Raw genomic sequence first — 56,374 nt, 5'->3', positions numbered from 1 at the left:
CCGCCGCCAGTGCAAGGCTTGGGCACCATCGGCGGGTTCCGTTTGCAGATCGAGGACCGGGGCAACCTGGGTTACGACGAGCTGTACAAAGAAACCATGAACATCATCAACAAGAGCCGCAGCGTTCCGGAGCTGGCCAACCTGTTCACCAGTTACACGATCAACGTGCCGCAGATCGAAGCCGCCATTGACCGCGAAAAAGCCAAGACCCACGGCGTGGCGATCAACCACATTTTCGACACGTTGCAGGTGTACCTGGGCTCGCTGTATGCCAACGACTTCAACCGTTTCGGGCGGACCTACCAGGTCAACGTACAGGCCGAACAACAGTTCCGCCAGGAGCCGGAACAGATCGGCCAATTGAAGGTGCGCAACGACCGCGGCGAGATGATCCCGTTGGCCACCTTCGTCAAGATCAGCCCTAGTTCGGGGCCTGACCGCGTCTCGCACTACAACGGTTTCGTCACCGCCGAAATCAACGGCAGCGCTGCGCCAGGCTACAGCTCCGGCCAGGCCCAGGCGGCGATTGAAAAACTGCTGAAAGAAGAATTGCCGAATGGCATGACCTACGAATGGACCGACCTGACCTACCAACAGATCCTGTCCGGCAACACCGCGTTGCTGGTGTTCCCGCTCTGCGTGTTGTTGGCGTTCCTGGTGCTGGCGGCGCTGTATGAAAGCTGGAGCCTGCCATTGGCGGTGATCCTGATCGTGCCGATGACCCTGCTGTCGGCGATTGCCGGGGTGATCATTTCCAAGGGCGACAACAACATCTTTACCCAGATCGGCCTGATCGTGCTGGTTGGTCTGGCCTGCAAGAACGCGATCCTGATCGTCGAGTTCGCCAAGGACAAACAGGAGCAGGGCATGTCGCCGCTGGATGCGGTGCTGGAGGCTTGCCGCATGCGGTTGCGGCCGATCCTGATGACCTCGTTCGCCTTCATCATGGGTGTGATTCCGCTGGTGACGTCCACTGGTGCCGGCTCCGAAATGCGCCGGGCGATGGGGGTTGCGGTGTTCTCCGGGATGCTCGGCGTAACTTTCTTCGGCTTGCTGCTGACGCCGGTGTTCTTCGTGCTGATTCGTCGCTCCATTGAGCGCAAAAACGCACGCAAGGTCGCCAAGGTTCACCCAACAACCGCATTGCATCCGGAGGCACACTGATGAACACCTTGAAGCTTTTTTTTCCCAGCCTTCTCGTCGTTGCGCTCGCCGCGTGTACGGTCGGTCCCGACTACAAGACGCCTGACACCGCGCCGGCCACTATCGTGTCGATCCAGGGCGGGCACTACGATCAATCGCGGTTTGAAACGGTGTGGTGGCAGCAATTCGATGACCCCACGCTCAACCAGTTGGTGAGCAAATCCCTGGAAGGTAACCGCGATCTGCGCGTGGCGTTCGCCCGCTGGAAAGCGGCCCGAGCGATTCGGGACGACGTCAGCAACGACAATTTGCCGGTGGTTACCAGCCGCGTCAGCAGCCAACAAGGAAAGGGCCAAGTGCCCGGTCAGACCGAAAGCCGCGTCAATCAGGAACGCTATGATCTTGGCCTCGACATGGCCTGGGAAGTCGATCTGTTCGGTCGCATCCAGCGCCAACTGGAATCCAGCGACGCTCAGGAAGATGCTGCCGCCGCAGACTTGTATCAACTGCGCGTGACGATGATTGCCGAGTTGGTGGACGCCTATGGCCAATTGCGCGGCGCACAACTGCGGGAAAAGATCGCCCTGGCCAACCTGAAGAACCAGCAGGATTCGCGCAGCGTGACGGTCAGCCTGCGCGATGCGGGTGCGGGTAATGAACTCGACGTAGTGCGCGCCGATGCACGTCTGGCTGCGGTCGAGGCTACGGTGCCGCAACTTCAAGCGGAGCAGGTGCGGCAGAAAAACCGCATCGCCACGCTGCTGGGTGAGCGTCCGAATACGTTGAGCGTGTCGTTGAACCCCGCCGAGTTGCCAGCCATCGCCAAAGTGCTGACAATTGGTGATCCCGCAGAGCTGCTGCGTCGGCGCCCGGATGTGCTTGCCGCCGAGCGCAGGCTGGCTTCCTCCACTGCGGATATCGGTGTGGCCACCGCCGACTTGTTCCCGCGCGTGAGCCTGAGCGGTTTCCTTGGTTTCACCGCCGGCCGTGGTTCGCAGATTGGTTCCAGTGCCGCCAGGGCCTGGAGTCTGGGACCGAACATCACCTGGGCAGCATTTGATCTGGGCAGCGTGCGGGCGCGCATTCGCGGTGCCGACGCCAATGCCGAAGGCGCGCTGGCGACCTATGAACAGCAAGTGCTGCTGGCGCTGGAAGAGTCTGAAAACGCCTTCAGCGACTATGGCAAACGCCAACAACGCTTGTTGTCGTTGATCAAACAAAGCGAATCGAGCCGCGCCGCTGCCGACCTTGCGGCCATCCAGTACAAGGAAGGAACCGTGGATTATCTGGTGCTGCTGGATGCGCAGCGCGAGCGGCTCAACGCCGAAGATGCTCAGGCACTGGGTGAAACCGATCAGTACCGTGGCATCGTCGCGATCTATAAAGCGTTGGGTGGTGGTTGGGACAGCGGTGACGGCAGGGTCGCGAGCGTTTATTGATATACCGATCGAAACCCCTGGCGGAATCTTTGGCACAATATCAGAAGCGATTTAGAGAAGGTGCAGCGTTTACCTCGCCTGATCGTTCGTCATTATGATTCCAGCAGCGATTGCTCACACCATCGCTGCTGGTCTGGACTCCACAGGCAAGGCGTGTCGAGAACTGCGGCAACTTAAGGTAATAGGCCTGCCGAGCGATACGTCGCGATTGTTCTGTCAAAGACACTGATGTCAGCCCGCCCGCGAGCGATCAATTGAGCTCCCTCCACAGCCGCATAGATCGCCAGCGCTTGTTCCTGTCGTTCCTCAAGGCTCAGCTGTGGCCGGCAAACCGACAACACTTCCGTCAGCCAGCGCACATTCAGTTCGGTGAAACCGTCGACCTCTGTCCTTACCTCTGGTGGCAAGTCATCGTATTCGGCAGACATGATCCCGCACAGGCACATGCGATTGTCGTTGACCAAAGCCATGCGAAAGATGTCCGTGTAGCCCTTGATCCACACATTCAGGTCGTCGGAATCGGCCCGTAAGCCAGCAAGGTATTCAAGCCCATCCTCGGTGTAACGTTTGGCTAAAGCCGCGCCCAAGTCGCCTTTGGTAGGGAAGTGGTAGTGGATGCTCGCGCTTTTGATGCCGACTTCCTTGGCGAGCTCACGAAAGCTCAAGCCGTTGTAGCCCCGGGTCTGCACCATCTTTCGGGCAGCCGACATGATCGTTTCTCGTGTATCCGTCGTCACAAATAAATCTCCCTATCGATAGATAGACGTTGACAGTGAAAATGTTCTTGCCGTAGCTTATACCTATCGATAGGTAGATGGATAGTTATGGAGCTCGTATGAAGATTTTTGATATCCCTGGTTTTCCAAACCCGCTGCGCATTCGTATTGTTCTCGCCGAAAAAGGGCTGGGCTCGCAAGTAGAGTTCATTAAGGTCGACCTGCCTGCTGCGGAACACAAGCAACCCGCGTTCCTGACGATCAACCCGTTGGGTACCGTCCCGGTGCTGCAACTGGATGACGGCACCAACATCAGCGAATGTACCGCAATCACCGAGTATCTGGACAATCTGGACGGCAACCCGATTCTCACCGGCAAGACGCCGAAGGAAAAGGCCATTATCCACATGATGCAAAAGCGCGCAGAGTCCGAGCTGGCGGATCCGGTCGGCTATTACTTCCACCACGCCACGCCGGGGCTCGGTGCCGCGCTGCAGCCCTACAAGAGTCCTGAATGGGAAGGTCGTATCGAGTGGGGCAACCGTCAGCGCGACAAAGCAGTTGCCGGCATGCACTACTTCGATCAGCTCTTGCGCAGTCAGCCATACATCGCCGGTGAGCAATTTTCCATGGCCGACATCACGGTGTATGCCGGGCTGATCTTCGCCGGTTTCGCCAGTATTGCCATCCCCAATCAGTGCAGCGCGCTCCTGGCATGGCAGGCGAAAGTGCAGCAACGCCCAAGCGTAAAAAATCCCGCCTGATCCTTGCTCCTCCGCCCCAACTGGAAAACAGTCAGGGCGGACCTAAACCTACTCGTTTTTTTCAGGTTCCTCTATATGACCCTTTTCAACATCCGATGGGCGATGCGCCATACCCTGGCCATCGTCGCGCTGACGACTGCGTGCTCGACATTGACTGTTCAGGCCAGCAGCACCCCAGCAGAAAAAAAAGCTGCACATAGCTACACCCATCAAACCGCTCCGACCCAGTTCATCGAAGTCGAGGGTGCGCGCCTGGCATATCGTCGCTTCGGCAAACCCAGTGCCGTGCCACTGGTATTTCTCCAGCATTTCGTTGGCAACCTAGACAGCTGGGATCCCAAAGTCATCGACGGTTTTGCCCGTGATCGTGAAATTATCCTTTTCGACAATGCCGGCGTCGCCAGTTCCAGCGGTGAAGTACCGAACACCATCGAAGGCATGGCCAAATATGCCTCCGGCCTGCTGCAGGCACTGAACGTGAAAAAGGCTGACTTGCTCGGCTTTTCCATGGGCAGTCTGATCGCACAGCAAGTGACGCTTGATCATCCGAACCTCGTCCGTCGCCTGATTCTGGTCGGTTCATCACCTCGCGGTGGAGTTGGTATGGACTCGCTGACGCCGGAATTTCAGGGCTACCTGGCGAAAAAGCGTGCCGTACCGGATGAACTGTTGCTGGACGTTTTCTTTACCCAGACCGTAGAAAGCCAGGCCGCCGGACGCGAATTCCTTTCCCGTCTGCGCTCACGTAGGGTCAATCGCGATGTTGATGTCGATAGCAAGACTGCACCCGCACAAGCAGCCGCCATCGCTGGTTGGGGGGCGCCAGCCGGCAACGCCAACGACTACCTGAAAGGCATCAAGCAACCGACGATGGTAGTCGCCGGCAGCCATGACATTGTCTTCTACACAGTTAATGACGTGACCTTGCAGCAGAGTTTGCCCAACGCCCAGTTGGTGATCTACCCGGATTCAAACCATGGCGCGATCTATCAATACCCGGATCTATTTTTGAAACACGCCACGCTGTTTCTCAATGGGGTGAAGTAATCGAAACAAAGCACTGACGATTTGCTCGGCAGTACATGCCGCACGACCGATTAGGCTCCAAGTCAGGCCTGCGTCTACAGATCTGACGAGCGAAGAATCCAGGATCTCAAAATATGAAAGCGATTCAGTTCCGTAGCTTCGGCGGCCCCGAAGTACTCGAGTACGTCGACTTGCCAACGCCCGTGCCGCGGCCGGGAGAAGTATTGATAGAAACCTCCGCGATTGGGGTGAATTTTCCGGATATTCGTGAACGGTTAGGCATGTATAACCGGCCCGAAACACGCGTTGGTGGTGTCACGCTGCCGCATGTATCCGGACTTCAGGTGGTCGGACGCGTTTCAAAAACAGGAGCGGGCGTTGACCGTGCCGTTATCGGGCGCAAGGTCATGGCCTTGATGCCCAAGGGCGCATACGCACAGCAGGCTATTGCCCGTGCTGACATGCTGGTAATGCTGGATGAGTCGGTAAACGACGTCGCCATGGCGGGTTTACCTTGTCAGGGGGTGACTGCGTTCCTCGCTCTACGCACATGCGCGCATTTACAGTCAGGTGAAAGCGTTTTGATCCAAGGCGCCGCCGGGGGGCTTGGCAGTCTGGCTGTGCAGATTGCAAAAGCCATGGGCGCACAGACAGTTTTCGGTACGGCCAGCACTGAAAATCGACGCGCATTCGTGCGCAGCCTCGGGGCCGACTATGCCATTAGCTACGACACTCCCCAGTGGCCGGAGCGGGTGCTTAAATTGACCGAGGGGCGTGGAGTCGATGTGATCCTCGAAACCATCGGCGGCGAAGTGTTCGATCAGAATTTTGAGTGTCTCGCCATGCTGGGGCGTTGTGTGGTGGTAGGCTCCACGCGGGGGCCAGGCGAGGCATTGGCGCCTCGTCGGTTGATGGCCAAAGCGCAAACCTTGACCGGCATGTACCTGCCGACGTTCTTCCAGCGCCCTACTTTGATTCGCGAAGCTTTGCAATTCCTCGCTGATGGCGTTTCAGGCGGAGTGATCAGACCAGTCATCGGCGCGACGTTACCCCTGAGCGAAGCAGGGCTGGCGCACGCCTTATTGGAGCGAAGGGAAGTGCAAGGCGTCATTGTGCTGGATCCAAACCTCTAAGAGTGAATCTCCGATTCCCTGAGTTTTCTCGCGAATTAATGATGTAGGGGGGCTGTGGCGTTGATCAGGCGGACAAACATTCATCAGTAAATATGTCCTCACGAGAAGAGGACGCTATGCGGCATCACGGTTTCAATGGCAATGCAAGATGTTGACGCTCGGACTGGTGCTCGCGTGGGACGATCAATGCATTAGTGCGGTCACATAGCCTTTCTAGGTCTATAAAGGATAAGGTCTTGCGCACACGCGTCACGCCGTCCTCATTAAGAGTGGCCCGATATTAGCGTTGCGATTATGGCGGTTCGTCTACCGATGGCGGACCTGATAGGCTGCTTCTGGCCGTTAGCGGCCACTTGCGAACGGCCGCTTCTAGGCGAAACCTGTTATACATGAACGCCAGCAATTGCTCGATTACAACCCCCCCCATTAGCCTGAAATCTAAGTCTTGAAGGGAGCCAGTTTCCTGCCCCCGTCAGATTGTGGAACCTTCGTTTTTCCGAGAATTCTTCCTGCATCCTTCGCAGGTGAAAGCCCAAATACCTTCGTATAGTCTCGACTAAACTGCGTTGGGCTTTCGTAGCCCACCTCGAAAGCTGCCGCCATGACGCTCCTGCCGCTGGCTACCATGAGCATCCGCGCCTGAAGTAAGCGCACTCGTTTGTGATACTGCAATGGACTCAACGTCGTCACCGCTTTGAAGTGGCGATGGAAGGCCGAGACGCTCATTGCCGCTTTCTGAGCCAAGCTTTCCACCCTGATCGGCTGCGCAAAATCTCGACGGATCCATTGAATGGCTGTGTTCACTCTGGCCATGGCGGTATCGGGCGCTGCGATCTCTCGCAGCATCCAGCCGTGGGGGCCTTGCAGCACGCGAAACAGTATCTCGCGTTCATAAACAGGCGCCAGGGCTGCGATAGCTTCCGGGTTGCCCATCAATCGCAACATGCGCACCCATGCGTCCATTAATTCGGTCGTAACGGCCGCCACCGAAAAGCCCGGGTCGCTTTCATGGCGGCCGACAGGTTTGGGCAGGTCAGCCAGCAAGGTTGATAACACGGTGGGATCAAGCGTGAGGCTTATGGCCAGATAGGGTTCGCCCGTTGCCGCAGGGTGCACCGCGCCCACCGCAGGCAACTGAATCGACATGACGAAATAGGTCGCAGGGTCGTATCGCAGCGTGCGGTCGCCCACGGTCATGGTTTTGCTGCCCTGCAGAATCAAGTTGATCATCGGGTCATAGACTGCCGCCAGCATATGCTCGGGGATTTTGCCTTGGACCATAGCGACGCGGGGAATGCCCGTCTCTGTGCGGCGTTTTTCGGCCTTGGCGGCGAGGATGCGGAGTTCGTTAAGTTGTTCGTTCATGCTGGCCATGCTGAATGTCACAGCAGGAGCAACGCAAGCGAAAAGTAGAAACAGGCAGATTTCGAGTAGGAACGGCTGCGTCCGCAGTGACCAGCGCCCTTAATGTGGAGGCTCATTCAAGCAGTCGAGGAGTACGTCATGGGCGTTATCGTCATTACCGGAGGCAGTCGAGGGATCGGTGCGAGTGCAGCAGAACACGCCGCCCGGTGGGGTATGGGTGTCATTCTTACTTACAACCAGCATCCGGACGATGCGGATGATGTGGTGCGACGCATTGAACGAGCGGGCGGCAAGGGCGTTGCGCTTAATCTCGACGTGGCGGATGTGGAAAGTTTCAAAGGGTTCCGCGATGCCATCCTGTTAGTGCTCCGGGAGACATGGGGCACAAGCACCCTCTCAGGTTTAGTTAATAACGCCGGCTATGGCCTGTTCAACCCGCTGGCGTCGGTCAGCGAGGCTCAGTTTGATGGTCTTTTCAAAGTCCATCTGAAAGGCCCTTTCTTTCTGACGCAGACCTTGCTGCCATTACTGGAGGAGAACGCCAGCATCGTCAATCTGACCAGCGCTACTACACGCGTGGCCACCTCCGGGGTGGCGCCGTATGCGGCGTTCAAAGGTGGACTGGAAGTGCTCACGCGCTACATGGCCAAAGAGTTCGGTGATCGGCGCATACGTGTCAATGCGGTTTCACCTGGGGCGATTCGAACCGAGTTAGGTGGCGGGCTCAATGATGAGTTTGAGGCGATGCTGGCTGAGCAAACGGCGCTAGGCAGAGTCGGTGAGCCCGAAGATGTGGCCCGCGTCATTGCCATGTTGCTGTCCCAAGACGGGGCCTGGATCAATGCCCAGACCATCGAAGTCGCGGGCGGCTACATCATCTGAACGATCGGGAGACGTTGCCATGCTGGATCATATTTTTCTGTCTGTGAGTGACATTGAGCGCTCTATCCGTTTCTACGAAGCTACGTTGGCGCCGCTGGGTATCACCGCGCGCTTGGACTACGATGGCAAGGACGGTCCGCCTGGGCATCCGGACCTGAAAGGTTTCGGCGCCAAGGGCCGGATGTTTTTCTGGCTGCGTCAGGGTGAAGTCGAAGGCCGAGCGGTACATGTCGGTTTCGTCGCAGACAGTAAAGCTCAGGTTGCGGCGGCCTATGCGGCAGCGTTGGCTCAGGACGCCGTCGATCAAGGCGCACCGGGGGCGCGTCTGCACTACGACCCCAACTACTACGCGGCCAATGTTCTGGATCCTGACGGATACAGCCTGGAATTCGTTTACAAGAACTGGCAGCACGCACAATGAAAAAATTGATGATTTATGGCGCAACCGGCTACGTCGGGCGCATGGCGACCGACTATGCAGTGGCGCAGGGACTGGACGTTGTCATCGCCGGGCGCAGCCACGACAAGCTGCGCGCTCTGGCTGCACAGTTGGACGTTCCTTATCGCGTGTTTTCCCCTCATGCCCCGTCGACACAATGCCTGGAAGGCATTGGCCTGCTGGTGAACTTTGCCGGCCCCTTCGCGCGGACAGCTGACGCCTTGATGTGGCTCTGTATCAAGGCTGGAGTCGATTATCTGGATATCACGGCCGAGATCAACGTATATCGGTTGGCCGAGCAATTGGGCGATGAGGCGGCAGGGGCAGGGGTCATGCTCCTACCTGGCGTCGGTTGGGACGTAGTGCCGACCGACTGCCTGGCGGTGCATGTCGCTCGTCGGGTGAAATATCCGCAGTCGTTGAACATTGCACTACAGGTCGCGGGTTCCATTTCACGTGGGTCAGCACTGAGTGTTAGCGAAATTGTTGGAGCGGGGCTGCTGGCCCGGATTGATGGAGCGCTTCTTTCAACTCCCGATGCGCAACCGCGACACTTCGATTTTGGCGACGGCCAGGAGCTTTGCGTGCCTTTGTCGTTCGGTGATCTGGTCACCGGCTGGCGCTCCACCGGCATTCCCAATATTGCAATGTTTGTACATTTTTCCGGTGATCCATTACCTGACGGAGATCTTTCAAAAATTCCCGAGGGGCCGAACGCGCAACAGCGCGAAGCTCATCGCGCTCGGGCAGTGGCCGAGGTAACTGGCGCTGACGGCACTGTGGCACGTTCAGTGATCGAAACCGTCAACGGTTACACCTATACGCCGATTGCTGCCATGGAGGCGGCACGCCAAGTATTGAACGGCGTGCGAAGACCGGGTTTTGAGACACCGGCAAAGCTGCTGGGCGGCTCATTCGCCGAGAGCATCGGCGGTACGACCATCACTGATTACTGATTGATCGGACGATAGTGCAGATGTTGTTTACTCAGGATTCCACTGCGCTGTCGTCTGCCTCGAACTCATGGGCAAGCCACCTGCCGGCAATCCGTGCGACGTTCACCAAGCGCTCGCTGGACATCCCGCTGCATGCCGCTGCAGACAGCCCCCGCAGGGTGACCAGGATGTAGTCAGCCCAGGTCTGCGCAGCGTCCGGGCAGACTTGGTCCAGATACCGGCGGATCGCCTGGATTCCAGCGTCGCCGAATTTCTCCGCCATGTTTCGAGCGACCGGATCGTCCGCACGCAGGCCTTCGGTGATCAGGCAACCACGCAAAGCGCTATCTCGCCCGTACTGCTGCGCAGCGGCAATCAGCAGCGAGGTTAGCGCTTCGGCGGGAGGTCGATCCGGTGCCAGCAGTCTGTCCATTGGCAGCGCGTTTTCTGCGGCATAGCGATGCATTGCTCGTTCGAACAGTTCGGCCTTGCTTCCATAGGCTGCGTAAAAGCTCGGCGGCTTGATATTCATTGCCTCGGTCAGGTCGGTCAGGCTGACAGCGTCGTATCCACGCTGGTGAAACAGTGCTTGTGCGATGGCTATCCCTTGCTCCCGGTCAAAGGCGGAACGGCGCTGTCTGGGTTTTTCGTTCATGGCTATTTCTCTAGGTAATACGCCACTGTAGCGATCGCTACATGCAAGTTCAAACGCTTCGGTTGCTCCTTTTATTTAGTACTCACTAAATAATTTGCAGAGGACGTTCTTCCTATGTAGTGTTCACTACATATACGACAGTTGAGGTTCATCCCATGCAATTCAGAAACAAGGTCGTGCTGGTTACTGGCGGTTCTTCGGGCCTCGGCTTCGCAATCGCCGAAGCATTCGTCAGCCAGGGTGCGGATCTGATCATTACCGGGCGCCGCCAGCCTCAGCTAGACGAAGCAGCAAGTCGCCTCGGTGGGAATGTTTCTGCGGTGCGGACTAATATCTCGGACCCAGCCTCCCTAGGGGAACTGTTCAAGCATATCGGTGCGGTCCACGGTCGTATCGATGTATTGATCGCTAACGCCGGGATGGGTGAAATCGAGCCTCTAGGTGCAATCACCGACGCGGGCTTCGATCGGGTGTTCGCGACCAACGTCAAAGGCACCACCTTTACGGTTCAGGGGGCGTTACCGCTGATGAGCGAGGGGAGCAGCGTTGTCATTATCGGCTCGACTTCTTCGATCAACCCTGGACCTGGTATGAGCGTGTACGGAGCAACCAAGGCCGCACTACGCGCGTTGGTGAGGAGCTGGATTCTCGACATCAAAGGATCGGGTGTACGCATTAACTTACTCAGCCCCGGGCCGGTGGACACCCCGTCCCTACGGGCCGTGCTTGGTGAAAACGCGCCACAGGTAATCGATTTGCTAAATGAGAAGAGCACCCTCGGCCGGATCGGCCAGGCACACGAGATCGGCCAAGCTGCGCTCTTTCTGGCGAGCGAGGCGTCGAGCTATGTCAATGGTGCCGAGCTGTTCGCCGACGGTGGAGCTTCTCAGGTTTGAACGCCCATGGATCGGTCGTCTCGCCAAATGCTTACCTTCCGCTGAACGACGACAATGCCTTAACGGGCAATCCGCAACGGGAATATCATTCGCTTATAGCTGACGAGTGCAACCATCCTGCCGAGTGAATCGGGGATGCAAGGAGTTACCAAATGAGTAAGTTTGCTGGATCAGTAATCGATCATGTGGGCATTGGTGTCTCGGACATTTTGCGCGCTCGCGCCTTTTACGAGCGGTCGCTCGAGCCGTTAGGGATCACATTGCTAATGAGCATCGAGACGGACCATCCGCATTCGACGCCTCGCAGACTTGGGTTCGGCTCCGCAGGCAAGCCGTTCCTGTGGCTGCACGATGCACCAGTTCCCAGCTACGGGGCTCATATCGCGCTGATGGCGCAGAGTCATGGGGCCGTCGACGCATTCCATGCGGCTGCCATCGCCGTTGGCGGACAGGACAATGGCGCACCAGGCATCAGGCCTCAGTACCACTCCGATTATTACGCAGCCTATGTACTGGGCCCTGACGGAGTTAATCTGGAGTGTGTTTGCCAACTGACGCCTTAGGTGCCTGGGCTCTCATTAGGTATCTGTCAGGTGGCATTCTTCGTCAGCTTTTCAACCGCATCGAGCTGTTAGCCAATGGAGGTTTTCCCAGAATTGAATGTGTTCCTGTTTAGCTATGGAGCAATTCTTATAACCGATAGCAGCGCCAACTCAAGATGTCTCGTGGCACGGCTGTAATGAGGCTCCTCCTCTGGCCTGTTGCTGTGGCTGCTCCTGGCCGTTAGCTGCCGCTCGTGACCGCCAGCTTCCGGCCAAAAGCTGACAGTCGTGGCCGCACTATGATGAGCTAGCCTCCAATCGAGGCTGGGGGCATTCGATGCTTGACTTCTACACGACATCCCCTGTCGGGGCGACAAAAACAACAAGAGTTAAACTGCTACCGGGGAGATACTGTACGACGCGAAATTCCTGCTGCGGCACCGTCCCGTTGGTAGCGATATTGAACTGGCTGCACGCGGGGAAGAGGAACCCGATCACTTCGGCTCCTTAATTGACCCCTGTGGGCAGTTCCTCTGCCGAAAGCTGAGGCAAGCCGCTGAGCGGCAGTGAATCATGCCCCTTCCAAGATCACGTATTCCGGCAAGTTTTACATGCCTCTGGCATTAGTCTGGCCCCGTGGCGCTTTGCTTGCGCTGTTTGCGGTCCATCGGATTGTAAGTCAATGAGCTCATTCGGCTTCGCTCAAATGGTCGATATGAGCAAAGCGCTCGACCAGAAAGTCGATCAGGGTGCGAACCCGTGCAGATAGCTGCAGTTGCTGCGGGTAAACTGCATAGACATCCGCGCGGGTAGGCGTCTGATCTTCAAGGATCAACTGCAAGCGGCCGCTTCGGACATATCGGGCGATGTCCCACTCTGCTCGCATCAGAATGCCGTAACCCTCCAACGCCCAATTCAAAGCCACCTCGCCGTCGTTGCAACCCAGGGCGCCATGCACTTTGATGTTTTGAGTACGGCTCCCTGCTGCGAAACTCCATACGCCATAAGGCGTCTCGTTTTGCCTGATGAAAATGCAGTTGTGCTGCTGCAAATCTGCCAGTCGCTCAGGTGTGCCGTGCTTCTGCAGGTAGAGGGGAGAGGCACAGAGCAACCGACGGTTGGATGCGATTTTGCGAGCATGGAATGCTGCATCTGGCAGTGTGCCGAAACGGATGCTCAGGTCAAACCCATGGGTCGTGAGATCCAGTGGGTGGTCGCTGATCTCCAGTTGTATTTCAACCTCAGGATACCGGCTGTAAAAGGCCGCCAACGCCGGCCCGATATAGCGGCGACCAAAGCCGAGCGATGCGTTGACCCGAATCAACCCTTTGGGAGTTGCCCGACTGCTGCTGACCATCTGCTCGACCTCATGGATCTGCGTCAGGATTCGCGCCGCGTGGGAGAAGTAAAGCTCACCCTCTGTGGTCAGGCTCATTGAGCGGGTGGTGCGATTGATTAAACGAATGCCCAGCCTGGCTTCCAGCGCCGATAGACGTTTGCTCACTGCCGGAGGGGTGACCCCCAGCTCGCGAGCCGTGGCGGCAAGGCTGCCTTGGTTGGCCAGCAGGTAAAAAAACGACAGGTCTAAGGTCTGGCTCATTCATCGCTCAAAGTCGTGTATGGGGCGTATAAGTTTGATTGAAGCATCATCAATACATATATCCTGCCCATGGCTTGTCTGAATAGCATTTTCAACCTGCAAAAGCAGGAGCTTTAGGTGAAGGTGCTCTGGTTTCCGTCAGTGCTGCGCTTGCTTCGGGGGCGAGCCACCTTGAACCGTAATCACCTTTTCAAATCCGCACGGCCCGGTTGTTTACCTGAAGGCTTGGTCTCGAGTGGTTTACGGCTCAAAAAAGGCGAAGGATTCATAACCTAAAGTAAATTATGTAGTGATTTAAAGTAACTCACGCCTTCCGATTCAATACTTATACTCGGAACACACCCTGATCGAACGACTCCGTTTGACGGGCAAAACAAAACTTACAAAGGTGTTCCCAAATGAATGCGTACAAAATTGCTTCGGTTCCTGGAGACGGTATCGGCATTGAAGTTATTGCTGCCGGGGTTGAAGTCCTCAAGGCGCTGTCCAAGAAAGTCGGCTTTGAAATTACCTTCAAGGACTTCGACTGGAACTCGGATAACTACTTGAAAAATGGCTACTACATTCCGGAAGGTGGCCTGGAAGAACTCAAGACTTTCGATGCGATTTTCTTCGGTGCCGTAGGTGCGCTGAACGTTCCTGACCACATTTCTTTGTGGGGACTGCGTCTGCCTATTTGCCAAGGCTTTGACCAGTACGCAAACGTACGTCCTGCCCGCGTGCTTCCTGGCGTTAAAAGCCCGCTGCACAATGGTGATCAGATCGACTGGGTCGTGGTGCGTGAAAACTCTGAAGGTGAGTACTCGGGCAACGGCGGACGCGTACACCGTGGCTTGCCAGAAGAAGTGGCCACTGAAGTCTCTGTGTTCACCCGTGCCGGTGTTGAGCGTATCCACCGTTTTGCTTTCCAGTTGGCCCAGAGCCGTCCGCGCAAGCACTTGACTATGGTCACTAAGTCCAACGCCCAGCGCCATGGCATGGTGTTGTGGGATGAGATCTTCTACGAGGTGGCCAAGGACTTCCCTGATGTGAAGATCGACAAAGAACTGGTCGATGCCGTTACCACACGCATGGTGCTTAAGCCATCCACTCTGGATGTGATCGTGGCGACCAACCTGCACGCCGATATCCTTTCCGACCTCGCCGCCGCCTTGTCAGGTAGCCTGGGTATTGCACCGACTGCCAATCTAAATCCTTCGCGCCAGTTCCCGTCGATGTTCGAGCCGATCCACGGTTCCGCCTTCGACATCACCGGTAAAGGCGTCGCCAACCCGATCGCAACCTTCTGGACTGCGGCCATGATGCTCGAGCATCTGGGCGAGGCTGCGGCCGCCAAGGAACTGATGTCCGCCATCGAAGCTGTTACCGAAAGCGGTTTGCACACGCCTGATTTAGGCGGTACAGCGACCACTCGGCAGATCACCGACGCTGTAATCAAGCTGATTGGCCGCTAATTCATAGTAATAACTACGGCATACCGCCAAGGGAGGGGTCATTGATCCAGCCCTTGGCATTTCCTGACAACAATAAAAAATCAGGGCCCCGTCATGAAAAGAATTCTGGGAAAGCTCTACGTTCAAGTTTTGCTAGCCGTGATCCTCGGTGCCATCGTGGGTGTAGCGGTTCCTGAAACCGGTGAAGCACTGAAGCCCTTGGGCGACGCGTTCATCAAACTGATCAAGATGCTCCTTGCACCGGTGATTTTCCTCACGGTGGTAACGGGCATCGCCAAGATGGAAAACATGAAGGAGTTAGGGCGTGTCGGTATGCGCGCACTGATCTACTTCGAGGTGGTGTCGACCCTAGCACTGGTGGTTGGTCTGGTGGTGGTGGACGTGTTCAAGCCCGGCGCAGGCATGAACATCGACGTCGCGACGCTGGACGCTTCAAGCCTGGATACCTATACCACCGCAGCGAAGCACACGACGTTCATGGATTTCGTGATGAACATCATCCCGAACACCATTGTCGATGCCTTTGCCAAAGGCAATGTACTGCAGATCCTATTGTTCTCGGTGCTGCTGGGCGTCGCCCTGGCACAGGTTGGCCCCCGCGCAAAATTCTTCGTCGACACGCTTGATAGCCTGATGCAGGGCATGTTCCGAATGGTCAACATGATCATGCGCTTGGCCCCCATTGGCGCATTCGGCGCGATTGCCTTCACCATCGGCAAATACGGCTTCGGCTCGCTGTTCTCGCTGGGCAAGCTGATGGCCTGTGTCTACCTCACCTGCATCGTGTTTGTGATCTTCGTGCTCGGTCCCATCTGCCGCATGAGTGGTTTCAGCCTGTGGAAGTTCCTGCGGTTTATTAAGGAAGAGTTGTTCACTGTGCTGGGCACCAGTTCATCGGAGTCGGTACTACCGCAGATGATTTCCAAGATGGAGAAGGCAGGGGTTTCCAAGCCGGTTGCTGGCATGGTGATTCCGGCGAGCCTGACGTTCAACCCGGATGGGCAGGCGATCTACTACACCATTGCAGCCATCTTCATTGCCCAGGCCACCAACACACCATTGACCTTGATGGACCAATTGATCGTGCTGGCCGTGCTGATGTTCACCTCCAAGGGATCGGCCGGGGTGACAGGTTCGGGTTTTATCATTCTGGCGGCCACCCTGGCTTCGCTGGGAACCATTCCGGTCGCTGGCATGGTGCTGTTGTTGGGTGTCGACCGTTTCATGTCTGAAGCGCGTGCCATCACCAACACCATTGGCAACGGCGTCGGCACCATGGCGATTGCCAAGTGGGTAGGAGCACTGGATACGGCGAAGATGAATCGTGCACTCAACGGTCAGCCGGAGCCTGATGAAGTGACGCCCCCTGTCGCCAGCCAATCCGCGTCCCATGACGCTCATAGCAACGGCTCTCAACAGGTGGGCCTGGCGCCTGCTTTGAAGGTCTAAGCTTCTGCAATCAGAAGTTTGGGCTGGCTCAACGTCGGCTCCTTCCCGGAGTCGACGTTTTCTTTTTAGGTGACCTTCAATTTGAAATCAGATAGCTGCGCCGGTTGCGTGACGAGTCATTTTCAAAGGTAAAAACAATGTTTGAGTTGGATCATGTGCTTGCGCAGGACATCGTCGATCGAGCAATGCTCATCCTTCCTTTCAATGTCAATGTGATGGACTGCCAGGGCTTGATTATGGGCAGTGGCGAGCCCGAGCGGATAAACACCCGTCATGAGGGTGCCCAGCTAGTTCTGGCGAACCAGCGCGTGGTGGAAATCGATGTGCAGTCGTCTCCCTGCCTCAAAGGGGTCCAGCCAGGTATCAATGTGCCCCTCATGCACGATGAACGCTTGATTGGCGTGCTGGGCCTTACCGGCGATCCGCATACGCTGCGTACTTACGCAGAATTGCTGCGCATGACCGCTGAAATGCTAGTTTCGCAACGGCACCGCGAAGTGCAGTCGCAATGGCGCAAGCAGCGCAGCGACGACTTGCTGGCCTTGCTCTTGGGGGATGCGGGAAACTCTCCTCGCTTGTTGGACGAAGCGCAGCAGCTAGGGCTCAAACACCAGCTCACGCGCACGCCACTTTTGATTGAGTTCGCGTCTAACCAGGTCGCAGCGATGGTGAGTGAATGGTTGCTGGGGCGGGTTCCGGACAGTTGGTGTCTGAGTCCGTCGCCTAATACGGTCCTGTGGTGCTGCCCCGCCGTCAGCGGGGTCGATCCTCACAAGTACCTGCAAAAAATGCAGAGCCAAGGCTGGACGCCTGTTCGTGTGGCCATCGGAGTGCCTGTCCAGGGCATGGAGCGGCTACGCAAAGTCTGCGCGCATGTGACGGCGCTAGCGGCCTATGGTCGTGCCGTTTTGAAGACGCAGCGGCTTTTGCTGCTGACGCGCTTGCGTCTGCCGGCAATGTTATGGGCTCATCGAGAAGAGTATGTGGTCGAGGAACTACTGGCCGTCGTCAACAAGGTGCGTGCCAAGGACAGCAATGGTCAGTTGATGCAAACGTTGCGAAGCTGGTGTGAGCACAGTGGGCAAATCCAAACCTGTGCAGATGCCCTAGGCTTGCATCGAAACACCCTGCGTTATCGGATGGATAGGATTTCAGAGATCACCGAAATGGATTTGAACAAGCTAGATGACGTGGTTGTTTTGTACCTGGGTGTGCAACTGATGTCTGACGGTTGAGCCTCGATGTTCAGCGTAAACAGGCGCAGACTTGCATCAGCGCCTGAGGTTGGAGGCTAAACGGTTCGCCGATATCAGCACTCGGCATAGGTTTAGCGAGTACCTGCGCCGTAAACCGCGAAGGCGCCCAATGCTTCTTCTATTCGCAGTAGACGATTGTATTTGCTCACTCGGTCCGACCGGCACAACGATCCGGTCTTGATCTGTCCGGCCCGCGTGGCGACGGCGAGGTCGGCAATGAAGGTATCCTCCGTTTCCCCGGAGCGGTGTGAGATGACCGCTTTGTAGCCCGCCGCTTGAGCCATGCGAATGGCGGCCAGGGTTTCGGTCAAGGTGCCGATCTGGTTGTATTTGATCAGCACCGAGTTGGCAATCCCTCGATCTATCCCTTCCTTGAGGATGCGCGTGTTGGTGACGAACAGATCGTCGCCTACCAGTTGCACATGTTCGCCAAGCTGGGCGGTCAGTTTTTTCCAGCCGTCCCAGTCACTTTCGTCCATGCCGTCTTCGATAGAAGTGATGGGGTAGCGCTCACAGAGTGAGCTCAAGTAACGGGAAAAGTCTTCGGAGTCGAATCGACGATCTTCACCCTGCAGATGGTAGAAACCGTCCTCGAAGAATTCGGAGGCTGCGCAGTCGAGCGCTAGAGTAACGTCCTGTCCCAGCACATAGCCTGCTCGCTCCACGGCTTCTTGGATGACCAACAAAGCGGCTTCGTTGGAGGGCAGCGAAGGGGCAAATCCGCCTTCGTCGCCGACCGAGGTACTCAGGCCTTGAACGCGCAAAACGGCTTTCAAGGAGTGAAAGATCTCGGCACCCATGCGCAGTGCCTCGCGAAACGATGAGGCTGAAACCGGCTGAATCATAAACTCCTGAATGTCCACATTATTATCGGCATGTTCGCCGCCGTTAATGATGTTCATCATCGGTATCGGCAAGGCGTACCGTCCAGGTTGACCGTACAGGGAGGCCAGGTGTTCGTACAGCTCCAGGCCCTGATGCTGTGCGCCAGCCCGTGCGGTGGCCAGCGATACGGCTAGCGTCGCATTGGCGCCCAAGGCGCTTTTGGAATCTGTGCCGTCCAGTTTGATCATGGCCTCATCGACGGTCTTCTGGTCCAAAGCGCTAAGCCCTTTGACCCGTGCGCTGATCACGCCCTTGACGTTTTCCACGGCGCGCAGTACGCCCTTGCCCAGGTAGCGAGCCTCACCATCGCGAAGCTCCAGCGCTTCTCTCGAACCCGTCGATGCGCCAGAGGGCACACTGGCGGAACCGGTCACACCGTTGGCCAGTGTCACGCTGGCTTCTATCGTCGGGTTGCCGCGTGAATCGAGTATCTCGCGAGCGTGAATGTGCGCAATGGCAGAGGTTTCAGGCGTCATGGAGGGTCTCCGATTGAGTGGTGCTTGCAGGGCGCGGTTGGTTGGCGTTTTCGAGCAGTTCTTGCTGCTCTGCTCGTAAGGCACGGACGTCGAAATCCCGTGGCCAATCAGTCATGGACTCTCGGGGAGTCGGCATTTGTACGGCTGGGTGCTGCTTCGAAATCATTGGACGTCACTCTTTTTGATATTGAGGGACAACTATTACCTGACCAAGCCTACGCCGAGATTCGGGCGAATCCTTTAGGCGCGCGAACAAAAGCGCTTGCCTTTGCTTGTGCCTGGAGCTGGAGCCTAAGCGGTTCGCTGATGTCAGCATGAGGCATCACCTATCGCCGGAGAGCGCTCATGAAAGTCGTCATAGCACCTGATTCATTCAAGGACAGCCTAAGCGCCGATGGCGTTGCACAAGCCATTGCGCTGGGGCTGGCTGAGGTGCTGCCTAACGCTGAATTGGTGCAATGCCCGATGGCCGATGGCGGCGAGGGAACCATGGAGGCGATTCTGGCGGCCCTGCACGGTGAGTGTCGTCACGCCGAGGTTAGAGGGCCTTTGGGTGTCGGGGTCAGCGCCCGTTGGGGATGGCTTGCGCAGACGCGAACCGCGGTCATTGAAATGGCCGAGGCGAGCGGCCTGCAACTGGTGGCCTTGGAGCAACGTGACGCATGTCTCAGCTCCAGCTATGGCACTGGGCAACTGATCCTTGATGCTCTGAATGCCGGGGCCGAAACAATCATCTTGACCATCGGTGGTAGCGCGACCAACGACGGCGGTGCGGGTATGCTCAATGCCTTGGGCGCGCGCTTCCAAGATGAAGGTGGAAGGGAGCTGACGCCAGGTGGCTTGGCTCTTTCTGGATTGTGTAGTATCGATTTGAGTGAGATGGATCCCCGTCTGCATAGTACCCGTTTCGAAGTGGCGGCTGATGTCGATAACCCCTTGTGCGGTGCCCACGGCGCTTCATTTACCTTTGGTCGGCAGAAGGGGGCAAGCAGCGAGCAGATCGAACAGCTGGATCAGGCATTGACCCATTTTGCCGATTGTTGCGCTGTCGTGCTTGCGCAGGATGTTCGCGACATTCCGGGCGCCGGGGCAGCCGGAGGCATGGGGTTTGCCGCGAAAGCGTTCCTGGGGGCCGGTTTTCGACCGGGCGTAGAAGTGGTGGCAAAATTGGTCGGGCTTGCCGATAAGATCAAGGGTGCAGACCTAGTCATCACCGGCGAAGGCCGTTGTGACGGTCAAACGTTGCGCGGCAAAACCCCCATGGGGGTAGCGCGTATTGCCCGTGAGCAAGGCGTACCTGTAGTGATTCTTGCCGGCACGCTCGGTGAGCGCTACGAGGCGCTGTATGAACACGGCGTCAACGCTGCTTTCGCATTGGTGTCAGGCCCCATGAGCCTCGCCGATGCGTGCCAGCAAGCACCTCGACTATTGCGCGAACGGGCGCGGGATATTGCTCGTCTCTGGCGGCTTGAATAGCTATTTGCGGCCTGCAGGCAACTGAGAGGGGTGAACCGTCCCACGCCTGAGCTCAGTTACTACCACCTGCGGGGCACCTACTCGCCACATTGAAAAGTTTCTCAGTCCTGCGGTGATCTTTGCTGCTTTTTAACGGATTAGTTTCAGGTTAATTGCTAGTGCATGTGCGCCTATCCTGTGTCTACGGCCTTAGATGCAATTAAGTCAGCCGTTGCAGTTTCTGCACCTGCGGCGGCCTGTGTAAACTCATCGCTCACGCCTCATGCTGTGTGGTTTGTAGTGATCCAACGCCAGGATGCGCTTGAGGTGAGCTCACACCATTTCTACTTTTTTACGGTCGTGCGAAGACGCTGATGACGAACCACATCTCGGGTCGCTCATCGTTCGGCCCCATTCCTACAGTTCGAGTATCGGCCCCAAAGCGATTCCTGGTTATGTGCCGCTTTGGCCGACCTTTGCGGAGCCTGAGAGGCTGCAATGGTTCGAAAGGGGCCACTCACGAATGACTGGTTTTGGCCCTTTGCTGCCTTTCGCCAACGACCGCTTTGGGCCGAAAACGGTTACTCACGAATGCTGCTTTTGGCCGTAAGCTCCTGTTGAAGGCAGACCCTATGTGTTGAAGGTGAACCAGCGATATCAGAACGGGACGAGGGAGGGTTGCGGAAATGATCGAAAAGATGCGGAAATGATTCAGATAGCGATAACTCCAAATCATGATTCCAAAAAACGACAACGCCCTGAATATTCAGGGCTTTGTCGGTACATAAGATGGCGGAGGCGATGGGATTCGAACTCATGGACCTGTTACAGTCGACGGTTTTCAAGTCCATGTCTAAAGCAAGTAATTCAATGGGTTATGGCCCTAAGTATTCCGCTTTGCTTGTGTGCAAACGTCGATCGGTACGGCCGCTAACGGCCAAAAGCGGACGCTGATGACAAGTCAGCTTCCGGCCAAAAACCGACGTTCGCAAGCGATCATTGACGGCCAGCAACGGACAGTGGACAGACTGATGGCGAAACAGTAGCGTCATGTTTTTCTAGGAATCTGAACCCATGTCATCGCCGCTGCACCTCTACAAGTACGAACGCTTTACCGCACAGTCGCTTCAGAACCTGAAGGACCAATTAATCTATTTCGGCTCCCCGCTCGCTTTCAACGACCCTTACGACTGCGCGCTTTCACCGCGCATCAAGAAGCCAACTGACGCCGATGTTGAGAAATTGCGAAGCCATTACTTAGCGAAACCCAAAATCGAAAGTGGCATTCGGCGAGAGTTCGAAAAAGCATCTCCTGCTGTGCTTAGGGATGTGCTCCTTCGCATAGGACAGGAAACCTTAGATGACATGATCAAAAGATTTCTGTCACAACGTGGGGTCAGCTGCTTTTCAGAGAAGAAGGACAACTTATTGATGTGGTCCCACTACGGGGATCATTGCAAAGGTTTCTGCCTGGAGTTTTCAACCTTGGCCGATCCATTTCACAAGATTAAGAAGGTTCACTATACACAAGACATGCCCATTCTCGACATCGTTCCGATCCTGTGCGGTGAAGATTCCGACCCTGTCTCCGATCTATATTGTACCAAAGCGATTGATTGGGCTTATGAGCACGAGTGGCGCGCTATTCATAGTCAAGCCGGCACGGCGTATCGATATCCTTCCGAAGCACTCACCGGCATCTACTTCGGCCCAGACATGCCCCTCACTGCGATTGAGATTATCGCGTTAGTTCTCGCAGGACAAAATGAACACGTCCAGCTCTGGCAAGGTTGTCGTAGCAAGTCTAACTTCTTAGTTGAATTTCAGCCGGTAAAATACATGTCACATCTGGAAGCAAAGCGGCTAGGATTACTGGGGACAGCAGGCACTTAATCGGCCACCAAAACTGCACCCTCGACCCATGTATTTTCATGCCCGCCCGGCATAGCAGGCTTCTTTCGGCCAAAAGGGGACCTTGGATGTATCTCGGATACCCGGGGCGTTCAGGGCGATGTAAGCAGAGTTAGAATATGGTTGGATTTGAGGAGTGGATATGAAAGTTGAATGGAAGGCCAACAAAAAACTGAAGCCGCAAATCATCCTAGATCGCCTAAAGGCCTGCTCATCTATCGACGCCGAAGGTAAAGTGTCTTTCAATGGCTTCGAAATGCATGAGCTTGGTTCCGTTCTTTTTACGATGATTGATTTTCATAAAACATTTAGTTATCACACCGCTAAGCGATTTTATAACCGAGCCTTGAACTCATGGGTGAAATCTGGGAGCAAATTAGCTGATGATTTTTTGAAAGCATTAAAGACAGAGGTGTTATCTTATAATAAGCAGGTGCCGAAGGAGTACGTGTTAGTAACTTCGATATCGATAGCCACGGGCTTTCCACTGCGAAGGATAGTGCTCGGTGATACGACTCTGGAATGTTACCCAGGCGGGCTTCCAAAAAAATATAAAACTCGAGAAGCATATAACGCTCGTTGGAATTTTGAATCTCCATCTCTACCAGATAGTTATTGTCCTGTTGTTGTAAGATTCAGGTCGAAAAATCATATGGATGGTGTAGAGCATGCGCTACATGAACTGGATTTCATAAGGGGAGTATTTTGTCTAGATATAAACCCTGCGTTTGAGATTGCCATCTCGATGCAGGCAATTCGAAGAGCGCCTATCAATAAGTTGACTTTAGGGGGAATGCACACGCTACACAACAAGGATGGCAGTCTAAGTGATAGCAATATTTTTTGGTACGACTCTAACTATACTGAGCGAAGATCATTAAATCTGACAGCTGGAAAAAAAACCCAATCGATAAATTTCTTCAGGTTTGTAACAGATAAACTCAAGCATCATAAGGATGCGCACATTATCAAAGACGCCATCATAAGATTTGTGCGTGCCTTTGACGAGACTGATAAAAACTCCTCTGTTCAACGGGGGTGGGCTGCTTTGGAGTCAGTAATGGCTCCAGGTGAAAATAATACGGATTTAGTCGTTGCGCGTTGCTCTTACCTTTATGGAGAACGTGAGTATCATCGACAAATATTAGAGCATGTAAAAGACTACCGTAATCGAAATGTACATATGGGGCAGTCTATCGACGATCCATCCCCTCATTGCTTCCAAATACAAAAATTCTTTCGGCAGGCGGTTATTTTTCACTTGGCTGAAGTGGGCAATTTTTCTGGATTGCAAGATGCTAATAAATTTTTAGACTCGTCAGCCTCGATAGAAGAGTTGATACGACAGCGAGATCTTATAGATAAAGCTATATTATTTATTAGCCCTGGATAAGCTAAATATGTATCGCATCATTCGGCCGACATTATTCATCTATTACTCGACTAATCATAAACACTATATATAACTTATGAACATGCTGAGTCGCCCATAGATTTCTAGACGCCTTCAACTGGCTCCTTTTGGCCGTTGGTGGTCGATTGCGAGCATCCGATTGACTACGGCGATCGACTGAATACGATTCAGAAGGAGGCATCGACGCGAAAAGTACCTGAGAGCGACCCGCGCATGACGCTGGTAAAGAAATTACAATTGGGGCAAGAGAACCTAAATATTCCTCCTCTAATAAAAATCAAAGATTAATATTTAAACCATGATCTAGCATCAGTTGCTCTACTGCGACGCTTCCACCCTCAACAGACTCCAACGCTCGCAGAACACTGGCCAACTCATTGCTGTGCTTAATCTGGTCATTTGCTGATGCCATCCTAACAATTTCATTGGCTTGTTTGTAGGTAGGGTCGACTTCCTGCATAACTTGCCTGATGGTTCGACCATATGTATTTGCTTCAGCAAAGCTACGAGAGGTTGAATATATGGTAATTAGCCGATCCAACATCGCTGAAGGAGTGACAAGCCAATCAACTTTTTCCAGCTCGTCAAATGTTGCAAACCTAATTCTTTTTTCTGCTGCGGCAATTAATTCGGGTGGGAGAGCGTCTAGTAAAAAAAACCAATCTAAATCAACAAATAATTTCTGTGGTGCGTTTTGTATAAATGTCAAAATCCTTAACTGCTCCGCCTTGGGAAGGGCACTCCATAAACCCAATTTGGCGAGCCGTGCTACGATTATCACTGCGCCGGATATTTCCTCTTCCGTGCGCATGCGTTCAACTGTTTGTCTGACGCAATCTTCGAAGAATCTTTCCCACAAGTTAGGGTGGATAATTTTAATTGCCGATAAAGCAAGTACGCACTTATTAAATTTTGCGGATTCTTCTCCCCCAAAGGCGGTTTTTACAAAAACTTTTAGTAAATTGTTGTAGAGAGACTCTCTTGGCCGTTTCAAAGGCCCGGCCTCGAATAACGTAACAACGTCTTCTAGATTGCTCGGGAAAAATTTAGAATCTACATCACTCAAAACTCGCGCCAGTGCTACCTTTCCTTGCGATGCAGGTCTGGAAAGTATGGAATTTACAGAGTTGAATATATGCAATCTTGCCAGTTCCGCCGACGCGGAGAATACTTGGTTGTCAGAAACCTGTGAGGGATGAGCACATCTATTGCGATCCTCTACCAAGCGAACAATATCTAGATATTCAATAGGAGAGATTAGCTCGAACTTGTCCTTCGCCATCAATGGAAGTTCTTTTTCAAAAGCTAAGGCTCCCGGAAGGTTGTGAGTTTTCTGTATAGTCTCAAATCTCGCAATTTCAACTTGGGCCTCCTTATCTCCGGAAGCTGATAGCTCTCTTATTTTGTCCACCAAATCGAAAGCAACTGCGATCCAACAAGCTACCACTGACGAGCGATACGCACCTGCCTTATAACATTTTACGGCTTCTTCGATATATAGGCGCGAGCGAGGGTCCTCGCAACTCAATATTAACTCATCCAGATCGCTGAGCATTTTTTTCCTTATTTATTATCTGTTAGATGACAAGTGCACAATTTCTATCCGCTATATATTTTTTTAGCTTTGAGAAAATGCATTCGAAGCTTTTGCTGGTCTGGTCGCAGATATTATTGGCATTCTCTACTGAGAGCAACGGCGTTTGACTATCACCGCAGCCCCGCCAAGGACTTGCTGCGTATGCAAATCCCTTGCTAAGGATAGGTCCGGCCAATGTGTAGAAACGACTTTATGGTGAATGGCCGTTTCTGGCCGGAAGCAGTAGTTCCCGGATGTCCGCTATTGGCCGAAAGCGGCCATTGCCAAGAAACGCAATGAATATTGGCAGTCGTTAGGGGGTTGGAGTTCGAATCTCTCCTTCACCGCCACATTCAGTAAACACAAACCCCTGATTTTCCTAGAGAAAGTCGGGGGTTTGTGGTTTTTGGCATCGGAAAAATGGCCATATGGGACAGATTTGGGACAGATGCGCTATTTTGGTGCGGACTCTTGTGCCTTCCATCTTGATTGACCGTGACGTTGTACTTCCACTACTGACCAGTGAGCGGCCGATAATAGGCTGCAAGCGGTTGACCTTCGCGCATGCTCCATCTGCCGCCCAGGAATAACGTAGGTAGGGCGTTATCTAATGTCTGACCAAACACTTTGAATTTTTGGGAGCGCCCGACATCACTTGATCATCATCAAAGGAGGTCTCGTGACTCAGTCCGATATGTATGTCATTGATTACCAACTCCACGGGGAACCAAAGAGTTTCGTCATCAGAGCGAAGCTGATGAACAATGCGGAGGCATGGCAGTGGGCGAGCTGTGACGCTGGTCTTGCGCCTATTCCCAAGCCAGGCCGTGCCTCGTTGAAACGTTTTTCCAAGCCTATGGCCGAACGTTTCGGTGTGACGAATGTGCAATGGCGCGCATCCGTGTCGCTGGCCTGGGACTAAGGTCATGGAATAGGATCGATTAACTCAGACCAGCGCTAAATCTTAAGGAAGATACAGATGCCAAGGAAGACAGACCCCCATGTCATTACAGCCGACGCGCTCACATTGCTGCTGCACAACCAGCATGCGCTGGGCGCCGCAATAGAGGAGATCACTCAGTGGATCTCGGGAGCGGGTGCAGATGACGTTGCTGATAACGCCATCGTGGCTTTGGAAACGCTAGACGCAAATGCTAACGCGATCACCGAAGCGATCATGCGTTTAAGACAGTGCTAAAAAATTGCCGCTTTCGAGCGAACGGTTAACCTAGATCTATCGAGCGTTAACCGAAAACAGTTTGAGAGCTGTGATCTTCTAGCTTTGCTGGCTGTCTATGACGTGCGGGACGCACCATGGGAGTGACTCACAGGGATCAAGCCCTGCGTCTAGGTGATAACGCGTATCTAGCCGTACCATCGATTACTGCCGGGATTAATCCCGCGCACTCTGAGTCTTTGATAAGTTGTCTCATCACTTCCACGTCAGCCGTGTTGCCCACATTTTCTTGCATGAAGTGCTTGCTGATAAGGTAACGGCCGCAACCGTCACAGGCGATGTTCTGCCAATCGCCCACCTCATATTTGAGCACCGCGTTTTCCCAACAGATCCAGCACATACATTTCATAAAACTTCTCCTAGCTGGCTCATGGATTGCCCCAGAAAGAAGCTGGTTCAATGCAGAGGGTCGACTGGCATAACCGTCGGTCTGGTACGGGTGTGGATGCAGAATTCGCCAATTATGACGTATTGCGGCTATTGGCCACTAGTGAATATAACGCCGTTTATGTTCAACAGGCCCCCACACCGTGCACCGGTGTGGGGGCCTTTTTTGCGCCGGCGGCAACCACTGGCCCCGGTGCTGGTCTACCATTGCCTAACTTTCTGGTCGATGCGTCGGCCGCCTCCAACAGGAACGCTGCTCCATGTCATACGCCTATGAAGGCCTGGCCACCGTCACCGTGCTGGCACTGTACTTGGGCCAGCCACCGAAGGATCTCACCACGCTGGAATTGAATGTGCGTGTACATAACGCCGGATCGGGACGGTTTCGCATTGAGTTCGACCGTTACCTGCACGGTCCAAAGGAGGCGAACGCCTTGCGGGTGATCTTGCCGGGGGGGTTGTTGCTGCAAGGCCCGATCGCCGAGGGGCGCAATGAGCCGGCCGGTGGCTGGTTGTTGATCGAGGCGGAGCAATACGACCTTGCGCTCGAGCAGCCTGCGAGCCTCAATGGCTGGAGATGGGAATGAGCAGCGAGACCGAAGCCTTCACAGCGCTGAACCTGCCGCAAGCGGTGCAGGCCCAGGTCCTGAAACTCCTCGCCCAGATCGGCCGTGCGCAGACAGCCGATGATCTGTTTCGCGCCAGTGATCGTGCCGAAGGTTTTGTCTTAGGGCTGGAAACCGCCAAGGCGCTCAACGCCGGCAGTCTCGAGGTCTTATATAAGGCGTTCGACGACGCTGCTACAGCTCGGCGCCTGGAGCATGCACAGTGATCGGCGAAGGCATTCACGAAGAGGTGTTGCGCGCCCTGATTGGACAACACGCCGTGCGCGAATGCCTGGTGGCCAAGATTGGTGGCGGCCCCGATTGGGGCCTGTCGAGTCGCCTGGGCGGCAGTGGCGCACGCTGGGTGCCGGTACGCTCGCGGCGTGAGCGATTGCGCACCTGGGCGAGCTTGACGGCCGTAGGGCGCTTTGCTGAAAACGTGGGTATCAAAAAATTTAGTGTGGAGCTGTGACCGGCGAACGCTGTAAGGCTATTTTCTTCAGACCTACGTCCGTCTGCCTTTGCTTGAAATACGTGCTTCAGGTGGCCGAATTCTTTCCGCAATTTCTTTTGAGGTCCTGGTTTCACTACTCTAAAACGAACAGAGAATTTGTACGGTGCGGAAAAGTAACCACTATAAAGCTCTGATTTATAAGGGAAAAATAACGGACTTAAAATCCCCCGCTCGTAAGGGCGTGCCGGTTCGATTCCGGCTTCGGGCACCATAAATATCAAGGGCTTGCATGACATATTTCATGCAAGCCCTTATTTATTGTGCAATGGAAATGTTTTCCACGCTCCTGACTGGCCATTCCGTCACCGTCTGGTGTTTGGAAATCCACTCCTTTCTTCAGCGTCGACTGCATCCATCAGCGAGTAAGCGTTTCCGGCGCCACCACCCACACACTACAAGGCATTTTGTACAACAGATGCTCGACCGTACTGCCAACCAGTCGGGCGATTCCTCGATGGGTGACGCGGCCCATTACGATCACATCGATGTCGTAAGCATCGGCATAGCTGGAAAGCACCTTGGCGGGATCGCCCACAATCATGTGCTGGTTCTCTGCCGGAATATTGTTACGTTCAGCCAGCGCCTGGAAAGCTTCGCCTTGGGCCTCGAACAGTTTCTTGGCTGCGCTGGAAGAAAAGATCGCGGACGCGTTATTGAAGCCGAATTCGGCAGCGCTGATCGATGACAGGTCGTGGGCATAAATCACGTCCAGGCTGCCATTGCAGACACTGGCCAGTCTTGCTGCTTCGCGCAGGATCCGATCGTTGAGGCCCTGGTATTGGCCATCACGATGGAAGGGGTCGACCGCCGCGACGATTCGGCGCGGCAGAGCGTTTTGAGCGTGGCTGACAAAATGCAGCGGCACCGGGCATTCGCGCAACAGGTGGATGTCCAGCGGGGTGAACATCAGTCGCGACAGAACTGATTCGTGCTCCAGAGCCTTTATAAGGACAGCCATCGGCTGTTCTTTCAAATGAATGAGGATTTCCTTCAAAGGATTGTCCACCCAGACGACCTCGGTGGTGACGGTCACTCCGATCTTGCGCAACGGCCGGGCCTGGTCTTCGAGCCATTGATGATGGCGTTCGACATAGCCCAGGCGCATCTGCTCCAGGGCTTGCTCGTTGACCATTCCTGCGGTCGCCAGGCCCTCCAGATAATCAAACGCGACAATATGCAGTGCGGCATCCGACGCTTTGGCCAGTGCGGCGGCGCGGTCGAACGCCGGACTGTTTTTCATCAGCGGCGACACGACCAGCATGAAACGCGATTGCTCAGACATGACAGAACTCCCGAGGGTAGTCACCCAGGCATTGCGCTGCATGCCTGGAAACAGTGAGTAGTGGGGCATGCGCTTATCGTGGAGCGAGCCAGCAGGGCGGGGTTGATATTTATCAACCAGACATCAGCGCGTGGCCGTGAGCGGATATACGGTCGGGCAATACCACTGATCCTCGGATAGTTGACCATTATCAACTAAGACCCCGCCGTCCCGGCTCAAGCTCTGCCTTGCACTCACACGCCGGCGGAGGGAAAGCCATCATGGCCACCATGAAAGCCGCAATATTCGTTGAAAAAAATCGCATCGTGCTCGATGACAAGCCGATTCCCGAGGTCGGGCCGCTGGATGCGTTGATCCGCGTGACCACCACCACCATTTGCGGCACCGACGTGCATATCCTGCGCGGCGAATACCCAGTGGCCAGAGGACTGACCATCGGCCACGAACCGGTCGGCATCATTGAGCGATTGGGCTCGCAAGTACTCGGTTTTGTCGAAGGGCAGCGGGTGATCGCCGGGGCCATCACCCCCAGCGGGCACAGTTACGCGTGCCTGTGTGGCTGCGGCTCGCAGGACGGCCCCGACACCCGGCACGGCTTCAAGGCCATCGGCGGCTGGAAGTTTGGCAACACGATCGACGGTTGCCAGGCCGAGTACGTGTTGGTGCCGGATGCACAGGCCAACCTGTGCCCGATCCCCGATCAGTTGAGCGATGAACAGGTGCTGATGTGCCCGGACATCATGTCCACCGGGTTCTCGGGGGCGGAGCGGGGCGAGATCGCCATCGGCGACGCTGTCGCGGTGTTTGCATTGGGCCCGATCGGCCTCTGTGCCGTGGCCGGAGCACGGCTGAAGGGCGCCACCACGATTATCGGTGTCGACGCGGTGGCCGAACGCATGGCCATGGCGCGCCAGCTGGGCGCGACCCATACCGTCAATTTCAAGGACGGCAATGTGGTGGAACAGATCATGGCATTGACCGATGGCCGTGGCGTGGATGTGTCCATCGAAGCGCTGGGCACCCAAGGCACGTTCGAGTCGGCATTGCGGGTGCTGCGCCCGGGCGGGCGTTTGTCCAGCCTCGGGGTGTATTCCAGCGATCTGCACATCCCGCTCGGCGCGTTTGCCGCCGGATTGGGCGATTACAGCATCGTTTCCACCCTGTGTCCGGGCGGCAAGGAACGCATGCGTCGACTGATGGCCGTGGTGCAGAGCGGCGCCGTCGATCTGTCACCGCTGGTGACTCACCGTTTCAGACTGGACGACATCGAGCAGGCGTATGAGTTGTTCGCTCATCAACGCGACGGGGTCATGAAAGTCGCAATCACTCCTTGAAAGCACCTTGGCGTGCCGCTGAAACCGGGGTTTCCATGAACATCAAGATCACTGAAAAACACGCTCCCCACGGCTGGGTCGTGCACATGGATGACTGGGATGTGGGCTTCATGAGCCTCAAGGCTGCGCAGGAATTTGTCGAGGTGCTTGAGGCCCGTATCAACGCCCCTCACGAGTGGCCGAATGCGTTTGCCCAGCCGTTGCCAGCAAGGCCGGTAACGGCTCGCCGCATCAGCGCAAGCGTTGAATGCTCGCCATAAACCGAGTGCAGCAGGGTGCGCAAATCCTGCGGGACGCTACCCATCATGAATGAGGTTTTTGATCTGTCCGGCGCCGCTGCGGCGTTGGGGATCGGCATGCTCATCGGTCTTGAGCGTGAACGGCACAAGGGCACTGGCGATGCGCGACACTGCGCCGGCTTGCGCACGTTCGCCATTACCGCGCTGTTGGGGTATGTCGCGCTACAGGTCGGCGGTGGCCTGCTGCTGGGGATCGTCGCCGGCTGTGTCACGTTGCTGACCAGCGTTGCGTACTGGCGTAGTCAAAGCGACGACCCTGGGCTGACCAGCGAGGTGGCGTTGATCACCGTGCTGATCCTGGGCGCGTTGTGCGCAACCGCGCCGGCGCTGGCCATTGCCCTTGGCGTGGTGATCGCGGGCCTTTTGGCGTATCGCCAGGCGCTGCATCACTTTGCCAACAGCCAGTTGTCCGAAACGGAAATGCGTGATGGCCTGATCCTGCTGATCGCAGCGCTGGTGATACTGCCTTTGGCACCGGACCGATATATCGGCCCGTACGCCGCGATCAATCTGCGCACCATTTGTACCGTGACGGTGTTGCTGATGCTGGTCGGCGCGTTCGGCCACATTGCCGTGCGCGCCCTGGGCTCGCGCTATGGCTACGTCATCAGCGCGATTGCATCCGGCTTCGCCTCCAGTACCGTGACGATCGCGACCATGGGCCAACGCCTTGCCCATGAGCCGGACAACATCCGCATCCTCAGCGCGGCGGCGATTTTTTCCAATCTCGCGACGGTGATACAGATCGGCCTGATCCTGACGATGGTTGATGCGGATCTGCTGAACAGTTTATGGGCGCCACTGCTCTTCGGCTTGATCGCTACGATGTTGTACGGCGCCTGCCTGATGTTCCCCGACCCCACGCGAGGGAGCCGCAGCAAGCCGGTCGACACGGCAGGAGCGTTCAATCTGAAACTCGCGGTCATCGTGACACTGACCCTTACCGGCATCACATTCGTCTCCTCGGCCATGCTCAGCCACTTTGGTCAGGCAGGCTTGTGGCTGACCGCAATGCTTTCGGGCTTTGCCGATGCGCACTCTGCCACAGCGTCCATCGCCAGCCTGGCCAAGGCGGGCCAGGTGCCTTATGACTCGATAGCGGTGCCAGCGCTGATTGCCGTCAGCAGTAACTCGGTGAGCAAATGCGTGGTGGCGTGGGTCAGCGGCGGCAGGCGTTTCGCTGCCTGCGTGATCCCGGGCCAGGTATTGCTGACCTTGGCCATGTGGGCGGGCACTGTGCTGTTTTGAGCGCGATCGGTGCTCTTGCTGATAAAGATCAAGCTGCCAATGGCCACAGCATTCACCCTGAAGTCTGTTTCTCCTGGCTGGCCGCATGCCGAGGTATCCCATGTCACAGACTCCGCGTTTACTGTTGATCGCTCCTTCAGCCATGGAGCGCACGCCGGCGTTCGAGCGCGCGGCTGCACTGGCCCAGGCCATGCAGTTGCCGCTGCACATCGTGGCCTTCGACTACTTGCAGGCGCTGGCCGTGGCAGGGCTGTTTGCCCCCGAGCAGATCCGCCTCGCCCGCGATGGTTATCTGCGCACTCACCGGCAGTGGCTCGCAGAGCAGGCTTCATTGCTGGCGAGGCATCAGATCATGGTCACCAGCGAAGTGATGTGGGTCCAGGATCCCTTCGCCGAGATCCTGCAGTTCATCAACGAAATGCCGTTGCTATTGATCATCAAGGATGTGCAGCACGAGTCCGTCCTGGAGCGTATTTTCTACACCCCGCTGGACTGGCAACTGTTGCGCGATTGCCCGGTGCCGGTGCATCTGGTGACCGACGACACCCATCCGCGCCTGCGCCGTGTCCTGGCCATCGTCGATGTCTTGCGCAGCGAAGAGCAGGACTGCCTGTTCAACGATCAGATCATTGATGCCGCCGCCCAACTCGCCGCGCAGTGCGATGCCGGTCTTGATGTGGTGCATGTTTACGACTGGACGGCGGTTTACGCCACGGACATGGGGTTCGGCGCATTGCCGCTGGCCACCGGGATTCATGAAGCGCTGGGCACTGCGCAGCATGAGGCATTTACGGCCTTGGCCGAGCGCCACGGCGTGCCGGTCTCATGCCGGCACTTCATCGAGGGCGCACCGGTGCGCAGTATCTGCGGGTTCGCCATCGACAAGCAGATTGACGTCATTGTCATGGGCACAGTGCAGCACCACGGCTTGAGCAAGTTGTTAGGCACCACCGCCGAACAGCTGCTGCATCGGGCACCTTGCAGTGTGTTGGCGATCAAGCCGCAACCCACGCTGCAATCCTGAAACACGATCGCCCCGAGGTGCGTCGTTGGCCGACTCACCTCGGGGCGATTCATTTACAGGTCAAGACGATGAATGACCTGGCGTGCGTCGTCCGGATCATTGTGGGTCTCGAAGCCCAGGCTTTTGGCCAGATCGCGCATCGCCGCGTTACTGGCGGCATCGACCGAGTACATCTGGCGGAATCCGTTGCGGCGGGCTGCCTTGATCAGATGCTCCATCAGCAACGTGCCCAAGCCCAGGTGCTGCCATTCATCGGCGACCGTCACCGCGCATTCGCATTGATGGGCGCCTGTGCCGGCATAGCGGCTGATGCCGATTTCGATCAACTTGCCGTTCTCGTGAACCAGTGCAATGAAGGCGGTGCGCTGTTTGTTATCGGTGTCCATCAACTGGTCTAGCAGAGCGGTGCCGGGTTCGCTGATCTGGGCGAGAAAACGCATGTGCCTGGATTCGGGCGACAGGCGCTTGATGAAGTCGTATTCGCGCAGGCGATCCTTCTCCGTGAGGGGCCGGATCAATACATGGCGGCCGTCCTTGAGCGCCTCAATCCAGTATTGTCCGGCGACCGCCGCATAAGCGGCCACGGCCTGATCGTTGTGGTCTTTGACGGTGAGCATGATCATTCTCCATCCGGTTCGAGAGGCTGGCGGGCGGTTGGAAAACCGTCCGCTTGCCTTCCTTCTACGCGGTTGCCCACGGCGACATCTGATCTACATCAGACGCCTCTTTCATTGACCCGGGCTTGATGTAAATCAACGCCGGGCAAGGGCGAGCGGGCGCAGTCTTGAAGCCTGCCGGCCCACCGCGCCGGTGCCGAGCGGAGGTGTGTGATGGGCCAATATGAACGTCTGTTGCTGGTCGCCGACCAGACGCTGCATCAATCGGCGGCGATGCTGCGTGCCATCGCGCTGGCCAAGGCGAGCGGGGCGGCGCTGGATGTGCGGGCCTTTGTTTCGCCGGTGCCGATCACCCATCTGTGGGAGGAAAAAATCGATGACGTGGATGCTCAGCGCTATCAGCGGCGCTACCGTCGCTGGGTGGCCGATGAGCTCGAACAGCTCAGCAACCAGGGGCTGGACGGCACGGTTGATGTGGTCTTTTCCAGCCATCCGCTGCTGGACATCCTCAAGACCGTCCATGTGCTCAAGCCCGACCTGTTGATCAAGGATGTGCGACTGGAACCGGCGCTCAAGCGCGTGTTCATCACGCCGCTCGATTGTCACCTGCTGCGTGAGTGTCCGATTCCGGTGCATCTGGTCAATCAGATTCGCTATGCGTTGCCGCATCGTGTCGTGGCAGCCGTGGACCCGTTCGATCCGGATACCCAAATCAGTGGCTTGAACGACGTGATCATACGGTCGGCGAACGCTTTGGCGGTGCAATGCGACGTGCCGTTGCACCTGCTCTGCGCCTACGATTTGTCCGCTGCCTTCAACGGCGAAGCGCCAGTGGTCAACGGTGGCTGGAACGAAGATTTGGCGAACGAACTGCGTCAGACACTGCATCAGGCTTTTGTCGCCCTTGCCGATCGCCACGGCGTGCCCCCTGAGCGTCGACACTTCGTCATGGGCCATCCAGTGCAGGTCATCAATGAGTTCGTCGAGCAGTACCTGGCCGACGTGGTGGTGATGGGCACGGTTCATCGCGTGGGCATCGAACGCGTGATCGGCAGCACCACCGAGCGCGCCTTGTATTCGGTGCCGGGGAGCATTCTGGCGGTGAGGAAAGAGCCTGTGCGGTGAGCATGATCGCAGCGTAGCGAGCCAGCCTGTTCGCTGGCCCGCTAGGGTATTGCATAGATCCTGAAGAGCTTCTTGGCGGCACTGCCGGCGCCGCCCAGATGTTTGTCGAATGCCTGTTCAATTTCGCCGGATCGGTACATTTCACTCAGCGCCGTGTCGACCAGCAGACGGAAATCCTCATCCTCTCGATCCACTGCCATCGCCGTCGGTGCGTACTCGAAAATCCGCTCCAGCAGCACCAGGTTGCCCGATGGATAATTTCTGGTCAGCAGATGCTTGAGCAGCATGCGTTCCGCGAAAAACGCATCGGCTTTGCCATCGGCAACCAGATTCAGACCGGCTTCTGCGTTCTCTACCGTGACCAGCGTGGCTACCACACCCAGCAATCGCATCTGCTGTTGTATCCACGTCTCCGTGACCCCGCCGGCGATGGCGGCATAGGTCTGGTTGGCCAGACCACGGTTCACCGTGGCTCGCCACATTGGGCCGGTATGGGCCACTTTGCCATTCAGCACATTAAGCAAGGTTTCGGACGCATCCTGGCGCACCACAGCCGAGAGGCCAGCGGTGTAAATCGGCACCGAGTAGCTGACGATCCTGCGCCGCGCCAGCGTGGGTGGGGTCGGCGTACAAAGAATGTCGATCTTGCCGGAACTGACGGCGTTCATCTCGTCGTTGAGCGAGACCGGTTGGTACTGGATTTTCAACGTCGGCACATTCAGATCGATCCTGATCTTCTCGGCTATTTTCAGACAGAGATCGATGGCATAACCGCTGGCTTTATCGGCGTCCTGATCACTGAACGGCATGAAGTCAGGCACGTAGCCAAGGGTGATCGCTTGACTGGCACGGATGCGCTCCAGCGTGTTGCCATGGGTCACTACCGGTAGCAGCGCAAGGACGCAGGCGAGCAGCAGGTGGTGGGCTCTGATCAGTTTCACGTTCATGCGCGCGGTTCCTCGAATTCAGATATCTGTGCTGTACCGAAGACTTCGATCAAGGGTTATCAGGCCGGGGGCCGACAGGCGCAGGGGCATCGACAAAACGTTTGGCAAGGAAACCGTAAAGCAGGTAGCCGAACACCAGGACCAGGATGCCGCCGAACACCGCGTCCTTGCCGCAGGCATACAGCGCATACAACGAATAGGCCACGGCAACCACTAACAGCAGGGTATTGCGCGTGTATACGGCGGCGCTGACTCTGGCTTTGTACATCATCACCAGCAGCCCGGTGGCTGCCGTCACATAGGGAATCAGGTTGGTCACCGCCGCGAGGCTGACAAGTTTTCCAAACTGCGCGCTCGCGTTCGGCGAAATGGTCGACAGCGCCATAAAGGTCTGCAGGACGCCGCAGACCAGCATCCCGACGATGGGGGCGTTGCGTGCGCTGACCTTGCTGAACAGTTTCGGAAACATGCCCTGATCAGCGGTCACCTTGGCCGTTTGCGCCAAGGTGAACTGCCAGCCCAGCAGCGAGCCGACACAGGCCATCACCGCGAGCGCCATGATGATGTTGCCGACCAGGGGATTGAACATGTGCGCATAAACGAGCGCGAAAGGCGCTGACGAGTTGGCCAGTTCGGCGTTGGGAATAATGCCCTGAATGACCGTCGTCGATAGCACATAGACCACCGCTGCGCCCAATGTACCGAACAGACAGGCCAGCGGTACGGTGCGCTTGGGGTTTTCCACCGCATCTGAGGCCTGGGCTGCCGACTCCATGCCGAGAAACGCCCAGAGCGTGAGGGGAATCGCTTTGCTGATGGCCTCGGATATCGGCAATTGGTTCGGGTTCCAGGCGGCGATGATCAGCTCCGGTTTGAACCAGAACCAACCGATGATGCTCAAGCCCGCTACAGGAATGATCACCCCCCACACCGTAACCGCGCCAATCCTGCCGGTGATGCCTGGGCCGCCGAAATTCGCCACGGTGGTCAGCCAGAGCAGGCCGACCGTTCCAACGAATAAAGGAATGGCGCCGCTTCCCAGCCAGGGCATGAACGACGTCATGTAGCCCACTGCCGAAATGGCCACCGCCACGTTGGCGATGGCCAGCGACAGGAAGTACAGGTAAGAGCACAGAAAAAAGCCTGACTTTGCATGCGCCTCTTCGGTGTAGGCGGATAGCCCGCCTGAGCGCAGGCAGAAGATGCCGCATTGGGAAAAGCAGTACGCGATAGCCATCGAGCCGACAGCGGTGACGATCCATGACAGCAATGAAACAGCCCCGAGTTGGGCCATGCTCGTCGGCAGCATGATGATGCCTGAGCCCATCATGTTCACCGTCACCAGTGTGGTGAGCCCCATGAGGCTCATTTTCTTGCTTGAGTCGGCCATCGGAGTTCCCTCGATTTGCGCAACGCGTCACCGCTCAGCCAACGCACAAGGTTTTGCCGGCATCGGCGGTACGCAGCTTTTCAAGCGACGTTCAACGGTTGGAAAGACAGGTGATTTCAAGTGCATCGAAACAGCGCGCCCATCGCTTCGATATGGCTTGCCCGAGGGATGGCGAAGGCATGGCAGGAACTCATGGACGGGCTCAATGACTCTGGCGGTTGCAGCCCGACACCATTTGCTTGAGGCCGTCCATGTTGCGGATTCTCACGTCGCGCGCGGTGATTTCCACCAAACCCTGATCGCGCAAGTGGGCAATGCCGCGGCAAATGGTTTCCAGACGCAGCCCAAGGTAGGAGCCGATTTCTTCGCGGCGCATTTTCAGCACGAACTCTTTCGAGGAATAGCCACGGGAGCTGAGGCGTTGTGAGAGGTTGAGCAGGAAAGCCGCCAGGCGCTCATCGGAGTTCATGTTGCCCATGAGCATCAACATGCTGTGGTCGCGCACGATTTCCCGGCTCAGCAGCTTGTTGAGGTTGTGCTGCAGGGATGGCAGGCTTTGCGCGAGTTTTTCCAGCTGTGCGAAGTGAATAGGACAGACTTCGCTGTCTTCCAGCGCATACGCAGTACACGCGTGTTGATCGATGCTGATGGCGTCCAGCCCGAGCATTTCGCCGGGAATATGAAAACCGGTCACTTGCTCGCGGCCATCGACGGAGACCACGCTGGTCTTGAACGAGCCTATTCGCACTGCGTACAGCGAGCGTAGCGGGTCCCCGGTCCGGTAGAGCGCGGCACCTTTCTTCACCTTGTATCGCTGCACGATCAGCGTGTCGAGCCGCTCGACCTCCGGGCCCGTCAAACCAAGCGGCAGGCATAACTCGACCACACTGCAGTTGGAACAGGCAGTTTTGAGAATCGGCGGGGGCGAGTGGGCTTCAAGCATGGATTAGCAGCCTCCAATGAGTGTGATAAGCATAGAAGTCTTCGCAGCGCATGTACTTTTCGTTTGGCGTGTCAGCGTGATTACGGACGAACGGCGGGGAGGGAACTCACAGAAGCGTCGGGCTCTTCGCCGCTCTTGTATTGCAGGGTTAATGGGGAGACTTGATGCATATCAAGCGTGGCGGTTGGCAGAGTTGCAGAATCGTCCGATGGCGCTGACTGGAAACACTCGTGATGTTCAGGCTCAAACGCATTCTGTTGATCGCACCTGCCGAAATGACCCGCACCCCGGCGTTTGATCGCGCCCAGGCACTTGCTCGGGCCAGTGGCGCGTTGCTGCACATCGTGGCGTTCGATCATGTCCAGTCCCTGGCGTTGGCCGGCCTGATCGACCACGACGCCATGGCGCAAGCGCGTGAAGGCTATTTGCAGATGCATCGCCAGTGGCTGGAACAGCAGGCCCGGTTTCAACGTGGCGCTGGCGTGCAAGTCAGCACCGAAGTGGTCTGGGCCAGGGCCACGCCGGCGCATGTGCTTGAGTACATCAATGACTTTCATGTCGATCTGGTGATCAAGGACGCTCACCATGTTTCAGCGCTCAATCAAACGTTTCACCAGCCGTTGGACTGGCTATTGGTACGTGATTGTTCCGCCTGCGTGCATCTGGTCACCGAGGCCGCACATCCGAAACCCTTGAAGATGCTGGCGGCCATTGACCTGTCGCATCTCGAGGATCTGACCCAAGGGCTCAATGACCGGATACTTCGCGTTGCATCGACATTGGCAGCTAAATGCGATGCGTCGCTGCACTTGTTGAATGTGAGCAATTGGTCAGTGGTGGGTGATGCGGCGATGAGCGTGCCGAACTTGATCCTGGACCACAGCTTGTGCGATGCGATCAACGACACTCAGCAAGAAGCGTTCGATACGCTGGCCGAGCGCTATGGTCTGGATGAAGAACATAGCCACCTGCTCTCAGGTGTCCCGTACCGGGTGATCGAAGACTTCGCCCGGCAGCACGCGTTCGACCTGCTGGTGCTCGGTATCTGTCACCATCAAGCGCTCGACGGCTTCATCGGCGGCACGGCCGAATGCCTGATGAACCGGGTTCCTTGCAGTTTGATGATGGTCAAGGCAATGCCTGCCACAGCCTGACCGGTCATCGCAGCAGTTGATGGTAATCGGTTGGGGATAATCCATCAGTGACTGCGCCCGCCGTGTGCGTATTGCCATTGTTGCCAGGCGTGCCGATATTTCTCATCGGCGCGTTTCCTCGCTTCAGTGAACTTGTGCATGGTGTCTGTAGAAAACGGCTCTTCAAGGACGGCATAGGCCCGTTCGCTGAGCCGATCGGCTTCGTGAAACAGTGCGCCACTGTCATCGATCGCGTCGGGGACATTGGCGGTTGTCATGGCTGAATCATGGATGACCATATCGTGAACCTCGCAAAGCAAGAATGAGGGTGGGTTGCGGACCTGTCACCCTGTGGCCGCATCTGTAACTTTCACGCGTTCGAGCAGCTTGTGACTGTCCCTGATCCGAGATGCGGGCGCAGCCGAGTCATGAATCTATTTCGATCCAGTTTGTCGTCGCAGCGATTGATCCAGATCAATGTCGCTCGCCAGTTTCATCGCCGCTTTGTCGGTTTTCCAGGCGCTTGCGCAAGGGTGGTGGACAAGCCTCGATATTCAGGTTCTTCAGGGGGAGGACGAGCACCAGGGGCCTTGCATATGACATTTATCAAGGAAGTCGCCGGGCTATGGCGCAACTTGGGTTGACGTTGTTGTCCGGTTCTTTCGGCCCGGGTCAGCTGCGTGTGACATGAGCGCAGACGTCCATCTCTCTGGAGACAAACATGAGCCAATATCAACACTTGTTGCTGATCATCAACCCGGCCCTGCGCCATTCCCCGGCGATAAGGCAGGCCGCCGCCCTGGCTAAAGCCAGCGGCGCGTCGCTGCATATTGCAGCGTTGATCAAATGGTGGGATTTCCTGTCGCTGCTGGAGGAAGGGGATCGGGCAAGGGCCCGTGCGGCCTATTTGCAGGACCATCACGAGTGGCTGGCAAGCCAGGCTGCCAGTCTGCGAGCCGAAGGTTTGCGGGTGACGACCGAGGTTGGCTGGTCCGAAGACATGAAACGGGAGATCCTCGATCACGTCACCGTGAACCAGCCCGATCTGCTGATCAAGGAAGTGCAGCACGAATCCTTGCTCAAACGCGCTTTGTTTACCCCATTGGATTGGCAGCTGCTGCGTGATTGTCCGGTGCCGGTCTACTTGTTGGGCGCTGCTGGCCCGGGTCTGCCGCGCAAGGTCGTAGCGGCAGTGGATGTAGCTGCAAGCGAAGATGATGGGGGCGCTCTCAATGACCGGATCGTCGAACAGGCCACATCCTTCGCCACTCAGTTTGGTGCAGAGTTGCACCTGTTATATGCCTATGACGTCTCGCAAAACTATCTGGATGAAGTGGTGAACAACTGGACGGTTTCGGAACTGATGAATGCCCGGCGCAAGGAACTGCAAGCGCATTACAGCGCTTTGGCGGGGAAATTCGGTGTGACGGCCGAGCACAGGCATAGCAGGGAGGGACATCCCGTGGCGGCGATCAGTGAGTTTGCCGATGAGCACGATGTGGACGTGATTGTGATGGGCAGGGTTCAACGTCACGGGCTGGAAAAACTGCTGGGAAGTACCACCGAACATATTCTGTACCAGGTTCCCTGCAGCGTACTGGCGGTCTAGAACGAACAACGGTGCGCCTTGCCGAACAGCCCCTTTCCGACTTGTCGACAAGGGGCAGCTGCTGGAAACTTACTCGCCTTTGATGGGCTGAGGTGATAACCCTTGCGCTTCTGTTCATGGATAATTTCGAGCGAGATGATCGTCGTTCCACAACAATCACGAGGCGTTTCCTATGATCCGCGACACCGCTGTAACCCGTTATGGAAAACTCTCAATCATCCTGCACTGGCTGATGCTGGCGTTGTTCGTCGGGGTGTATGCGTGCGTCGAAATCAAGGGCTACCTGCCCAAGGGCAGTGAGGGGCGCAGCATGCTGATGGGCCTGCATGGCCTGTTTGGCGCCAGCATCTTCGCCTTGGTGTGGATTCGCCTGATCGGCCGCCTGACTCCGCGTCCGCCGATCATCCCCAAGCCACCGGCGGGGCAGACCGCAATCGCGCACCTGACACACCTGGCGCTGTATGGATTGATGATTGTCACACCGCTCCTCGCGTGGCTGATGCTCGCGGCGGGCGATAAGCCGTTTCCGTACTTCGGTTTCCATGTGCCGGCGCCGGTGGCTATTGATCCGGACCTGGCCAAACAACTCAAGTACTGGCACGAATGGATTGGCGGTGCCGGCTACTGGCTGATCGGCCTGCACGCGCTGGCGGGGCTGTTCCACCATTACTGGGTGAAGGACAACACGTTGCAGAGGATGTTGATTGCGCGTGCCCGCTCTTGAAGCAAGAATCTTGCGCTGTTCGTCTAAGGGAATGTTCGCCGCAACTCAAGCGCATGGCTGCGGTGGAGCTGAAAATCCGGAACTGCCAGCCCTCGCCGATGCCGAAATAGCATCGACAACGAGGGCAAAGCCATGACTGAAGAAAAAACCGAAGTGCCGCAAGAAGTACCGGATCAAACAACCCCGGCACATTCCACCGAAGAAGAGCGCGAGCGCTTGAAGGACTTTAACAAGGACGGTATCCCGCCGGGCAGTTGCTGATCAGCGGTCACCGTGGCTGCGTCACCAGTTCCCCGCTGATCGCATCCATCATCGCCGGATGCTCCTCAGCGGCGACGCGCAAATCCTCGGTGACCCGCAACTCCGCACCCGTCGGCGAATAGGTGGCTGCCGCCGTGAACGGGGCGGGGTTGGCCGGCACCGGGCGTTTGCCGCGGCGCCAGAAGAAAAAGCTGACCATGCTCAAATTGACCACTGCGAAGACCCAGAACAGGCCGTTGGCGCCGAACGAGTTCATCACCGGCGAGATCATCATCGGGCTGATGGCCGAGCCCAGCGAGTTGATCAGCAGCAAACCCTGAATCATCGGCACCAGCGCTTCGGCCGGGGCGCGGTCGGCCGCGTGGCTGACGGCCACCGGGTACAGCGCGAAGACGCCGCCACCGAGCAGAAACAGCATCGCCGCGAGCATTGTCGAAGACAGCGGCAGCAGCACAATCACCAGTGATAACGCGGTGCACGCCACCGTCAGCAGGGTCAGCACCTGCAAGCGATCGGTGCGGTCGGACCAGCGTCCGACTGGATACTGCAGCAGCATCGCGCCGAGAATCGTCCAGGCCATCATGCTGCCGACTTCACCGACGTCCAGACCTCTGCGTTGCAGATACAGCGGCAACAAGGTGTAGATCGCCGCTATGGTCACCCCCGAGCCGAAACAGCCGACCAGCCCGGTCGGCGTCACGCCCAGCAGTTGCCGGGGCTTGAGCGGCTCGACCTGATCGAGCAGCGGCGATACGCGCGGCAGGATCACGATCGGCAGCACCGACAACGCAGCAAGCATGCCGGCGACCATGAACGGCGCGCTGTCGCTCATGCCAGTGATGGTTCCCAGCGTCGCCTGGCCCAGAACGCCAGCGCCATAAAGGACGATCATGTACAGCGCGAGCAAGCGCCCGCGAATCTTCTCGTCACCGGCCAGCAGCAGCCAGCTTTCGATCACCAGAAACACACCGACCGTGGCCCAGCCGTTGATCAGGCGCAGGACCAGCCAGCCCCAGGTGTCATAAAACAGACCTTGCAACAGGATCGTCACGGCAATCAGCGAGGCGAAGCTGCCGTAGGCACGAATATGGCCGATGCGCAGAATCAGCCGGTCGTTGAACACCGCGCCCAGCGTCAGGCCGATGAAATAGGCCGACGAAACAATTCCGATCATCGTCGCCGAGGCGCCGGCGGCGTCCAGGCGAAGGGTGGTCAGGGAAGACAGAAAACCGTTGCCCAGAGCAATAATGAACAGCCCGAGCAGGGGCGCCAGCGCCATGGCCAGCAAACGCGGAGACATAAAAACCTCAAGAAAATCGAACAGCGCAACGTGCGCCTCTGCGCGTGCGGTTGCCAGGCTGGAACAGGTGTTGTGCAAATGTCTGCCGATCGGGCAGGGCGGTGGCGTCGGCCGTACGTCAATGAGGCATGGCCAGTCCTGGAAAGGCCTGTCTATGACCAGACTGGACCTCTGCAAGAGCGCGCGGGATTCTACGGCTTGCGCAGGATTTGCCAATAGCCGAAGGCTGCGACGTTAGGACGCAGGCAATTTCGAAGTCGAAGAGGAGGCTGAAAACCCAACATCGAGCTCAGCTCTGACAAGGGCCTGCCAGCGAAAGCTGCCGCAGGCCCTTGCTCGTTTCAGCGCCTAAGTATGCGAAATCAACAAGTCACTGATGATGCAGATCGAGCCATCCTCTGGCGGCGTGGCGTCGGTGTAGTCGATCTGGTTGTAGACCCCGCCGTGGAAATTGAACACCTGCGAATTCCAGGTTGAGTCGAGCTGCAAGTCACCTGATGTGCCGACAACGCCGTTGTAGTCGACAGTGACTCTAGCCACGCCGGCAGAGTTGGCGCGAATGGTGATCTTGAACTTCGCCCCCAACGGTACGCCCTTGAGCACCGTGGTGTTGACCGGTGTGGGCTGGTTGAAGCTCTGGCGGAAGCCCATGGTGATGTTGCCTTTCTGCCAGAACACTTTGATGACCGGGCCGTCGTCATTTTTCACATGCATCTGCGAGATAACGACTTTCTGCGCAGAGTTGACCTTGGTCACGGTCATTTCCTGATAGTTGAGGTGGTCAGCGGCGCTGCCCAGCGACCAGTAAAAGGATTCTTTCCATTCGCAGCGGGTGCGGTGAGTGCTCTTGCTCGAGGCGCCTTTGGTCGGCGCGGACAGTTGCAGCGATCCATCCGGCAGCACCGTGACGATGCTGGGGAACTGCGCAATGGCCTCGGCGCCGTTGAGCTCAAGTGCGACCGGATTGGTTGCCGAAACGGCCACCGGGGTGGAGAGGGTGAGATTGCTGATGTTTACGGCCATGGTTTGTACTCCTGACGATAAAAATCATTAGCGACCCAAGCCTTCGGTGGATTGGCACATCTGTCTGCGCGGACTTTCACCATCTCTTGGGCACAGCACCATGGCGGCGCAAGCGGCCGCCGCGAAAACACAAAGGGCAAAGATCACGCCCGTTGCCTCCAGCACTGCGCCGAAAATCGGCGTGCCGGCGGTTTGGCCGAGTGCCAGGAGCAGAAACGGTATGCCCAATCCCAAGTCCGGACGATCCGGAAACAGGCGGATGCCTTGCAGCAGATAAACGCCCGAGGAAACGATATAGGCCGCGCCAAACAGGCACATTGCGATGAGGCCAGACCCGGCTGATATCGAGGCGGCCGACAGGCCCAATGTCCCGAGGGCGATCCCAGCCAGTGCCAGATGCTGAATACGCACGACACCGAATCGGCCGGTGAACACGCCCGTCATGCATCCGCTGATTCCCGCCGCACCCAGGACGATCCACGCCCATGCTATCGACTGATCTGAGAATCCAGCCTCGCTGCGCAGAATGTCGGCACCGAATGTCCAGATCGCCGTGCTCGCCAGGCCCATCAGGAAAGCGCTGGCGCACAAAGGCAGTACGCCGGGTCGACGCAGCATTGCCAGCGAGAAGTTCTGCGCGACGTCACGCTCGACCCGGCGCGGTACCGCAAACCAGAGCCAGATCGTGACGCCGATGCCGATCAAGGCAAACAGGGCATACAGCTGGCGCCATTGCCCGGCCGCCAATATCGCCGCCAAACCGGAAAAAACGATGCCCGCCGCTGTCCCGGCATTGATAAATCCATTGGCCCGCGGGCGATCCGCATCATCAAGACGCGCCGCTACCGCGCTGGCCAATGGCGGCGAGGTCAAACCGGTGCTCAATCCCGCCAGCGCCACACCGCAGCCCAACGTCAGCCCCGACGAAGCGACAACCACCAGTCCCATGCCCAGCGTCGCGGCGGCGCCGGCCATCACCGTCAACCCACGCGGACTGACTTTGCCGTTGCAGGCAAACGTCGCAACGATGCCCACACAGTAAGCGGCAAAAGCGCTGCCTCCGATCCATCCGGCAGCGGTCACGCTGAGCGTCAGATCCTGACGAATCTGTGGCAGCAGCAGTCCATAGGCGAAGCGCGCCAGGCCATAGGACAAGGCGGTCAGCGCGAAGGCTGCTGCGACCAGATTGAGGCTGCGTCGATTGAGGCTCACGGGGAAATCGGATCGCTGGCAGGGAAGGTTTCCTCGACCGCCTGATCCAGTTTCGAGTCACTGACATTGCGCTCATCGGCCCCAAGGTTCTGCTCGCAATGGCAGGTCGAGGACGGGCAGGGTTGGCCCTTCGGGTGAAGATCCGCGCAGGCCTGACTGCAAAACTGCTTGCCGTCACGCTCGAAGGTTTGCTCGCCGCTGCATTTGCAGGTGCAGCCCGGGCAGGCGCAATCAATTGTTGAAGGATCGTTAGCCATGGGTTTCCTCCAGGTGGTCTGTAAAGGCAGTCGTTACCGATTCTGATAACCCGCCCCGCACCTGCGTTTGATGATTTTCCCCCACGCCCGATGAGTGGTAGAGCGCAGAGGGCGAGGGCAGTACGGCGTTCAACGCGAGGGAAAGATTCAGCGCCAGGATCAGCAGGATCGATACGCTGAAAATGCGCCGCGCCCAGACTTTCGCATTGGTGGTTCGCACCGGTCGCAACGTCAGATAAAACCAGTAGCCGCCCAGGCCAAGTACCACCAGCGGATAAGAAACATTGATAGCCGCAACCCAGCCCAATATCGCCGCGCTGATCAGGAACGCGACCATGTACAGGTTGATCTCGCGTCGTGCCTGTCTGAGCGTCAAGGTTGGCAATCCGGCGGCACGAAAGTCTTCATGGCGCATGACGGTGATCGCGTGGGAGTGGGGCATCTGCCAGCAGCAAAACACCACGATGAGCATCAGCGCCGTGGCATCGAAGCTGCCGGTCACGGCGCAATAACCGACCACCGGCGGCATGGCCCCGGACAGGCTGCCGACCAGCGTGCCCCAGTGCGAACGGCGTTTCATCAGGCAGGTATAAACGCCCGCATAAACGATCAGACCGACAGCCGCCATCACGCAGGCCAGCACTGTGGTGCCGAGCCACAGCAAACCGAAGCCGATCACACCCAGCACCGCCGCGTAGCAAAACGCACTGGGCAACGACACAGCGCGAACGGCCAGCGCCCGATGACAGGTGCGCACCATGCGCCGGTCGATATCGCGGTCGACGCAGTTGTTGATCACGCAACCGCAAGCGATGACCAGCGCGGTGCCGAGCAGGGCGGCCAATAAATGCGCCAGGGTCACCGGGCGGCCACCGGCGGCAAGCAGATAGCCGCCGAACACCGAAGCCAGATTGCCGACGATGATGCCGGGCTTGGTCAGTTCCAGCCCGACATTCACCGACAGCCGCCATTGCTTCAGTGCGCCAGCATGTTGTGGTGAATGCTGTCCATGATCCATAGCGAAAGCCCAACCAGCAGAAGAATGATCACCACCGAGAAGATCAGCGCTCTGAGGTTCCAGCGCTGCTCCTTGGCGGTGTCCAGATGCAGGAAATATTTGAGGTGGGCGAAGACCTGCACCACGCCAAGTGCAACCACCACCCAAGCGGTGACGCTGCGTGGCAACGTCGGGTACATGACCAGGCCAAAGGGAATGACGGTCAGAATCACTGAAATAATGAAACCGACCATGTATGAACGACTAGTGCCATGGCTGGTGCCGGCACTGCTATGAATCGGACTCTGGTTATACATGTCACACCACCCCCAGCAGATAAACCACGGTAAATACGCAGATCCACACCACATCGAGGAAGTGCCAGAACAGACTCAGGCAACTCAAGCGTGTCGTATTGGTGTTGGTCAGGCCCCGGCTGCTAACTTGCAGCATCAACACCGCCATCCACACCAGACCACTGAGCACGTGCGCGCCGTGGGTGCCGACGAGGGTGAAGAACGCGGTCAGGAATCCGCTGCGATCCGGCCCGTAGCCTTCTGCGATCAGATGATGGAATTCGTTGATTTCCATGGCGATGAAACCGCAACCCAGCACGAAGGTGACGCCAAGCCAGCGCAGCACATGGGCTTTGTCATTGCGGTTCATCGCCAGCATCGCGTAGCCGTATGTGATGCTGCTGAGCAGCAGCAACGCGGTTTCGGCAAGGACATAGGGCAATTCGAAAATGTCGACGGTCGAGGGCCCGCCAGCCACGCTGTCACGCAGTACGGCATAGCCTGCGAACAGCGTCGCAAACAGGATGCAGTCGGTCATCAGGTAGATCCAGAAACCGAAAATGCGCATCGAGCCCGCGTCTTCATGGCCATGTTCATGGCTGTGCGCGATGTCTTTATCCAGAACGATATTGGACATGTTCAAGCCTCCGCCAAGTCTTTGAGACGCGCTTTTTCAATCCGCGCCACTTCCTGCGCCGGGACGAAATAGTCGATGTCTTCGTCATAGCTGCGCACGACCATTGCCACCACCGAAGCGACCAGGCCGAAGATCGCCAGCCACCAGATATGCCACACCAGGGCGAAGCTGCAGATCAGCGCGAAGACACTGATCACCAGGCCGGCGGAGGTGTTGCGCGGCATATGGATGGCGCGGTAGTCGGTGTGACTGAGGGTGCTGACGCCGCGCTCCTTCATGCCCCAATAGGCGTCGAGATCGTTGACTTTCGGTTGCTCGGCGAAGTTGTAGAACGGCGGCGGCGAGGCCGTGGCCCATTCCAGCGTGCGACCGTCCCACGGGTCGCCGGTGAGGTCGCGCAGTTTCGCGCGGTTGCGAATGCTCACGTAGAGCTGCAACGCCTGCGCGGACACGCCACAAAGAATGATGCCGACGCCAAGCAGTTCCAGCAGCAACCACGGTTGCCAGGCCGGGTTGTCGAAATGGTTCAGTCGTCGGGTCATGCCCATGAAACCGAGCACGTAGGATGGCATGAACGCGAAGTAGAAACCGACCAGCCAGCACCAGAACGCAATGCGCCCGAGGCGGTCGTTGAGGCGGAAACCGAACGCCTTGGGGAACCAGTAAGTCAGCCCGGCCATGTAGCCGAACACCGCGCCACCGATGATCACGTTATGGAAGTGCGCGATCAGAAACAGGCTGTTGTGCAGCAGGAAGTCGGCCCCGGGCACCGCCAGCAGCACGCCGGTCATGCCGCCGATACTGAACGTGACGATAAAGCCCAGCGTCCACAGCATCGGCGTTTCGAAGCGCACGCGGCCGCGATACATGGTGAACAGCCAGGTGAAGATTTTCACCCCGGTCGGCACTGCAATGATCATCGTCATGATGCCGAAAAACGCGTTGACGTTGGCCCCCGCGCCCATGGTGAAGAAGTGGTGCAGCCAGACGATGAACGACAGAATCGTGATCGCAATCGTCGCCCACACCAGCGAGACATAGCCGAACAGGCGCTTGCTGCTGAAGGTCGCGGCGATCTCCGAGAAGATCCCGAACGCCGGCAGGATCAGGATGTACACCTCCGGATGGCCCCACGCCCAGATGAGGTTGACGTACATCATCGGGTTGCCGCCGGCCTCGTTGGTGAAGAAGTGCATGCCCAGATAACGATCGAGGGTCAGCATCAACAGGGTGGCGGTAAGGATCGGGAACGCAGCGAGAATCAGGATCGAGGTGCACAGTGCGTTCCAGGTGAACACCGGCATCTTGAACAGGGTCATGCCTTCGGTGCGCATCTTGAGAATGGTCACGAAGAAGTTAACCCCGGTTAACAGCGTCCCTATGCCGGATATCTGTAATGACCAGATGTAGTAATCCACCCCGACCCCGGGGCTGTAGCCGAGCTCGGACAGGGGCGGGTAGGCGACCCAGCCGGTGCGGGCAAACTCACCAACGCCCAGGGAAATATTCACCAGTGCCGCGCCAACCACGAACAGCCAGAAACTCAGCGCGTTGAGGAACGGGTAGGCGACGTCGCGGGCGCCGATCTGCAGTGGCACGACGATGTTCATCAGGCCGACCACGAACGGCATCGCCATGAAGAAAATCATGATCACGCCGTGGGCAGTGAAGATCTGGTCGTAGTGTTCCGGCGGCAGATAACCCGGGCCGCCGCTCGAAGCCATGGCCTGCTGGGTACGCATCATGATCGCGTCGGAGAAACCACGCAGCAGCATGACCAGCGCGACGATGATGTACATGCAGCCGATTTTCTTGTGGTCGACCGAAGTGAACCACTCGCGCCAGAGGTAACCCCACTTGCGTTTCCAGGTCACGGTGCCGACCAGGGCAAAGCCCATCAGGCCGACGATAGCCAGGGTGTACATGACAATCGGCTCGTGCAATGGAACCGCGTCCCATGAAAGTTTCCCGAACATGATTTAACGCTCCTCGGCCAGCAGACTCGGTTGTTGATTGACGCGCACATCGTCGCTGTTGCTTTGCACCTGGGTTTCCTTCTTGCGCGGTGCTTTGTTCATTCCTTCGTACTTGTCGACGATGTCGAGAAACAGTCGCTCCTGCACAGCCGAGTAATAAGTGATCCTGTGCGCCACTGAAGGCTTGGCCAACTCGGCATAACTGGCTTGATCAAGTTGCCCGGGCGCTGCTTTGACTTTGTTGACCCACGCTTCGTAATCCGCGCCGCTGAGTGCCAGGGTGCTGAAGTGCATGTCGGAAAAACCGTGGCCGTTATAGTTCGCAGCAATTCCGCGATACTGGCCGATTTCATTGGCGATCAAATGCAACTTGGTCTGCATGCCAGCCATGGCATATATCTGCCCGCCCAGTGCCGGAATAAAGAATGAAGTCATGGCCGCGTCGGAAGTGACGGTAAAACTTACCGGCGTATTCACCGGTATCGCCAGTTCATTGACCGAAGCGATACCCAGATCGGGGTAAATGAACAGCCATTTCCAGTCCGTTGCCACCACTTGCACATTCAGGTGCGGCACGTCGGAGTCCAGCGGGCGATAGGGATCGAGTGCGTGGGTGGTTTCCCAGGTCACCCAGCCGAGTACGCAAATAATCAGGAACGGCACGCCCCAGACCACCGCTTCGATCTTGTGCGAACTGGCCCAACGCGGCGAATAACGGGCCTTCTTGTTGGTCGCGCGGTAGCGATAGGCGAACAGGAAGGTCATGACGATGACCGGGATCACCACCAACAGCATCAGGCCCGTGGCGAGAATGATCAGGTCGCGTTCATCTCGGGCAACATCGCCCTTGGGGTTGAACACCACCAGGTTGCAACCGGCGAGCAGAACGCTGGTAGCGAGATAGACCAGGCAATAGCTGATTGTTCGCTTCATACATGCTCCTGTTCTTTATATCGATCCTTGTTTTCTTCGGGCAACAGTTGGCCATGGACAGAAAACCCTGTTTCTGTACCGGCTAATCACGCTGGGCTGAATAACGAGTTGTACTTGAGCTCGCCTGGGCCACGAACTTTTTGAATGAGCATTGCGACGTTGGTTTTACAGAATGTTACGCAAGCTGACGAACGGTTGAACTAGCGAAACGGCGGGCGCGAATCAACGCGCTATGCTGAAAATGCCTCTTGGCAATCCGTGGAATTATTCCGCCAAAGGAAAGATCTTTGACGTGAGCGAGTTGAGTTCAGGAGTACGACATGTTCAAACGCGGCGAAACCTACAACAAATGGAAGGCGACGGAAAAGGCGGAAAAGTGCCATACCGAAGAGGTTGAAAACGGCTGTCATATCGAGGTACGGGCACGGGAAGCCGATGATGGCGACGTCGAAATGTTCATCAGCGTTTACACCGCGACCGGCGAATGCGCTTACGAACGCATCAGGAAATTGCCCGGCGTGGAATGGGAAGTCGAGGACGCGCTCAAACGTGGCATCGATCAGGCAGAACGAATTGCCGGCGGCGAGTCCGGACGATTGTCCTGTGCCGATGCGCACGGCCACGAGAATGAGTGACCGTGCGCAGCTTTCAATTGGCCTGGCGAACGTCAACCTGGCCGAGTTGATTGCACTGCCAGCGCCAGGCATCGGCGAGCATGCTGTGCAGTGAGCGGCTCGCCTGCCAGCCCAGTTCTTCGAGGGCTTTTTGCGGGTCCGCCCAGCATCGCGCGATGTCGCCGGGGCGCCTTGCTTCAATCCGCAAAGGGATCTTGATACCGGTCACTTGCTCGAAGGCGCTGACTACCTCCAGCACCGAATAGCCGCGCCCGGTACCGAGGTTCCAGATGCTCACACCATGGCGATCGCGCAAGGCGTCGAGCGCGCAGACGTGCCCGAGTGCAAGGTCGACGACGTGCAGATAATCGCGAATGCCGGTGCCGTCCGGGGTCGGGTAATCGTTGCCGAACACTGACAGCTGCGCGCGCTGGCCACTGGCAACTTCCAGCAGATAGGGCAGCAGGTTGTTGGGCGTGCTGGTGGGTGCCTCGCCGAGCAGGCCGGAAGGGTGCGCACCAATCGGATTGAAATAGCGCAGCAGGCCGATCGACCAGCGCGGGTCGGAACTGGCGACACTCTTCATGATGTTTTCCGACATCAGTTTCGACATGCCGTAAGGATTGGTCGGCTGGCCAGTGGCGCAGTTTTCGTTAATTGGCAGGGTGGCGCAGTCGCCATAAACAGTGGCCGATGAACTGAACACCAGATGGAAAACTCCGGCCTGGGCCATGGCTTGGCACAGCGTCAGGCTGCCGCCGACATTGGTGTCGAAATAGCGCAGAGGTTCACGCACGCTTTCTCCGACCGCTTTCAACCCGGCGCAATGCACCACGGCATCGATCGGGTAATCGTGCAGAAGATTGTCGAGCAGTCGTCGATTGCGCACATCACCCTGAATGAACTCCGGTCGTTTTCCGGCCAGCGTACTGATGCGCTCGATTGCCGCGCGCTGGCTGTTGCACAAATTATCGAGGATCACCACATCCTCGCCGTTGCCCAGCCATTGCAGTGCGACATGCGCACCAATGTATCCCGCACCACCCGTAATCAAGATCATGCGCCCGCCCTCACAAGTGACGCCATCGGCGATGGCTTCGTAGATGGCTTCGTAGATGGTTTCGATGCGCCTGTGCGGCGGCGAAAACCATGGTTGTTCTGGACGGTAGGGGCTGGATTGATCGGCAAGTTCAACCTTGTTTGCCAGCCGGTATGTGCAGTTCATCGGCTGTGTTCAAGGTTGGGCTGAACGTCGTGTGAACGCCGTGATTCCAACCTTCAAGAGCCTTACGGCCTCATCGAGAAATGCCCTGCACTTGCAGTGTCGACAAGTGTGACGGCCCGGTGGCTCGGCACTGAGTCGTCTTGTTTTTTTTGATGAGGATCTGGCTATGAACCTGGCAGAACAACCCGAGGCGCTTGCATTGGCGAGCGCGCAAAATGCTGTCGAAGCATCCCTTCAGGTGCGACCCACGTTGGTGTGCCTGTCGCATCTGCGCTGGGGATTTGTCTATCAACGACCGCAGCACGTCATGTCGCGATTGGCCAAACACTACGACGTGGTGTTTTTCGAAGAGCCGGTATTTGTCGAAGACGCCACGCCCAGACTCGAGCTTTCGAATCCGGCGGCGGGAATAGAAGTGGCGGTGCCGCAATTGCCGATCGGCATGAGTGGCGAGGCGATCGAGCAGGCGCAGAGGCAATTGCTCGATGAGCACCTCGCCGGACGCGTTCAGGGCGATCTTTTGCTGTGGTATTTCACGCCGATGAGCCTGCTGTTTACCGAGCACCTCGACGCTCGGGTTACCGTCTATGACTGCATGGATGAACTGTCGGCGTTCATGGGCGCACCGGCGCGCTTGATCGACATGGAACAGCAACTGCTCGCCCGAGCTGATGTGGTGTTTACCGGCGGCTTCAGTCTGTGGGAGGTCAAGCAGCGCCAGCACGGTAATGCCTATCCGGTACCGAGCAGCGTCGACATCGCGCATTTCGCGGCGGCGCGGCAGGCACTGCCGGAACCGCCCGATCAAGCATCCATAGCGCGGCCACGCCTGGGCTTTTTCGGCGTGATCGATGAACGCTTCGATATCGAATTGATTGACCGCGTGGCGGCAATGCGTCGCGACTGGCAAATCGTGCTGATCGGGCCGGTGGTGAAGATCGATCCGCAGACGCTGCCGCAACGGCCGAACCTTCATTATCTGGGCGGCAAGCAATATGCCGAGCTGCCGGACTACCTCGCTGGCTGGGACGTGGCACTGATGCCGTTTGCACTCAACGCCTCCACGCGATACATCAGCCCGACCAAGACTCCGGAATATCTGGCGGGCGGATGCCCGGTGGTGTCGACGCCGATTCACGATGTGATCAGCGGCTACGGCGAGAGCGGCGCGGTGTTCATCGCCGACACTGCCGAGGCCTTCGTCGAGGCGATCGAAAAAGCTTTGCCACTCAAAGGCACCATCGAATTTCTGCAGCGCGCCGATGCCGCGATCGCCGGCATGTCGTGGGACAACACCAGCCGCTTCATGCAGGAGCAGATCGAATGCCTACGATAAGCCTTGAGCGCGCCAAGTCCGGCCACGCCTATGACTACCTGATCGTTGGTGCCGGGTTCGCCGGCAGTGTCATCGCCGAACGTCTGGCCGAAGGACTGGGCCGCCGGGTGTTGCTGATTGACCGGCGCCCGCATATCGCCGGCAATGCCTACGACCATTACGATGAGGCCGGGGTACTGGTGCACCGCTATGGTCCGCACATCTTTCACACCAATGCCCAGCGCATTGTCGACTACCTGTCGCGCTTCACCGAATGGCGACCTTACGAGCATCGAGTCCTCGCCCAGGTCGACGGCAAGCTGGTGCCGATTCCGATCAATCTGACCACGCTGAATTCGCTCTACGGCCTGTCAATGTCCTCCGAAGAAGCCGAAGTGTTTCTCGCCGAACGCGCCGAACCGGTGGCGACCATTCGCACGTCCGAAGACGTCGTGGTCAATCAGATCGGCCGTGAGCTCTACGAAAAATTCTTTCGCGGATACACGCGCAAGCAGTGGGGGCTGGATCCCTCGGCACTGGATAAATCGGTGACTTCGCGCATTCCGACGCGGACCAGCGAAGACGACCGCTATTTCGGTGACACCTTCCAGATCATGCCCTCGGGCGGCTACACGCAAATGTTCGAACGCATGCTCGATCACCCGAACATCGATCTACTGCTCGGCACCGATTTCAAGGCTGTGCGCGACGAGGTGCAGTACGCGCATCTGATCTACTGCGGCCCGATCGACGAATACTTCGATTTCCAGTTGGGCCGTTTGCCGTATCGGTCCTTGCGCTTCGAACACCAGACCCTCGAGCAGGAACACTATCAGCCAGTGGCGGTGGTGAATTATCCGCACCCGGATGTGCCGTATACGCGCATCACTGAATACAAACACCTGACCGGGCAAACGCACCCGTGCACCAGCATCACCTACGAGTTTCCCTGTGACGATGGCGACCCGTATTACCCGGTGCCGCGCGCAGAGAATGCCGAGCTGTACAAACGCTATCGAGCGCTCGCCGAGCAGACGCCGAACGTGACGTTTCTCGGGCGACTGGGTACCTACAAGTACTACAACATGGATCAGGTGGTGGGCCAGGCGCTGGCCCTGTATCGGGATATTCAGGCGGCGCAGGCAGAAACCACCGCTGCAACCGAGATCGATGCTTCATGACCGCGCAGCCGAAAGGCGACGAGCCCGGCGCGGATGCGTCTTCGATCTTCAGCAGCTTCGTCATGGCCGGTTTCGAATGTTCCAGCCAGCGCCGCCAGGACGGTCGGCGCCTGGATCTGCTGGCCGACACCGGGCATGCGCGCTGGGTCGCCAAGGATTACCAGCGACTAAGCGAGTTGAACATTCGTTGCGCCCGCGACGGCTTGCGCTGGCATCTGATCGAGCGCAGCCCCGGACGCTATGACTGGAGCAGTTTTCTGCCGATGCTCAAAGCGGCACAAGCGCAGCAAGTGCAGGTGGTCTGGGATCTGTGCCATTACGGCTACCCGGATGATCTGGATATCTGGCGCCCGGCATTTGTCGAGCGTTTCGCCCGCTTCGCCGGTGCTGCAGCGAAGCTGATGGCCGACGAGGGCGTCAGCGTTCCGTTCTATTCGCCGATCAACGAGATTTCATTCTGGAGTTGGGCGGGGGGCGAGGTCGCTTACTTCAACCCGAACGCACGCGGACGCGCGCAGGAACTCAAGCATCAGCTGGTACGAGCGAGCATTGCTGCGATCGAAGCGATTCGCGAACAGGCGCCGAATGCGCGGTTTGTCCAGTGCGATCCGTTGATCAATGTGATCGCCGGCTCTCGGCGCAGCGACGATATCGAAGCCGCTGAGGCCTATCGGCTGTCGCAATTTCAGGCGTGGGATCTGCTCACCGGCCGCGAATGGCCGGGTCTGGGTGGGCAGGAGCATTACCTGGATATCGTCGGCGCCAATTTCTATGCGCATAACCAGTGGTATTTCCACGGCCGACGGATCCTTCGCGGCGAGAGCGACTTCCGGCCGTTGTCGGGCATGCTCAAGGAACTGCACCAGCGTTATCAACGGCCAGTGCTGATCGCCGAAACCGGTGCCGAAGATGATGAACGCCTGCCGTGGCTGGCGTACATCGTCGAGCAGACACTGCTGGCGCTTGAACGCGGCGTGCCGGTGCAGGGTATTTGCTGGTACCCGTTTCTCGATTATCCCGGTTGGGATGATGGCCGCTATTGCCCGACCGGGGTGTTTGGCTACCCCGATGGCGAAGGCGAGCGCGCAGCGTTTCATCCGCTGCACGTCGAGCTGGCGCAAGTGCCCGAGCGGATTGCCGCAAGTCTGCGCCGGGTCAATGGCCGGCGTGTTGAGGGGCAGGGGAGATGAACTTTCAGCGCAGGCGCGATGAACCGTTGCCGGCGTCAGCCGCCGCGTTTCTATGGCGCTACATAAGAATTCGCCCGGCGCACTTCGTCGCCATGGTCGCACTGGTGATCGGCGCGGCTTGCTGTGCG

The 56,374-nt window shown here is 57.2% G+C and carries 57 protein-coding genes (2 of these 57 running past the window's edge); 35 read left to right on the top strand and 22 right to left on the bottom strand.

Annotation, left to right across the window (positions count from 1 at the left end):
* Positions 1-1,164 carry the 3' portion of an efflux RND transporter permease subunit gene (locus D8U82_RS16160; RefSeq protein WP_093101803.1) on the top strand. Its footprint begins 2,028 nt before the window's first position, so 1,164 of the gene's 3,192 nt are visible here — the last part of the coding sequence; its start codon lies off the left edge, out of view; the stop codon is at positions 1,162-1,164.
* Positions 1,164-2,582 carry a TolC family protein gene (locus D8U82_RS16155; protein WP_093101802.1) on the top strand — a complete coding sequence of 473 codons (1,419 nt, stop codon included), beginning with the start codon at positions 1,164-1,166 and terminating at the stop codon, positions 2,580-2,582. The genes D8U82_RS16160 and D8U82_RS16155 overlap by 1 nt, the downstream gene beginning before the upstream one ends.
* 173 nt (positions 2,583-2,755) lie before the next feature.
* On the opposite strand, the gene D8U82_RS16150 is transcribed toward D8U82_RS16155, so the two are convergent.
* Positions 2,756-3,292, bottom strand: a complete 537-nt coding sequence (locus D8U82_RS16150; RefSeq protein ID WP_093101801.1) for a TetR/AcrR family transcriptional regulator — start codon at positions 3,290-3,292, stop codon at positions 2,756-2,758.
* Between the two features lie 125 nt (positions 3,293-3,417).
* On the opposite strand from D8U82_RS16150, the gene D8U82_RS16145 reads away from it, so the two are divergent.
* The 3 genes from D8U82_RS16145 to D8U82_RS16135 all read left to right on the top strand — a co-directional run bounded on the left by D8U82_RS16145 (position 3,418) and on the right by D8U82_RS16135 (position 6,221).
* On the top strand, positions 3,418-4,062 hold the full coding sequence (locus tag D8U82_RS16145) for a glutathione S-transferase (RefSeq protein WP_093101800.1): 645 nt from the start codon (positions 3,418-3,420) through the stop codon (positions 4,060-4,062).
* 75 nt (positions 4,063-4,137) lie between these two features.
* Entirely contained in the window at positions 4,138-5,109 is a 972-nt protein-coding gene (locus tag D8U82_RS16140; protein WP_093101799.1) for an alpha/beta hydrolase, read from the top strand.
* A gap of 113 nt (positions 5,110-5,222) precedes the next feature.
* Positions 5,223-6,221, top strand: a complete 999-nt coding sequence (locus D8U82_RS16135; RefSeq protein ID WP_093101798.1) for a zinc-binding dehydrogenase — start codon at positions 5,223-5,225, stop codon at positions 6,219-6,221.
* Positions 6,222-6,659: 438 nt separating this feature from the next.
* Here the strand turns inward: D8U82_RS16135 and D8U82_RS16130 are convergent, their stop codons facing one another.
* Positions 6,660-7,586, bottom strand: coding sequence for an AraC family transcriptional regulator (locus tag D8U82_RS16130; RefSeq protein ID WP_093101797.1), 927 nt, complete (start codon positions 7,584-7,586; stop codon positions 6,660-6,662).
* 138 nt (positions 7,587-7,724) lie between these two features.
* On the opposite strand from D8U82_RS16130, the gene D8U82_RS16125 reads away from it, so the two are divergent.
* From D8U82_RS16125 to D8U82_RS16115, 3 genes are read left to right on the top strand one after another with little or no spacing between them, the layout of a single operon-like run.
* On the top strand, positions 7,725-8,468 hold the full coding sequence (locus D8U82_RS16125) for an SDR family oxidoreductase (protein ID WP_093106733.1): 744 nt from the start codon (positions 7,725-7,727) through the stop codon (positions 8,466-8,468).
* Between the two features lie 19 nt (positions 8,469-8,487).
* A complete protein-coding gene (locus D8U82_RS16120; protein WP_093101796.1) occupies positions 8,488-8,889 on the top strand; it encodes a VOC family protein in 402 nt (133 codons plus the stop codon).
* Entirely contained in the window at positions 8,886-9,863 is a 978-nt protein-coding gene (locus D8U82_RS16115; RefSeq protein WP_093101795.1) for a saccharopine dehydrogenase NADP-binding domain-containing protein, read from the top strand. The genes D8U82_RS16120 and D8U82_RS16115 overlap by 4 nt, the downstream gene beginning before the upstream one ends.
* Before the next feature lie 31 nt (positions 9,864-9,894).
* Here the strand turns inward: D8U82_RS16115 and D8U82_RS16110 are convergent, their stop codons facing one another.
* Complete coding sequence (locus tag D8U82_RS16110) at positions 9,895-10,497, bottom strand: TetR/AcrR family transcriptional regulator (RefSeq protein ID WP_093101794.1); 603 nt, start codon at positions 10,495-10,497, stop codon at positions 9,895-9,897.
* 155 nt (positions 10,498-10,652) lie between these two features.
* Between D8U82_RS16110 and D8U82_RS16105 the strand changes: the two genes are divergently transcribed.
* Together D8U82_RS16105 and D8U82_RS16100 are read left to right on the top strand one after the other, a co-directional pair.
* Positions 10,653-11,393, top strand: coding sequence for an SDR family oxidoreductase (locus D8U82_RS16105; RefSeq protein ID WP_093101793.1), 741 nt, complete (start codon positions 10,653-10,655; stop codon positions 11,391-11,393).
* Between the two features lie 152 nt (positions 11,394-11,545).
* The gene (locus D8U82_RS16100) at positions 11,546-11,956 is read left to right on the top strand and encodes a VOC family protein (protein WP_093101792.1); all 411 of its coding nucleotides are present in this window, start codon (positions 11,546-11,548) and stop codon (positions 11,954-11,956) included.
* Between the two features lie 667 nt (positions 11,957-12,623).
* On the opposite strand, the gene D8U82_RS16095 is transcribed toward D8U82_RS16100, so the two are convergent.
* Positions 12,624-13,535: a LysR family transcriptional regulator gene (locus D8U82_RS16095; protein WP_093101791.1), complete on the bottom strand. Its 912-nt coding sequence runs from the start codon at positions 13,533-13,535 to the stop codon at positions 12,624-12,626.
* Positions 13,536-13,933: 398 nt separating this feature from the next.
* Between D8U82_RS16095 and D8U82_RS16090 the strand changes: the two genes are divergently transcribed.
* The 3 genes from D8U82_RS16090 (at position 13,934) to D8U82_RS16080 (ending at position 17,673) form a co-directional block, all read left to right on the top strand.
* On the top strand, positions 13,934-14,989 hold the full coding sequence (locus D8U82_RS16090) for a tartrate dehydrogenase (RefSeq protein ID WP_093101790.1): 1,056 nt from the start codon (positions 13,934-13,936) through the stop codon (positions 14,987-14,989).
* A 93-nt stretch (positions 14,990-15,082) separates the two neighbouring features.
* Positions 15,083-16,438 carry a dicarboxylate/amino acid:cation symporter gene (locus tag D8U82_RS16085; protein ID WP_122611016.1) on the top strand — a complete coding sequence of 452 codons (1,356 nt, stop codon included), beginning with the start codon at positions 15,083-15,085 and terminating at the stop codon, positions 16,436-16,438.
* 137 nt (positions 16,439-16,575) lie between these two features.
* Positions 16,576-17,673, top strand: coding sequence for a sugar diacid recognition domain-containing protein (locus D8U82_RS16080; protein WP_093101788.1), 1,098 nt, complete (start codon positions 16,576-16,578; stop codon positions 17,671-17,673).
* A 92-nt stretch (positions 17,674-17,765) separates the two neighbouring features.
* Here D8U82_RS16080 and eno read toward each other — a convergent pair whose 3' ends face one another.
* The gene (gene eno / locus D8U82_RS16075) at positions 17,766-19,055 is read right to left on the bottom strand and encodes a phosphopyruvate hydratase (RefSeq protein ID WP_093101787.1); all 1,290 of its coding nucleotides are present in this window, start codon (positions 19,053-19,055) and stop codon (positions 17,766-17,768) included.
* A gap of 345 nt (positions 19,056-19,400) precedes the next feature.
* Here eno and D8U82_RS16070 point away from each other — a divergent pair, with 345 nt between their 5' ends.
* The 3 genes from D8U82_RS16070 to D8U82_RS16060 all read left to right on the top strand — a co-directional run bounded on the left by D8U82_RS16070 (position 19,401) and on the right by D8U82_RS16060 (position 23,814).
* Entirely contained in the window at positions 19,401-20,531 is a 1,131-nt protein-coding gene (locus D8U82_RS16070) for a glycerate kinase (protein WP_130887833.1), read from the top strand.
* A 1,053-nt stretch (positions 20,532-21,584) separates the two neighbouring features.
* Positions 21,585-22,403, top strand: coding sequence for a DUF2971 domain-containing protein (locus tag D8U82_RS16065; protein ID WP_130887834.1), 819 nt, complete (start codon positions 21,585-21,587; stop codon positions 22,401-22,403).
* 160 nt (positions 22,404-22,563) lie between these two features.
* Positions 22,564-23,814, top strand: coding sequence for a hypothetical protein (locus tag D8U82_RS16060; RefSeq protein ID WP_130887835.1), 1,251 nt, complete (start codon positions 22,564-22,566; stop codon positions 23,812-23,814).
* Between the two features lie 298 nt (positions 23,815-24,112).
* On the opposite strand, the gene D8U82_RS16055 is transcribed toward D8U82_RS16060, so the two are convergent.
* A complete protein-coding gene (locus tag D8U82_RS16055) occupies positions 24,113-25,390 on the bottom strand; it encodes a hypothetical protein (protein ID WP_130887836.1) in 1,278 nt (425 codons plus the stop codon).
* Positions 25,391-26,090: 700 nt separating this feature from the next.
* Here D8U82_RS16055 and D8U82_RS16050 point away from each other — a divergent pair.
* The 5 genes from D8U82_RS16050 to D8U82_RS16030 all read left to right on the top strand — a co-directional run bounded on the left by D8U82_RS16050 (position 26,091) and on the right by D8U82_RS16030 (position 28,112).
* The gene (locus tag D8U82_RS16050) at positions 26,091-26,333 is read left to right on the top strand and encodes a DUF6555 family protein (RefSeq protein ID WP_130887837.1); all 243 of its coding nucleotides are present in this window, start codon (positions 26,091-26,093) and stop codon (positions 26,331-26,333) included.
* A gap of 57 nt (positions 26,334-26,390) precedes the next feature.
* Positions 26,391-26,609 carry a hypothetical protein gene (locus tag D8U82_RS16045; RefSeq protein ID WP_130887838.1) on the top strand — a complete coding sequence of 73 codons (219 nt, stop codon included), beginning with the start codon at positions 26,391-26,393 and terminating at the stop codon, positions 26,607-26,609.
* Positions 26,610-27,295: 686 nt separating this feature from the next.
* Positions 27,296-27,622 carry a hypothetical protein gene (locus tag D8U82_RS16040; protein ID WP_130887839.1) on the top strand — a complete coding sequence of 109 codons (327 nt, stop codon included), beginning with the start codon at positions 27,296-27,298 and terminating at the stop codon, positions 27,620-27,622.
* Complete coding sequence (locus D8U82_RS16035) at positions 27,619-27,867, top strand: hypothetical protein (protein ID WP_130887840.1); 249 nt, start codon at positions 27,619-27,621, stop codon at positions 27,865-27,867. Before D8U82_RS16040 ends, D8U82_RS16035 begins: the two co-directional genes overlap by 4 nt.
* Positions 27,864-28,112 (top strand): hypothetical protein, encoded by a 249-nt coding sequence (locus D8U82_RS16030; protein ID WP_130887841.1) that lies wholly within the window; start codon positions 27,864-27,866, stop codon positions 28,110-28,112. Before D8U82_RS16035 ends, D8U82_RS16030 begins: the two co-directional genes overlap by 4 nt.
* A 397-nt stretch (positions 28,113-28,509) precedes the next feature.
* Here D8U82_RS16030 and D8U82_RS16020 read toward each other — a convergent pair whose 3' ends face one another.
* Entirely contained in the window at positions 28,510-29,436 is a 927-nt protein-coding gene (locus D8U82_RS16020; protein WP_130888117.1) for a universal stress protein, read from the bottom strand.
* 260 nt (positions 29,437-29,696) lie between these two features.
* On the opposite strand from D8U82_RS16020, the gene D8U82_RS16015 reads away from it, so the two are divergent.
* From D8U82_RS16015 to D8U82_RS16000, 4 genes are all read left to right on the top strand, one after another.
* Positions 29,697-30,770 (top strand): NAD(P)-dependent alcohol dehydrogenase, encoded by a 1,074-nt coding sequence (locus tag D8U82_RS16015; RefSeq protein WP_130888079.1) that lies wholly within the window; start codon positions 29,697-29,699, stop codon positions 30,768-30,770.
* 35 nt (positions 30,771-30,805) lie between these two features.
* Positions 30,806-31,030 carry a hypothetical protein gene (locus tag D8U82_RS16010; protein WP_122610501.1) on the top strand — a complete coding sequence of 75 codons (225 nt, stop codon included), beginning with the start codon at positions 30,806-30,808 and terminating at the stop codon, positions 31,028-31,030.
* Positions 31,031-31,075: 45 nt separating this feature from the next.
* A complete protein-coding gene (locus D8U82_RS16005; protein WP_130888080.1) occupies positions 31,076-32,317 on the top strand; it encodes a DUF4010 domain-containing protein in 1,242 nt (413 codons plus the stop codon).
* Between the two features lie 100 nt (positions 32,318-32,417).
* Entirely contained in the window at positions 32,418-33,341 is a 924-nt protein-coding gene (locus D8U82_RS16000; RefSeq protein WP_130888081.1) for a universal stress protein, read from the top strand.
* A 53-nt stretch (positions 33,342-33,394) separates the two neighbouring features.
* Here D8U82_RS16000 and D8U82_RS15995 read toward each other — a convergent pair whose 3' ends face one another.
* Complete coding sequence (locus D8U82_RS15995) at positions 33,395-33,958, bottom strand: GNAT family N-acetyltransferase (protein ID WP_024012773.1); 564 nt, start codon at positions 33,956-33,958, stop codon at positions 33,395-33,397.
* A 213-nt stretch (positions 33,959-34,171) separates the two neighbouring features.
* On the opposite strand from D8U82_RS15995, the gene D8U82_RS15990 reads away from it, so the two are divergent.
* Positions 34,172-35,083, top strand: coding sequence for a universal stress protein (locus tag D8U82_RS15990; RefSeq protein WP_130902520.1), 912 nt, complete (start codon positions 34,172-34,174; stop codon positions 35,081-35,083).
* A 41-nt stretch (positions 35,084-35,124) separates the two neighbouring features.
* On the opposite strand, the gene D8U82_RS15985 is transcribed toward D8U82_RS15990, so the two are convergent.
* The 3 genes from D8U82_RS15985 to fnr form a co-directional block, all read right to left on the bottom strand.
* Complete coding sequence (locus D8U82_RS15985) at positions 35,125-36,030, bottom strand: amino acid ABC transporter substrate-binding protein (protein WP_130902519.1); 906 nt, start codon at positions 36,028-36,030, stop codon at positions 35,125-35,127.
* Positions 36,031-36,079: 49 nt separating this feature from the next.
* Entirely contained in the window at positions 36,080-37,420 is a 1,341-nt protein-coding gene (gene potE / locus D8U82_RS15980; protein ID WP_130902518.1) for a putrescine-ornithine antiporter, read from the bottom strand.
* Positions 37,421-37,622: 202 nt separating this feature from the next.
* Positions 37,623-38,363 carry a fumarate/nitrate reduction transcriptional regulator Fnr gene (gene fnr, locus D8U82_RS15975; protein ID WP_125926795.1) on the bottom strand — a complete coding sequence of 247 codons (741 nt, stop codon included), beginning with the start codon at positions 38,361-38,363 and terminating at the stop codon, positions 37,623-37,625.
* Positions 38,364-38,596: 233 nt separating this feature from the next.
* Here fnr and D8U82_RS15970 point away from each other — a divergent pair, with 233 nt between their 5' ends.
* The gene (locus D8U82_RS15970) at positions 38,597-39,517 is read left to right on the top strand and encodes a universal stress protein (RefSeq protein ID WP_130902517.1); all 921 of its coding nucleotides are present in this window, start codon (positions 38,597-38,599) and stop codon (positions 39,515-39,517) included.
* Positions 39,518-39,561: 44 nt separating this feature from the next.
* Here the strand turns inward: D8U82_RS15970 and D8U82_RS15965 are convergent, their stop codons facing one another.
* Positions 39,562-39,774, bottom strand: coding sequence for a hypothetical protein (locus tag D8U82_RS15965; RefSeq protein ID WP_224787233.1), 213 nt, complete (start codon positions 39,772-39,774; stop codon positions 39,562-39,564).
* A gap of 443 nt (positions 39,775-40,217) precedes the next feature.
* On the opposite strand from D8U82_RS15965, the gene D8U82_RS15960 reads away from it, so the two are divergent.
* The 3 genes from D8U82_RS15960 (at position 40,218) to D8U82_RS28610 (ending at position 42,090) form a co-directional block, all read left to right on the top strand.
* The gene (locus D8U82_RS15960; protein WP_130902515.1) at positions 40,218-41,105 is read left to right on the top strand and encodes a universal stress protein; all 888 of its coding nucleotides are present in this window, start codon (positions 40,218-40,220) and stop codon (positions 41,103-41,105) included.
* Between the two features lie 172 nt (positions 41,106-41,277).
* Positions 41,278-41,829: a cytochrome b gene (locus D8U82_RS15955; RefSeq protein ID WP_130902514.1), complete on the top strand. Its 552-nt coding sequence runs from the start codon at positions 41,278-41,280 to the stop codon at positions 41,827-41,829.
* A 132-nt stretch (positions 41,830-41,961) separates the two neighbouring features.
* Positions 41,962-42,090: a hypothetical protein gene (locus D8U82_RS28610; RefSeq protein WP_024012797.1), complete on the top strand. Its 129-nt coding sequence runs from the start codon at positions 41,962-41,964 to the stop codon at positions 42,088-42,090.
* Positions 42,091-42,097: 7 nt separating this feature from the next.
* On the opposite strand, the gene D8U82_RS15950 is transcribed toward D8U82_RS28610, so the two are convergent.
* From D8U82_RS15950 to cyoA, 9 genes are all read right to left on the bottom strand, one after another.
* Entirely contained in the window at positions 42,098-43,414 is a 1,317-nt protein-coding gene (locus D8U82_RS15950; protein WP_336463712.1) for an MFS transporter, read from the bottom strand.
* 324 nt (positions 43,415-43,738) lie between these two features.
* The gene (locus tag D8U82_RS15945; protein ID WP_122699293.1) at positions 43,739-44,413 is read right to left on the bottom strand and encodes a polysaccharide lyase family 7 protein; all 675 of its coding nucleotides are present in this window, start codon (positions 44,411-44,413) and stop codon (positions 43,739-43,741) included.
* 27 nt (positions 44,414-44,440) lie between these two features.
* The gene (locus tag D8U82_RS15940; RefSeq protein WP_130902513.1) at positions 44,441-45,625 is read right to left on the bottom strand and encodes an MFS transporter; all 1,185 of its coding nucleotides are present in this window, start codon (positions 45,623-45,625) and stop codon (positions 44,441-44,443) included.
* Entirely contained in the window at positions 45,622-45,882 is a 261-nt protein-coding gene (locus D8U82_RS15935; protein ID WP_024012801.1) for a metallothionein, read from the bottom strand. The genes D8U82_RS15940 and D8U82_RS15935 overlap by 4 nt, the downstream gene beginning before the upstream one ends.
* Positions 45,875-46,840 (bottom strand): heme o synthase, encoded by a 966-nt coding sequence (gene cyoE / locus D8U82_RS15930; RefSeq protein WP_241668064.1) that lies wholly within the window; start codon positions 46,838-46,840, stop codon positions 45,875-45,877. The genes D8U82_RS15935 and cyoE overlap by 8 nt, the downstream gene beginning before the upstream one ends.
* 17 nt (positions 46,841-46,857) lie before the next feature.
* Entirely contained in the window at positions 46,858-47,196 is a 339-nt protein-coding gene (gene cyoD, locus D8U82_RS15925) for a cytochrome o ubiquinol oxidase subunit IV (protein WP_016774550.1), read from the bottom strand.
* Position 47,197: 1 nt separating this feature from the next.
* Positions 47,198-47,812, bottom strand: coding sequence for a cytochrome o ubiquinol oxidase subunit III (locus D8U82_RS15920; RefSeq protein ID WP_110599448.1), 615 nt, complete (start codon positions 47,810-47,812; stop codon positions 47,198-47,200).
* A gap of 2 nt (positions 47,813-47,814) precedes the next feature.
* Complete coding sequence (gene cyoB / locus D8U82_RS15915) at positions 47,815-49,788, bottom strand: cytochrome o ubiquinol oxidase subunit I (RefSeq protein WP_130902511.1); 1,974 nt, start codon at positions 49,786-49,788, stop codon at positions 47,815-47,817.
* 3 nt (positions 49,789-49,791) lie between these two features.
* The gene (cyoA, locus tag D8U82_RS15910; RefSeq protein ID WP_024012805.1) at positions 49,792-50,721 is read right to left on the bottom strand and encodes a ubiquinol oxidase subunit II; all 930 of its coding nucleotides are present in this window, start codon (positions 50,719-50,721) and stop codon (positions 49,792-49,794) included.
* 320 nt (positions 50,722-51,041) lie between these two features.
* Here cyoA and D8U82_RS15905 point away from each other — a divergent pair, with 320 nt between their 5' ends.
* A complete protein-coding gene (locus D8U82_RS15905; protein ID WP_016774554.1) occupies positions 51,042-51,356 on the top strand; it encodes a hypothetical protein in 315 nt (104 codons plus the stop codon).
* Between the two features lie 13 nt (positions 51,357-51,369).
* Here the strand turns inward: D8U82_RS15905 and galE are convergent, their stop codons facing one another.
* A complete protein-coding gene (galE, locus tag D8U82_RS15900; RefSeq protein WP_130902524.1) occupies positions 51,370-52,395 on the bottom strand; it encodes a UDP-glucose 4-epimerase GalE in 1,026 nt (341 codons plus the stop codon).
* Between the two features lie 331 nt (positions 52,396-52,726).
* Between galE and D8U82_RS15895 the strand changes: the two genes are divergently transcribed.
* The 4 genes in view from D8U82_RS15895 to D8U82_RS15880 are tightly spaced (each overlapping or abutting the next) and all read left to right on the top strand, a layout consistent with a single transcriptional unit that may run on beyond the window.
* Complete coding sequence (locus D8U82_RS15895) at positions 52,727-53,896, top strand: glycosyltransferase family 1 protein (RefSeq protein WP_130902510.1); 1,170 nt, start codon at positions 52,727-52,729, stop codon at positions 53,894-53,896.
* On the top strand, positions 53,884-55,056 hold the full coding sequence (gene glf, locus D8U82_RS15890) for a UDP-galactopyranose mutase (RefSeq protein ID WP_130902509.1): 1,173 nt from the start codon (positions 53,884-53,886) through the stop codon (positions 55,054-55,056). Before D8U82_RS15895 ends, glf begins: the two co-directional genes overlap by 13 nt.
* Complete coding sequence (locus D8U82_RS15885) at positions 55,053-56,246, top strand: beta-glucosidase (protein ID WP_130902508.1); 1,194 nt, start codon at positions 55,053-55,055, stop codon at positions 56,244-56,246. Before glf ends, D8U82_RS15885 begins: the two co-directional genes overlap by 4 nt.
* Positions 56,243-56,374, top strand: partial view of an ABC transporter ATP-binding protein gene (locus D8U82_RS15880; RefSeq protein WP_130902507.1) — the 5' end (the start) only. 1,629 nt of this gene lie beyond the right edge of the window; 132 of the gene's 1,761 nt are visible here — the first part of the coding sequence; its start codon is at positions 56,243-56,245; its stop codon lies off the right edge, out of view. Before D8U82_RS15885 ends, D8U82_RS15880 begins: the two co-directional genes overlap by 4 nt.

Origin of the sequence: Pseudomonas sp. Sample_23 (genome assembly GCF_004307595.1) — a bacterium.
Lineage (GTDB): Bacteria > Pseudomonadota > Gammaproteobacteria > Pseudomonadales > Pseudomonadaceae > Aquipseudomonas > Aquipseudomonas atacamensis.
This window is presented reverse-complemented; position numbering and strand designations above follow the sequence as displayed.

Coding starts and splice junctions, on each gene's coding strand:
- D8U82_RS16145 (WP_093101800.1), top strand. CDS start 3,418: ATGAAGATTTTTGATATCCCTGGTTTTCCAAACCCGCTGCGCATTCGT.
- D8U82_RS16125 (WP_093106733.1), top strand. CDS start 7,725: ATGGGCGTTATCGTCATTACCGGAGGCAGTCGAGGGATCGGTGCGAGT.
- D8U82_RS16070 (WP_130887833.1), top strand. CDS start 19,401: ATGAAAGTCGTCATAGCACCTGATTCATTCAAGGACAGCCTAAGCGCC.
- galE (WP_130902524.1), bottom strand. CDS start 52,395: ATGATCTTGATTACGGGTGGTGCGGGATACATTGGTGCGCATGTCGCA.
- D8U82_RS16000 (WP_130888081.1), top strand. CDS start 32,418: ATGTCACAGACTCCGCGTTTACTGTTGATCGCTCCTTCAGCCATGGAG.
- cyoA (WP_024012805.1), bottom strand. CDS start 50,721: ATGAAGCGAACAATCAGCTATTGCCTGGTCTATCTCGCTACCAGCGTT.
- D8U82_RS16090 (WP_093101790.1), top strand. CDS start 13,934: ATGAATGCGTACAAAATTGCTTCGGTTCCTGGAGACGGTATCGGCATT.
- D8U82_RS15885 (WP_130902508.1), top strand. CDS start 55,053: ATGACCGCGCAGCCGAAAGGCGACGAGCCCGGCGCGGATGCGTCTTCG.
- D8U82_RS16010 (WP_122610501.1), top strand. CDS start 30,806: ATGAACATCAAGATCACTGAAAAACACGCTCCCCACGGCTGGGTCGTG.
- D8U82_RS16060 (WP_130887835.1), top strand. CDS start 22,564: ATGAAAGTTGAATGGAAGGCCAACAAAAAACTGAAGCCGCAAATCATC.
- D8U82_RS15990 (WP_130902520.1), top strand. CDS start 34,172: ATGGGCCAATATGAACGTCTGTTGCTGGTCGCCGACCAGACGCTGCAT.
- D8U82_RS16005 (WP_130888080.1), top strand. CDS start 31,076: ATGAATGAGGTTTTTGATCTGTCCGGCGCCGCTGCGGCGTTGGGGATC.
- D8U82_RS16020 (WP_130888117.1), bottom strand. CDS start 29,436: ATGTCTGAGCAATCGCGTTTCATGCTGGTCGTGTCGCCGCTGATGAAA.
- D8U82_RS16100 (WP_093101792.1), top strand. CDS start 11,546: ATGAGTAAGTTTGCTGGATCAGTAATCGATCATGTGGGCATTGGTGTC.
- D8U82_RS16040 (WP_130887839.1), top strand. CDS start 27,296: ATGTCATACGCCTATGAAGGCCTGGCCACCGTCACCGTGCTGGCACTG.
- D8U82_RS16105 (WP_093101793.1), top strand. CDS start 10,653: ATGCAATTCAGAAACAAGGTCGTGCTGGTTACTGGCGGTTCTTCGGGC.
- D8U82_RS16015 (WP_130888079.1), top strand. CDS start 29,697: ATGGCCACCATGAAAGCCGCAATATTCGTTGAAAAAAATCGCATCGTG.
- D8U82_RS16130 (WP_093101797.1), bottom strand. CDS start 7,586: ATGAACGAACAACTTAACGAACTCCGCATCCTCGCCGCCAAGGCCGAA.
- D8U82_RS16065 (WP_130887834.1), top strand. CDS start 21,585: ATGTCATCGCCGCTGCACCTCTACAAGTACGAACGCTTTACCGCACAG.
- D8U82_RS16120 (WP_093101796.1), top strand. CDS start 8,488: ATGCTGGATCATATTTTTCTGTCTGTGAGTGACATTGAGCGCTCTATC.
- D8U82_RS28610 (WP_024012797.1), top strand. CDS start 41,962: ATGACTGAAGAAAAAACCGAAGTGCCGCAAGAAGTACCGGATCAAACA.
- D8U82_RS15965 (WP_224787233.1), bottom strand. CDS start 39,774: ATGACAACCGCCAATGTCCCCGACGCGATCGATGACAGTGGCGCACTG.
- glf (WP_130902509.1), top strand. CDS start 53,884: ATGCCTACGATAAGCCTTGAGCGCGCCAAGTCCGGCCACGCCTATGAC.
- D8U82_RS16135 (WP_093101798.1), top strand. CDS start 5,223: ATGAAAGCGATTCAGTTCCGTAGCTTCGGCGGCCCCGAAGTACTCGAG.
- D8U82_RS15960 (WP_130902515.1), top strand. CDS start 40,218: ATGAGCCAATATCAACACTTGTTGCTGATCATCAACCCGGCCCTGCGC.
- D8U82_RS16035 (WP_130887840.1), top strand. CDS start 27,619: ATGAGCAGCGAGACCGAAGCCTTCACAGCGCTGAACCTGCCGCAAGCG.
- D8U82_RS16085 (WP_122611016.1), top strand. CDS start 15,083: ATGAAAAGAATTCTGGGAAAGCTCTACGTTCAAGTTTTGCTAGCCGTG.
- D8U82_RS16055 (WP_130887836.1), bottom strand. CDS start 25,390: ATGCTCAGCGATCTGGATGAGTTAATATTGAGTTGCGAGGACCCTCGC.
- D8U82_RS16110 (WP_093101794.1), bottom strand. CDS start 10,497: ATGAACGAAAAACCCAGACAGCGCCGTTCCGCCTTTGACCGGGAGCAA.
- D8U82_RS15920 (WP_110599448.1), bottom strand. CDS start 47,812: ATGTCCAATATCGTTCTGGATAAAGACATCGCGCACAGCCATGAACAT.
- D8U82_RS15995 (WP_024012773.1), bottom strand. CDS start 33,958: ATGCTCACCGTCAAAGACCACAACGATCAGGCCGTGGCCGCTTATGCG.
- D8U82_RS15955 (WP_130902514.1), top strand. CDS start 41,278: ATGATCCGCGACACCGCTGTAACCCGTTATGGAAAACTCTCAATCATC.
- D8U82_RS16150 (WP_093101801.1), bottom strand. CDS start 3,292: ATGTCGGCTGCCCGAAAGATGGTGCAGACCCGGGGCTACAACGGCTTG.
- D8U82_RS15905 (WP_016774554.1), top strand. CDS start 51,042: ATGTTCAAACGCGGCGAAACCTACAACAAATGGAAGGCGACGGAAAAG.
- D8U82_RS16115 (WP_093101795.1), top strand. CDS start 8,886: ATGAAAAAATTGATGATTTATGGCGCAACCGGCTACGTCGGGCGCATG.
- eno (WP_093101787.1), bottom strand. CDS start 19,055: ATGACGCCTGAAACCTCTGCCATTGCGCACATTCACGCTCGCGAGATA.
- D8U82_RS16080 (WP_093101788.1), top strand. CDS start 16,576: ATGTTTGAGTTGGATCATGTGCTTGCGCAGGACATCGTCGATCGAGCA.
- D8U82_RS15935 (WP_024012801.1), bottom strand. CDS start 45,882: ATGGCTAACGATCCTTCAACAATTGATTGCGCCTGCCCGGGCTGCACC.
- D8U82_RS15970 (WP_130902517.1), top strand. CDS start 38,597: ATGTTCAGGCTCAAACGCATTCTGTTGATCGCACCTGCCGAAATGACC.
- D8U82_RS15945 (WP_122699293.1), bottom strand. CDS start 44,413: ATGGCCGTAAACATCAGCAATCTCACCCTCTCCACCCCGGTGGCCGTT.
- fnr (WP_125926795.1), bottom strand. CDS start 38,363: ATGCTTGAAGCCCACTCGCCCCCGCCGATTCTCAAAACTGCCTGTTCC.
- D8U82_RS16155 (WP_093101802.1), top strand. CDS start 1,164: ATGAACACCTTGAAGCTTTTTTTTCCCAGCCTTCTCGTCGTTGCGCTC.
- D8U82_RS15985 (WP_130902519.1), bottom strand. CDS start 36,030: ATGAACGTGAAACTGATCAGAGCCCACCACCTGCTGCTCGCCTGCGTC.
- cyoB (WP_130902511.1), bottom strand. CDS start 49,788: ATGTTCGGGAAACTTTCATGGGACGCGGTTCCATTGCACGAGCCGATT.
- D8U82_RS16045 (WP_130887838.1), top strand. CDS start 26,391: ATGCCAAGGAAGACAGACCCCCATGTCATTACAGCCGACGCGCTCACA.
- D8U82_RS15895 (WP_130902510.1), top strand. CDS start 52,727: ATGAACCTGGCAGAACAACCCGAGGCGCTTGCATTGGCGAGCGCGCAA.
- D8U82_RS16095 (WP_093101791.1), bottom strand. CDS start 13,535: ATGAGCCAGACCTTAGACCTGTCGTTTTTTTACCTGCTGGCCAACCAA.
- cyoD (WP_016774550.1), bottom strand. CDS start 47,196: ATGTATAACCAGAGTCCGATTCATAGCAGTGCCGGCACCAGCCATGGC.
- potE (WP_130902518.1), bottom strand. CDS start 37,420: ATGGCCGACTCAAGCAAGAAAATGAGCCTCATGGGGCTCACCACACTG.
- D8U82_RS16140 (WP_093101799.1), top strand. CDS start 4,138: ATGACCCTTTTCAACATCCGATGGGCGATGCGCCATACCCTGGCCATC.